Genomic DNA, 44,021 nt, shown 5'->3' with positions numbered 1-44,021 from the left:
CGCTTTCCCCATAGGCCCCACCCAGCCCCCCGCGGCTTCCTCCTTGGGAGGTTTTTCAACGCGGGCCGACACAGGCCCAGCCGCCACCGTCACGCCGCGGCCCGCATCGAAAAACCTTCACCATTTCTGCCGTTCCGGCATCGGCCTCACCATCTCCAAGGCGGACATTCACCCATTATTCGGCGAAAAATCTCATTCCGATCAAAGCCGCCCTACTTCGTTGCAGCGGCTGCGGCTTCCCCCGGCGGCATAATCCGCATCATGAAGGTCGACACCGCTTCCCCGGGTTTGAACGGGCCGGGAACCTGGTGGCTGACCGGCTTCACACTTTGGAGGAATGCCGCGATCGCCATGGCGTCATCCGCGGTGAGATGCGCAAAATCGCGCCAAGGCATGATCGGCGCCAGGATGCGGCCGTCCGGCCGTTCGCCGGTCTGGATCGCGGTGACGATCTGCTCCGGGCTCCAGCTTCCGATGCCGGTCTCCCTGTCAGGCGTGATATTACGGGCGACAAAGACACCAAGACCAGGAATCTCGAAGCCCACATCTGAACCGCCAAGGAAGCGCGACATGTCGGGCTTCCCGAAGAAATAACCGGATGTGTGACAGTCGCTGCAGCCGGCAATCGTAACCAGATATTCGCCGCGCGCGATCTGTGTGTCATCGGCCGTGGCCGCGTAAGATGGCAGGGCAACAATCGACGCTGTCAAGAATGCAAGATGAACTGGTGTCCGAAACATTGCTTCCTCCCTGTGATCTGTTCGTGATTTGTCCGTCGACCTCCCGCGCCGTCAACCGGTCGCAATTCCCAGATTTTAACCACGTCGAGGACGCTGAATTCTAGCATGGCCAGCACGTAGTAACCATCAGCGATCAATTGGATGGTCGGCACTTGTCGCGCCCCGTTTGAGCGCAACTGTGACGGAGCTTGCTCAGCCGACGCACAATGCCTTCTGGCGCGATCGAGCCACGCACGGTGATGGATCGACTTCGTCGCCTGAAATGCCTTGTACGGTCGGACCGGGTCGAACTCGGTCGTTCAGAGTGATTGGGTTTGATCCTGAAACGTCAGCCGGAGGCGACCAGCGGCTTCAGCCGAACGTCGCCAAACGTTCGGTTCGGACCTCGACCCACTGGCAGCGCCGGCTCTCGTGGTAGAAGGACAGGAAGGGCGGCGGGAACGCAGGGTCCGCGAAGGCACCCACCGGGATGGCGGTCAGACCGGGCTGGGTGTCGATCCGGTAATGGACGGTGGTGCCGCAATCCGGGCAGAAGCTGTAGATGACGCGGCCGCCCTCGTCGCCAATGCGCGTGAACTCCGCCGAGCGGCCCTGGACAAAAACGTCACCTTCCTCAAACCACGCGTTGAAGCTGAACGCGCTGCCGGTGCGTCGCTTGCAGGCCAGGCAATGGCAGACGAGACGCGTACCGGCTCGCCCGAGCAGGTGGCTGACAGCTGAGCGCAGGAACATTCGGCGCGCCGCGTGATCATGGCTGGCTCCTCTCACGATTCCCTGAACGATATCGCTGCGTATCGGTGCTCAATTCGGCCCGTTTCTCATCCGAGACGACTGCGAGGTCTAGGACCTTCTGCAATTCGGCCGCGTGGCGGAACGACGGTTCGGCCTGGACGCCGCTGCGGACCGCATCGACGAAGCGCTGGTAGTTGGTCGGCACCGTTCCGGCGTCCAGAACTTGCCATTTGGCGTTCTCGACATCCTCGCCGATGCAGGCTTTCAGCTCCGAGCCGGTCAGATTGTGCACGACTTCGATGCCGCCCTTGTCGCCGTAGATGCGCAGGCGGAGTTCGTTCAAATGGCCGGTTGCCCAGCGGCTGGCATGGACGACGCCGAAGGCGCCATTGCTGAAATCGAGCGCCATGGTGAAGCTGTCGTTGGCGTCGAGCTCGTATTCGCCGATCCGGTTGCCGGGCGCCTTGTCGAAGGATCTCAGGCGGCAGAACACATGGTCGATGTCGAGCGCCGCGCCATAGCTGGCGAAATCGAGAATGTGGATGCCGACGTCGCCCAGTACGCCATTGGAGCCGTGGCCGCGCGACAGCCGCCACAGCCATTTCGGATCGGTGCGCCAGTCGCCCCAGAACTTGGATATCAGCCAGCTCTGCAGATAGGACGCCTCGACATGCCTGACGGTGCCGATCTCGCCTGCCAGCACCATAGCGCGCGCTCTCTGCAGCGGCGCGACATTGCGATAGGTCAGGTTGACCATGTTGATGATGCCGGCCCGCTCGGCGGCATCGGCCATCTCACTGGCTTTCTGGTAATTTTCGGCCAGCGGTTTCTCGCACAGCACCGGCTTGCCCGCCGCGATCAGCATCATGGTGGTCGGATGGTGGATGCGATCGGGCGTCACGTTCGCCACCGCGTCGAACTTGCCCCATGCCAGCGCCTCGTCCAGCGACGCGAAGCGGTTGGGGATACCGTAGATGTCCGAAAACTTGTCGACACGCGTGCGGTCGAGATCGACGGCGCCGATCAGTTCGACGCCCTCGATCTTGCCGAACTGCCTGGCGTGCTCCTCCGCCATCCAGCCGGTGCCGAGTATCAACAGACGCATGATTCTTATCCTTAGGACAGGGCTTTATCTTCTTGTTCGATCATGGATTTGTCGTCTAGCGGAAGCCGGCTTCGCCGGCGGAATGAAGTTTTCCGCCGCGCTCGACGATCGGCTCGAGCGCCTTTTCCACCGGCACGTTCGGCGCATCGAGGATGGCCGGATTGGCGCCTTGCGGGTTGTGCGCCCATCTCACCGCATTGCGCAGCACCTTCTGGACATTGGGGTCGTGATAGGTCGGATAGGTCTCGTGGCCGGGCCTGAAATAGAAGATGTTACCGGCGCCGCGGCGATAGGTCAGCCCCGACCGGAACACTTCGCCGCCCTGGAACCACGAGATGAAGACGGTCTCCAGCGGCTCCGGCACGGCGAACTGCTCGCCATACATCTCCTCGTTCTCGAGCTCGAAATACTCGCCGATCCCGGCAGCAATAGGGTGGTTGGGGCTGGTCACCCAAAGCCGTTCGCGCTCGCCCGCCTCGCGCCATTTCAGCGTGCAGGGCGTGCCCATCAGCTTCTTGAAGATTTTCGAGAAGTGGCCGGAATGGAGAACGATCAGCCCCATGCCTTCCCAGACGCGGCGCGTCACGCGCTCGACCACTTCGTCGGCGACGGCGCCATGGTCCTTGTGCCCCCACCACAGCAAGACATCGGTCTCGGCCAGACGGTCGGCCGGCAGCCCATGCTCCGGCTGCTCCAGCGTCGCCCACGACACTGATATCTCCGGGTCGAGCTTCAGTGCATTGGCGATCGTCGCATGCATGCCCTCGGGATAGATGCCCGCGACCACCTCGTTGGTCCGCTCATGAATATTCTCGCCCCAGACGACAGCGCGTATTGTCATGATGTCCTCGTGATTGTTTGAAGCTGGAGCCGCCCCTACGGGTCAGTCATAATATCCTCGGCCGGGAATGAAAACCGTTTCGCGGCCGGCTGCTGACAATCTGTTGGAAAGCGGGCGGGAAAGTCCACGCGGCAAAACCAGCGATGCCGGCGGGACAGCGCCCTGGACAGCGGCCCCTCTGTCCTGCCGGACATCTCCCCCACTTGTGGGGAGATTGGATATCACGCCGGTTTTCGCAAATCGCCAACGTTGCAGGAATGAGCGGAGCGTGGAAACTGCCGATCTCCCCCCTTGTGGGGGAGATGTCCGGCAGGACAGAGGGGGGCGCGAAGGAACGCTACAGAGCGGCTTTCATTCTCCGCCGCCCCGCGAGCAATCTACGCGCCGCGGCCCTCTTGGGCGACGCGTGTCAGCGGCTTCGACAGGCGCGGCACCACGACGAGCCGCTTGATCTTGCCCTTCTTGTAGGCGGCGAGGAAGCGGGCATAGTCCTTGAAGACGACGCAGCCATTGGATTCGGCGCGCCCGCCGCGCAGCATGTAGGTGTGGGCGAGCAGGCCGTCGCGGCCATATTTGTTGCTGCCGCTGGCCGGCGTCAGACGGATCGCCTCGACACCGTGAAAGCGCGATTCGCGCATCGTCAGATTGTAGGTATCCGGCGGCGTCGGGCCGACATTCTTCTTGTGAACGTAGCGTGGCTGGTCGACCATCGCGCCCAGTCCCGAATGTGCCTCCAGCCGCGAGCCGTCGGGCATATAGACGGTCTTGGCCGAGATGTCGTAGACGGCGACGCCGCTGCCCATGCCGGGCGTGGTGAACAGGTTCCTGAAGGCTCCGCCGAGTCCGCCGGAAGGCATGTCGGGCTTGGCATAGGCCAGCATGTCGCCGCCCTGCGTCTTCGACCGTTTGCCCGGCTTGCCCGACACCGCCGGCACTGCCGCTTGTGACGAATTGCGAGGCGACAGGCTGCCGGGTTGCGTCTCGACCGGCGGAGCGTCGGCCGTCTGGACCTTGCTCGCCTTGGCGGTCCTGGAGGCCTGCGCCTTGGGCGGCTCCGTTTTCGATGGCTGATCCTTTTGCGCCTGATCTTTTCGCACCTGGTCTTTTGGCGCCTTATCTCTTGACGCTTGAGCCCGCGGCGCCTCGGCCGGCTTATCAATGTCCGCCCGCGGACGCAGCGTCGGCAGCGGAATGCTGTCGGGCATGTCGTCTTGCGGCGGCAGCGAGGCCAGCTGGACCTCAGGCTCTTGCGGCTCTTGTGAAGCTGCGGGCTCGCTTGCCGCGGCGGCTGCCGGGAGCACGTCGATCATCTGCTCCGGCAACGTATTCGCCAGCGCCAGTGCCAGGCGCGACGAGCGTTCGATCTCCGCCACCGCCGGCCCGAAGCGCACCGACGCCGGGCCGTTCGGGTCGGGTATGCGTACCGGCTCGGCGAACCGGGCGTCGGCCGGCAGGCTTGCGAGCATGACGGGTGAGCCGGCACGGGCAAAGGCGGCGGCAAGCTTTTGCGGCGACAGCCCTGCTTTGGCCACCACGTCGTCGAAGCTCGATTGCCGCGATGCATCGGCGACAAGCGGCACGGTATTGCGCTTGAGACGCGCCGATTTTCCCTGGTGAACGAAGTTCGACGCCGACCGCAGGCAGTTGGCATCGCACCCATGCTGCAGCAGCTTGGCCGACAGCGCCGCGTTTGCTGCGGCCCACGTCGGGGCCTGCGCCTTTGCAAGGCTGCGGCGAGGATCGGCGAGCGCGATGGTGCGCGGCGCGAGCAGGCTTTGCGGAAGACCGTTGGAAGCGGCGGTGAGCGAAGTTCCCATCGAATAGAGTCCGGCCAAGGTCGCCACCGACCATAAAGCAATGGCTGCGCCGACGGCCGGAACCGCGACCCAGCGCAGGCCGGGCCTCATCGAAGTCAATCCAGTTGCAGGACTGTCACCCCGGGTTTTCGCACTTACAAACGCCATTCAACCACTCTCAATCGGCCGATGCCGGCTAGCGGATTTCGCAGCCGTGACATTCACAGTTCGCCTGGTGCCCCCAGCACGCTTCGCGTCTGTTGCCGATTGATTCAAAAGATGGACAAAGTTGGTTAACCAATCCCTCTACCGACCGCCGATTGGGCGACGGTCACACCGAAAAACGCCCTCCAAAACCTGCATAGTTGGCAAAACTGCCCTCCAATGATGACTTTGCTGCCCGTTTTTGTCGGCCGAGTCAAGAAAGCGAAATGACTAGACCTTGCTGGGCGGAGTCGGCCATGGCTGCGAAAGTGAAGCCGGGCCGACCAGAATCTTGCGGCCGGCAGCCGCCGCCATCAAGCCCCGGCGATCGGTCAAACCGGCGATTATCGACCTGGCACTTGTCGACCTGCCACTCGGGCGAATGAACGTTAACGTCTGAGAATTCGGGATAGCGGCAAGATGTTTGCCGCACAGCAGCTGAATGTCGCCAAGTGCCGGAGCGGGATATCCAACACCTAGGCCACAGCCACCACTATGTGAGCCTGGATTTTGGCAGCAACCTCGCCGCTGCCATGCCTGTCTGCAATCGCGGCTGCGGCGTAGTCGGTTGCAGCGTCCAGTTTTCCCGCCTCTCTGGCCTCGATTTCATTGCGAAGGAGAGTGCCCTGGCAATACGCAACGGCCGGAAGGCGCGGCGAGGAGGCACGGCTTTGTTCGGCTCTCGTCTCGATCACCACACCGGAAAAACCTGCGTCCTCCAGCTCGCTACGGATCAGTGCCGTATCGTGGTAGCCATGCGGCGTGCGTGCCAGAAAGCGCGGCGGATCGTTCGGAAAAATCCTTGCGAGAGCATTCGTCACATCGTCGGCAAACACGTTCTCCTCGATGCGATCCCATACGCTGAATAGAAAATGTCCTCCGGGCTTCAGGACTCGCCGGGCTTCGCGATAGGCAGATGAGCGGTTGGGAAAGAACATCGCGCCGAACTGACAACAAACGAGATCGAAGGCCGCATTTTCAAACGGTAGCGCCAGAGCATCCGCCTGACGCCATTTGATGCGATCGTCGGGAGCTTGCCGCGAAGCGGCGTAGTCGAGCATCGGCTGGTTGAGGTCGGTTACGACATAGCTTGCATCGGCGGACAGTTTTGGCGCCAATCCGCGAGTGACAACCCCGGTGCCTGCGGCGGTTTCCAGAACGGCGCTTGGCGACAAGGACGCTGCTCGTCGTGCAAGATCTGCGGCGAACGGCTCGAAAATCAACGGCACCATATAGCGGTCGTAGTTTTCCGGAATTGAGCCAGCGAATACCTTGTCCGTTTCCAACATTGCTATCCCCCGTCGCCCGTTTGATGGCTCGCCAGCATAGCATGGAATTGTTTGCTGTTCGGTCGCATTCGACCGGGAGTCGGTTTCGCTCCCGTAAGCTCCGAAACGCCGTGCTGCAATTATCTGCATGTGTGCTAATGTGTTGTGGTCATGCGCATTGGTGCGTGGCCAAACATAAAATGGGAGGATGCGATGAAAACCATAAATCGCAGGTCTGCAATTGCGCTCGGCGTGACGGCGGCAGCGGTAATGCCTTTGTTCACGCTGGCGGCTGCTGCAAAGGTCAAGAAATACGGCCCGAAGGAAGGCAAGGAGATAGCCCCCGGCGTCAGACTGGTCGAGGTCGGCACCGGCAATTCCGACATCCCCGCCTACAAAAGCATCTCAATTGTCGATGTGGTATTTCAACCGGGAGCAGCCGCTCCAATGGTGATGGACAACGACATGGTGTGCACCATTACTGCCGGTGAATTCACGATCAAGAAAGCCGGCAAGGAATTCAAGCTTAGGGAAGGTGACGTATATACCTGCTCCAAGGGCAAGACCGATGAGGCAGCCAACACCAGCAAGGTGGTCGGCATCCACCGCATCGCCGTCTTGATACCTGCCTAGCGCATGCCGACGAAAACCGGCCCGCGTCCTCTTCGGAGACGCGGGCCTTTTGATGACGTGCGTGGCCTTGAGCGGTTCATCGTTTCACCGCTTCGACCCGGTCGACTTCGTCCAAGTGTGGTGAGGCTCATGCTGTTCATGGTTTTCCTCCCGATTTTTATTTATGAGCGGTTCTCCCTCCGCCCGCTTTGAAAGGGTGCGATTTATTAGAGATCGCGCAAGTTTCTGGCTGACTGCTGGCCGGTATAGGGGCCTGCATTGGCGGATTGGCAATCCGGCAGCGCGCTGAGCGTTTTGGAGTTCACGAAACGGCCCGGTGCTCTTCCCGAGCTGCTTCCCAGACCTCGCGCGCCGCATCTGCATTCACTGCCGCGATTCCCAGGCCGACGATCAGATCCGGCCACGCCGAGCGCCACAGGAAGGCCGTCACCAATCCGGCCAGTATGATCGCAATATTGGCGACCGCATCGTTGCGGGCCGAGAGGAATGCCGCCCTGGTAAGACTGCCGCTGTGATGGCGGTAGCGCGCCAGCATGTAGGCGCATGACAGATTGACCGCCAGAGCGCCCAATCCCGCCAGCGTCAGCGCCGTTGGCTGCGGCGGCACCGGCATGTTGAACTTTTCCCACGCGGTCCACAGCGTCGCCAGGCCCGGCACCAGCAGGATAAGCGCCAGCGCCATGCCGACCCGCGAGCGGGCACGCAGCGACCATCCCATGGCGAGCAGTATGAGGAGATTGACCGAGGCATCTTCCAGAAAATCGACGCTGTCGGCGAACAGCGACACCGAGCCGATCGCCAGCGCGACGGCGAATTCAATGCCGAAATAACCCAGGTTCAGCAGTGCGACGACAAGCACCACCCGGCGAAGGCCGTCCGACGCAATGGCTTGCTGCATGGTCTGCCCTAACACGATTCCGTTGTCGCTCTTACCAGCTGCTTTTCCACCGCAACAGCCGCATGGCATTGGCCGTCACCAGCACCGTCGCCCCGGTGTCCGCGAGAATGGCGGGCCAGAGGCCGGTGATGCCGGCGATCGTCGTCACCAGGAACACTGCCTTCAGGCCCAACGCAATGGTGACGTTCTGCTTGATGTTGGCCATGGTTGCTTGGGACAGCCTGATCATGGCCGCAACGTCGCCGACGCGTCCATGCAGCACCGCTGCGTCAGCCGTTTCAAGAGCCACATCGGTGCCGCCGCCCATGGCAATGCCGACATCGGCGGCGGCAAGTGCGGGCGCATCGTTGATGCCGTCGCCGACCTTGGCTACCCTAAGCCCCTGCCCCTTCAACTCGCCGAGGATGCGCTGCTTGTCCTCCGGGAGCAGTTCGGCGCGCGCCTCGATGCCGAGCTGTTTGCCGATGGCAGCCGCCGTGCGCTTATTGTCGCCGGTTAGCATGACTGTCCTGATGCCTGCATTGGTCAGCGCCTTTAGCCCGGCGAAAGCATCCGGCCGGGGTTCGTCGCGCATGGCAATGAAGCCGGCCAGCGCGTTGTCTATAAGCAGCACCGCCACTGACTTGCCTTCATCGTTCAATGCCACGATGCGTGCCGCCTGGTCTGCTGGCAGCAGGTTTATCTCGCCCGCCGCGACTGGCGATCCCAGAAACAGGTTCTTGCCGCCGACACGACCGACAACCCCTTTACCGCCGATCGCTTTGGCTTCGGCGGCAGGCGGCACGGGAATGTTGCCGGCTTTGGCCCTTTGGAGGATGGCCAAAGCGAGGGGATGGCTCGAGCCGATCTCAAGCGCTGCCGCGAGCGAAAGGATGTCGCGTTCACTGGCACCCACCGCAACGACATCGGTGACCTGTGGCTTGCCGAGCGTCAGCGTGCCGGTCTTGTCGAGCGCCACGGCGGTGATGGTCGCGAGCCCTTCCAGCACCGCCCCACCTTTCATCAGCAGGCCGCGCCGGGCTCCGGCCGAAAGCGACGCCGCGATCGCCGCCGGAACTGAAATGACCAGCGCGCACGGGCAGCCGATGAGCAGCAGCGCCAGCCCCTTGTATATCCATTCGTTCCAATCGCCGCCCAAGAGCAGCGGCGGTGTGGTGGCCACGAGCGCCGCGACGGCGACAACGCCGGGCATGTACCAGCGCGAAAAGCGATCGATGAAGCGCTCGGTCGGCGCCTTGTTTTCCTGCGCCTCCTCGACCAGCTTGATCACGCGTGCAATCGTGTTGTCTGCGGCGGTCGCCGTCACCTTGACGCGCAGCACGCCGTCGCCGTTGATAGTGCCGGCAAAGACCGTGTCGCCGACGTCCTTGCGCACCGGCACGCTTTCACCGGAGACGGGTGATTCATCGATGGCGCTCCCGCCTTCGGTGATCTCGCCGTCAGCCGGAATCCGGTCGCCCGGCCGCACGAGGATGATGGCGCCCACAGCCAGGCTTTCTGCCGGCACCTCGCGGGTCTGGCCGTCTTTCTCGACGAGCGCGGTTTTGGGAACGAGGGGCGTGAGCACTTGAATACTGGACCGTGCGTTGCCGGCCGCAACCCCTTCGAGCAACTCGCCGATCAGGAACAAGAAGACCACCGTCGCCGCTTCCTCGCCGGCACCGATGATGACGGCCCCGGCCGCCGCCACAGTCATCAGCATTTCGATTGTGAACGGAATGCCTGCCGCTGCGGCCATGGCCGCTCGGCGCGCGATCGGAGTCAGGCCGAGCAGCATTGCGGCGATGAAGGCCCACTGGCCGGTCGCGGGCCAGGCGTAATCAATCGCGAAAGCCACGGCCAAGGCGACTCCGCTGGCGATGGCCAGGCGGCCCTTGGCGCTGTCCCACCATAGCTCCGACGCCGGCGCATCATCGTTATCATGTAACCCCGCTACGTTCTCGTCGTGATTGCGCCTTCCGTCGGCATGGTTGTCGGCGGATTGATCGGACGCCGGCGTCCCAGACTTGGAGGTCAGCGGAGCGACGGCGTAGCCGAGGCCGGTGACCTTCCTCTCGATCGCGCCGAGATTGCTTTCGGGAGCATGAGTGACCGTCAGAGTGCCCGCCGAAACGGATACGTTGATGTCCTGAACACCAGGCATCCGCCGCACGGCCGTATCGATTTTGCTGGCGCAACCGGCGCAATCCATGCCTTCCACGCGGTAGCGGGTCTGTTGTTTGGTCGCAGCCATGGTGAACCTCTTGTATCTTCGACCGCGACGCTACATCCTCTAGCGACTAGAGGAGCAAGCGAAAATGCCAGCAGGTATGACCATCGGTGAAGCGGCCCGACACAGCGGCGTGAAGGTTCCAACCATCCGCTACTATGAGCAGATCGAGTTGCTTCCTGCCCCTGCCCGCAGCGAAACCAATCGCCGGCATTATGAAGCGGCAGACTTGCGCCGGCTCGCCTTCATCAGGCACGCGCGCGAGTTGGGGTTCGAGATCGAAGCCATCAGGGCGCTGCTGACGCTGCAGGATAATCCCAGCCAGCCTTGTGCGACCGCCGACGCCATTGCCCAGGCGCGTCTGGCCGACGTGGTTCAGCGGATACGCAGCCTTACAGCATTGAAAGCCGAGCTGGAGCATATGGTCGAAGGCTGCCGGCACGGAAAAGTCTGCGAATGCCGTGTCATCGAGGTGCTGGCGGATCACGATAAATGCGAGCATCCTCACCATTGATTTGCCAGAGCAGAGCTCGCGTCAGCCCCGATGTCGCGGCATCCGGAGCTTGCAAAAGCCGCACTTTACGGTCAACCTGAGCGGATGATGGCACGCCTGTCACCAAAACACCTCCTGGTCATGCTCCTCGCGGTCGTCGTGACCGCCGGGTTCAGCCTGTCCGCCGCTCAAGCTGCCGTCATGTCGGCCAGGATGGCAGTCGACGGCCGCATGACCATGGCCGCGGATACCGGCACCACCGACGCCGACATGGCCAAGATGGCCGATGCCAGGGACGGTGACTGCAACGCTTGCCTCAAGGGCTCGGCCGGCAATGACAAACCGATGCAATGTGCGCCGACCTGTGTCGCACCGGTTCTGGCGGTACTGCCGGAAGCTTTCCCCGTGACGGGACTGCCGCGGGTCGAGCTGCCGTCGGCGCTTACCGCCCCGTTCCTGCACGGGCGAAGTCTGCTGCCCGAGCCATTCCCTCCAAGACCCAGCGCTCTCGTCTGACGCCGTTTCTGCCGTTCCACGGCTGACTAGCGGCGTTTGATCGCCCGGTTGCGCGTACTGCGCAGCGGGCGCGGTGGCAATTCAATCGACGTCGCGACGTTCGCCGTCGGTTACCGCAAGGGTCACAAAAGTGAATTCCGTTTCAAATCCGTTCATAACGCGCCGCGAATTCCTGCTTGCGACAGCGAGCATTGCCGCCGCAGTGCCGATCCGCCCTGCGCGGGCGATGGCCACCGGCGAATACCGGATCAGGGTGGCGCCGGGCCAGGCCCGGTTCGCCGGCCCTGATGGTCCGCGCACTCCGGTATGGGCCTATGATGGCACGGTCCCCGGCCCGACACTGCGCTTACGCCAGGGGCAGCCCGCTCGGATCATCGTCGAGAACGGACTGGACGAAGACACCACGGTTCACTGGCATGGCATCCGGCTGCCGAACGCCATGGATGGCGTGCCCGGCCTGACGCAGAAGCCGATCAGGCCAGGTGAAAATTTCATCTATGAATTCACCCCGCCCGATGCCGGCACCTTCTGGTATCACCCGCACGCCAACAGCCTGGTCCAGCTCGGCCGTGGCCTTGCCGGCCCCCTCATCGTCGAGGAGGTCGAGCCGGTCGCCGTCGACCGTGACATTCTGTGGCTGCTGCAGGACTGGCGGCTTGCGGCCGATGGGCAGATCGCCGGCGGCTTCGGCAGTGCCATGGATGCGTCGATGTCGGGCCGCGTCGGCAATGTCGTCACCGTCAACGGCACGGGGCCAGGCGATCGGAGCGTGAAGGCCGGCGAGCGCGTCAGGCTGCGGCTCGCCAATGCCTCGCTTGCCCGCATGATGGCGCTGCGCTTCGAAGGCCACCGTCCGGTCGTCGTCGCCATCGACGGCCAGCCCTGCGATCCGCATGAACCGGAGGGCGGTCGCCTGGTGCTGGCGCCCGCCATGCGCATCGACATCGTGCTCGACATGCAGGGCCATCCCGGCAGCCGCCACGCGGTGATCGACGATTTCTACGACGGCCTCGCCTATACGCTGACCACGCTGGCCTATGACGCAGCGCCGCCGCTGAGAACCCATCCGCTCGACACGCCTGTCGGCCTGCCGCGCAACCCCTTGCCCCAGCCCGACCTCGCTGGCGCCGAGCGCCAGGAGATCGTCCTGCAGGGCGGCATGATGGGCGGCGGCAAGCTCAAGGGCGTCGGCGGCATGATGGGCATGGGGATGATGGGCATGAACGGCGGTGCGGCCTGGGCGATCAACGGCATGTCGATGACCGGCGACGGCCATGCCGGCATGGCGCCGCAGTTCACGCTGAAACGCGATGTGACCTGCCATCTCACCATGCGCAACGAAACCGCCTGGTGGCACCCGATGCATGTCCACGGCTTCAGCCTGTCGGTCATCTCGCGCAACGGCTCGCCGGTGCCGCACCGGCAATGGCAGGACACGGTGCTGCTCGCCCCCAAGGATACGATCGAATGCGCCTTCGTCGCCGACAATCCGGGCGACTGGATGCTGCACTGCCATGTCGCCGATCACCAGATGGCCGGCCTGATGACGGCGTTTCGCGTGACCTGAAACTTTTTATCCAACCAAGGAGAACTGCAATGAAACTGACCTACCGCCTTGCCGCACTGTCCCTGCTGATCGCAACGCCGCTGCCCGCCTTCGCCGCAACGATCAACGCCGTCATGTACAAGAACCCGCAATGCAGCTGCTGCGAGTCCTACGCCAACTATCTCGAGCACAACGGCTTCAAGGTCGACATCAAGCCGGTCAACAATCTCTCCCAGATCAGCAGCGATGCCGGCGTGCCGGCCGACCTCGAAGGCTGCCACACGCTGATGGTCGACGGCTATATCGTCGATGGCCTGGTGCCGGTCGAGATCGTCAAGAAGCTTTTGACCGAGCGCCCTGCCATCACCGGCATAACGCTCGCCGGCATGCCGGCCGGCGCCCCAGGCATGGGTGGTGAGAAGCAAGGCCCCTTCGTCGTCTACGCCTTCACCAAGGACGGCAACGCGCCCACCGTCTACGCGACCGAGTGAGGACATTGTGAGCAAACTAGCCATGGTCCTGGTTGGCATGCTGCTGGCGTTTTCGTGGCCGGTATCAACCGCTGAGCCGCCGCAGAACTTTGCCGTTCACGAGGCGCCCGTCCCCGTGCCGGAAATCAGCTTCGAGGACGGCAATGGCAAGCCGAAAATGCTTGCGGATTTCCACGGCAAGGTCGTGCTGCTCAACGTCTGGGCGACATGGTGCGCGCCCTGCCGCAAGGAGATGCCGACGCTCGATCGCCTACAGGCCAAACTCGGCGGTCCGGATTTCGAGGTCGTCGCGCTGTCCATGGACCGCGCCGGTCCTGAGATTGTGAAGAAGTTCTTCGCCGACATCGGCATCAAGCACCTCGCCCTCAACATCGACGTCTCGGGCAAGGCCATGTTCGCCATCGGCACCGTCGGCCTTCCGGCAACCCTGCTGGTCGACCGCGACGGCAAGGAGATCGGCCGGCTGATTGGGCCGGCCGAATGGGACGCCCCCGACATGGTCGACTTCATCCGCAGCCGCATCGCCGCCAAGTGAGAAGGGACAGATATGTTCGGGCTAAAGGCTCGCTGCGTTGCATCGGCTTTGAACGAATGGAGGTGCTTGCTGCTAAGCGTAATTGCCATTGCGGCGCTGACCGCGGGCTTTTCGTATCAGGCGCAAGCCCACTCGCTCGACGAAATCGACGCCACGCTTGAGGCCGACGAGAAATATTTCCAGCCGATCGACAAGCCGGCGCCTGATTTCACGCTGCGCACCGCCGACGGGCGTGTCGTGCGGACGGCCGATCTGCGCGGCAAGGTGGTCGTCCTCCACTTCATCTACACGTCGTGCCCGGATGTGTGCCCCCTTCATGCCGAGAAGATCGCCGAGATCCAGAAAATGGTGAACGGCACGCCGATGAAGGACCGGGTCAGCTTTGTGACCATCACCACCGACCCGACCAGGGACACGCCGGACGTGCTCAGCAAATACGGGCCGGCGCACGGGCTCGATCCCGTCAATTGGCTGTTCCTGACCACGATGGAGGATCAGCCGGAGGATGCGACCCGCAGACTGGCGGAGGCCTTCGGCCACAAGTTCACGCTGACGGATGATGGTTATCAGATGCACGGCACCATCACCCATGTGATCGACAAGGAGGGCCGCTGGCGGGCGAATTTCCATGGCCTGGATTTCGCGTCGGTCAATCTCGTCACATTCGTCAATGCGCTTACCAACAATGTCGAGCGCCCGCACCATGAGCAGGAAACGGGATGGTGGGCGAAAATCAAGGGCATGTTCTGAGGCATCATTTGCACGTGCCGGCGGTCCGGCGAAACAGAGGGAAGGAGAACCCTGTGACCCACAAGTCCAATCCATTGAGCGGAGCCGTCGGCAAAATGGCCCGTGCCGTCATGCTGGCCGGCGCGACGATCTGGCTCGCGCTCGGTCTCCACAATCAGGCGATCGCCGCGGGCGAGATGTCCCAGGACCAGTTCGACCAGCGCATTCACGACTACATTCTTGCGCATCCCGAGGTGCTCGTGCAGTCGCTGCAGAGCCTCGACGCCCGCCAGCGCGAGGCTGCCGCAAAAGAGGCGAAAGCCGCTTTGACGGACAAGGCGGACGAGATTTTCCGGGACCCGGCGAGCCCGGTCGGCGGCAACGCCGAAGGCGACGTCACCATGGTCGAGTTCTTCGACTACAACTGCCCCTATTGCCGGCAGGTTGCGCCGATCATGGCGCAAGCAATGGCCGACGATCCGCAGCTCAAGATCGTCTACAAGGAATTCCCGATCCTCAGCACGGATTCCGTATTTGCTTCCAAGGCGGCTCTCGCCGCAGTGCGCCAGGGCAAATACATGGCGTTCCACAAGGCCTTGTATGCGGTGAAGACGCGGGTGACCGAAGCGGTCGTGCTGAAGGTGGCTGCCGACGTCGGTCTCGATGTGGCTAAACTGAAGACCGACATGCAGCAGCCCGATATCCAGGCGTCGATCGACCGGAATACGCAACTTGCCCAGGCGCTGAAGATCAGCGGAACGCCAAGCTTCGTCGTTGGCGAGCAGATTTTCCCCGGCGCGACCGACCTCGCAACGATGAAGAAACTGATCGAGCAGGCGAGGACCAGCAAATGAGCCGAATATTTTGCCCAAACCGACGGACTGTTGTTCTGGGAAGCGCCTTTGGCGCCGCTGCGGTCGTGAGCCTGCTCAAGGGGCCGGATTTGGCGATCGCCGCTGAGGATCCCGATCTGGCACGCCGTTTCAGATATCTCAGCCAGAACGGCAACAGCACGTGTTCGACCAAGTTCACGGAATCGATCGCGACCATGCCGGCAACGTCGCGGATCACGGGCTCGTGCTGCAGCCCGATGGAGACGAAGCGCTATGCCGAGCAGGTGAGCGGCCTGGCCAGGTACCGCGAGATCGCGATGATCCCAAGCGATCCGTACGATATTCCGGCCGGCATCGCACAGAAGATGATGCCCTACTACGATGTGAAACTCTCCGGCGAAGAGCAGCAGGCCTACGACTATGCGATGGCCAATTCCAACGAGAAAGGCCCATGCTGCTGCCAATGCTGGCGCTGGAAAGTGTATGGCGGGCTGGCGAAGTTCCTGATCCGCGAGCACGGTTTCACCGGCAAGCAGGTCGTCGACGTCTGGGATCTCTCAGACGGCTGCGGCGGAGGAGAGTAGAGCCGGGCGACAACTCGGCTGCGGTTCAACAAGCGCTCTCAACCTGTTCTACCTTCTTGAAAGGAGCGCTTGACCTTCCGGTGGCTGGAACCGTCAGGCTTATTGCTAACTTCCGGAGGTCGTCCTCCGGAGGTCGTCCAATGGCGGACCGAACCATGAATGTCGAAAGGCAGCTACTGGCCCTGTTACAGAGGCATATCGGCAAGGCAGATCAGATGTCGCGGAACACTTGCTGCGGGCGCTGGAGGCGCTGGATTAAAGCCTTGCCCTTCCGGAGTTACCGCGCGGTCAGCATGTTCTGGCAGAAGCCTATTATGAACTCGTTCGTCGATAGCATTGAACGTGCCTTGATTGATCGGCAAGCCACCGCCTTCGTGGGCTGATCGAGTTCGCCTTGACGGGCGTACATGGCGAACTAGTTCCCCTCGCAATCGCCGGTGGCAGCGGCGGCGGGAGGGATGATTGTGATGATGATGGACGGTTCAATGTGGATGATGGGCGGCATGGCGCTCATTTGGGTCCTGGTGCTTGTCACCCTCGTGCTCGCGATCGCGGCGCTGGTCAAATATTTGCGAACCTGACGGCATAGGCAGTCGGGGTCAAAAGAGCAAAAAGGGCGGAAAGTTGTAGTCGTCATCGGAAGCAGCAGCGTCATCGGGTCGGCGTCGGAACTGGTCCGGCCCCTCGGCTCTTAACGTCTGTCGCCTTCGGCCCTCTCAGGAGTGGCAAATCGCCGGCTATGAGGTCTGGATGGCGAAGCGCAAAGACACGGTTATTGTTACCGGCAGCACCGGCTTCATCGGCTCGGCTCTGGTCAACAGCTTCGCCGACCGGTTTGCTCTCGTCGGCCTCGACCGGGCGGCGACGCGTCAGCCGCCGCCGGCCGCGGAGTGCGTCTGCATCGACCTGACATCGGAGGACGCCGTGGCAGCCGGCTTGGCGCGCGTGCGGACGGCCTATGGCGCCCGCCTCGCCTCGGTGATCCATCTTGCGGCCTATTTCGATCTCACAGGCGAACGGAACCCGCTCTACGAAAAGATTACGGTTGGCGGCACCGAGAAGCTCCTGCGCGCCCTGAAACAATTTGAGGTCGAGCAGTTTGTCTTCATGAGTTCGATGCTGGCGCACAAGGGTGGCCGACCAGGCGACATCATCGATGAGGATTGGCCGCTCGAATCGAACCTACCCTACCGCACCTCGAAGATCGAGACCGAGCGCCTGATCCATGAGCAGCACGGGGCGATCCCTGTCGTCTATGCCAGGCCGGCCGGCGTCTATGATGATCTCGGCCGTAACGCATTCCTCGCCAATCAGATTGCGCGTATCTACGAAGAGGATCCGACGGGGCATGTATATCCGGGTGACCTGCACACCGGGCAGTCGTTCCTGCATCTGGAAGACCTCACCGATGCGGTGGCGCGCCTTATAGATCGGCGGAAGAAACTTCCCACGGAGCTGGCGCTGCTTCTCGGCGAGCCTGAGGTCATGGGCTACGGCGAACTTCAAGCCGAGATTGGTCGGTTGATCCGTGGCGAGAACTGGGAGACACGGGAGGTGCCGAAGGCGCTCGCCAAGGCGGGTGCCTGGGTCCAACAGGACGTGCTGGGCGAAGAATCATTCGTTCGTCCCTGGATGGTCGATATCGCCGACGACCACTACGCGATCGATATCAGCCGTGCCCGCAATGTCCTCGGCTGGCAGCCCCGGCATTCCCTGCGCGAGACGTTGCCGCGGATCGTCGACGCGCTCAAGGCAGATCCCGCCGGCTGGTATCGGGCCAACAAGCTCAACGCGGCCAAGGTGGCCGGCAGCGGAACAAAAGCGCGAGAGAAAGACAAGGCGTTCGAGGCCAAACACGACAAGATGAAACCCGGACACATGGCCGAGATGGCGGGGATGGGCCAGCAGATGCTGTGGGCTCATTTCCTGGTCATCACGCTTGGCGTGTGGCTCCTCACCAGCCCGCTTCAGTTCGCGCTGTTCGATCCGGCGGCGGCCGGCACTGTGCGTGACGTCACGCAAGAGCGTGGACTGTGGGAACCGGTGCTGCGCAACGCGCTCACCGGCTGGAGCGACATTGTCTCGGGCTTGCTGCTGATGCTGTTTGGCGGGCTCGCACTGTCGCCGCGTTTTTCCTGGGCGCAATGGGGCACGACGATCGCCGGCCTGTGGCTGCTGTTCGCGCCGCTGTTCTTCTGGACGCCGAGCGCCGCCGCCACCATGAACGACACGATCGTCGGCGCGCTGGCCATCGCTTTCTCGGTGCTCGTCCCGATGATGCCGGGCATGAGCCACGAAGGGATGATGGACGAGAGCACCGTTTCGCCTGGCTGGACCTACTCGCCGTCATCCTGGCTGCAGCGCCTGCCGATCATCGCGCTCGGTTTCTTCGGTTTCCTCATCGCCCGCTATCTCACTGCCTACCAGCTCGGCCATGTGGGTGCCGTCTGGGAGCCGTTCTTCCCCGGCGGAGACGGCAGGAACGGCACGGAATTCATCATCACATCCGACGTTTCTCGAGCCTGGCCAGTCGCTGATGCCGGGCTTGGCGCCGTGGCCTATATGATCGAAACCCTGATGGGCGCGATGGGCACGGCGACCCGCTGGCGCACCATGCCCTGGATGGTGACCTTCTTCTTCATCCTGGTGGTGCCGCTCGGCGGCGTCTCGATCTTCTTCATCATCATCCAGCCGATCATGATCGGCACCTATTGCACACTGTGCCTCATCGCGGCGGCGGCCATGCTGGTCATGATCCCGCTGACGCTGGACGAGGTGGTCGCCATGGGCCAGTACATGCTGCGCAGCGTGCGGGCAGACCGTCCGTTCTGGCGCACCTTTTTCCAAGGCGGGCCGGAGCCGAACGGCGAGGCGGACAAGAACGATCCCGGCTTTTCCGCCGCGCTTGCCGCACAGTCCGCCGCAGCCATTCGCGGTGTCACGTTTCCATGGACGCTGGTCGCATGCTGTATCGTCGGCGGTTGGCTGATGGTCTCGCGGCTGGTCTTCGGCACGGCCGGCGCCATTGCAAACAGCGATCACCTCTCGGGCGCCATGATCATCACGATCGCGGTCTGCGCCATGGCCGAGGTGGCACGGCCGTTGCGTTTCCTCAACCTGCCGTTCGGGTTATGGCTGATCGCAGCGCCCTGGCTGCTCGACGGCGCGACCAGAGGTTCGACATTGAACAATGCCGTTGCAGGGCTAGTTGTGATCGGCCTCAGCCTGCCTCGGGGGCGCCGAAGCAAGGAGCACTACGGCTCATGGGACCGCTATGTCGCCTAGACGAAGCCTGGAACCGGCCTGGTCTTGCCGCTCAGTTGCGCGCCCAGCGTCAGTGCCTGCGGGAAATTCCGGACGATCGCCGCCATCAAGGTGGCGCTGCCGGGGCGAAGGGCAATTCCGGCAACGGCCGCGGCGGCGTAGACCCGTGTCGAAAACAGTCTTTTCCAGGCCGCCTCGTAGCGTCTGGCGGCAGCCTCGCGCCCCGCTCGGCCACTTGGCGAGCATGCGAGTTCGCAAGCCAGCAGCCAGCCGGACTGAAGCGCCATCGAGATGCCCTCGGCGATGACAGGATGAGACTCTCCGGCTGCATTGCCGACGCGGAAGATGTCCCCTTCGTAGCACGAGCGAATTCCCGGCCGGATCGGACCTGCGGCAAGCCACGGACCGTCGAGGAGAGCCGGTTCCAGGGCGTCCCGCACGCCCCGGCATGAATTCAGGAGATGCCGGGAGACCGCATCGGCGGCCGACACGTGGCTCCGTTGTTTGGGGCCATATTGTTTACGCAGCCGCGCGAGCATATCGCGCCGGATGCAGCACGAGATCGACAACCGGCCATGATCCGCCGAAACCATTCCGCCATAGCCGCCGGGGAAGGCCAGCAGAGGCATCAAATCCGGCGCCAGGGACGACCCGGTGAAATGCGCCTTGAAGCCGAGCAGGTCCGACGGGCGATTGGCCTTTCCGAGCTGGCTGGGCAATGGTCCCGGTTCCCAAGAGCCGTGAGCGGCGACAATCACCGGCGCACGCAACATCGCCGCTTCATCCCCGGCCTGAATTCGCACCCTTTGCATCTCACCGTCCGGCTCGATGGCGACGGCGCGGCAGGGCTGGAAGATTTCGACACCCGCCGATCGCGCCGCCTGTAGAAGCAGAGAGTCGAGAATGTCCCGGCCGAGCGCCCGGCCGAAGCTGTCTTTCCCACGAGGCCCAGCTCCTGTACGTGGCATTGCCGCCTCGACGCAGGTCTCGCCGGAAAACAAGCCGACGCGGCGGATTTCGGGGCCGGCATTGGTACGCCAGGCATCGCCGATCTCGAGCCGGTCGAGAAGCGCAAGATTGCTTGCCGAGATGTATTCGCCGCAGACCTTGCGGCGTGGAAACGCGGTCTTTTCCACAATGGCCACGACCCACCCGCGCCGGGCCAGCGTGAGCGCGACGGAGGTGCCCGCCGGGCCGGCACCAATGACGATCGCGTCATGAGTCGACAATCGCGTCATGGCTCGACACTGGCACTGGCGCCGACGAAGATGTGGGAAAACAGGCCGGCGCGCCGCTCCTCGACCGGTTTGCCGTTGGCCGCAAGCCAGAGACGGGAAAGCTCGCTGCCGCGAAAGCCGGCACGCACGCTTTGCGCCGCATCGTTTCGTGTGACGTCATTGGCGCCGATTGCCGGCAGAAGACGGGTCGCGGCCAGCGGCAGTTTCGCCCGCAGCGGCTCTGTCGCAATGAGCAACGGGGCTTTCGGCCCGATCAGCGAAAACAGACGCACGAGCTGTGCATCATCGAGGTGATGCAGGAACAGATTGACGGTGACGGCGTCGAAACGCGCACCCTCGATCTTTCCTGCCCAGTCGAAGACATCGGCGGTGACGCCTTCCGCCCTCCATCCCAGCCGGTCAAAATCGCCGCGCAATTGCGCGGTGAGGAGGCCGACGCGGTCGAGCATCACCAGTTCGACCCCGGGCCAATGCCTGGCCATGCGCCGCGCCACCGCCAGCATGAAGGAGCCATCGCCGGCGCCGATCTCCAGGATGCGGCGTGGCGGCGTTGGCACGAACCTCCTGAGCAACGACGTCATGATCGGCGCCTGAAACATCAGCATATTGATGCGCCGAAGGTCGCGGCGCGCGGTCAGCGCTCGCGGATCTTCGGCCGCAAGTTCGTCGAGGATTTCCGGCGCAAGCTGCCGGTGCTCCAGGCCGCTCATGACACCGTTCGAAAGAGCATGGTTTCGGCCGTCAGCCCGGGTCCGAACGACATGCCGCAACCGAGCAGGCCGGGTGGCGCCTTCAGCATCTCCTTCATCACGAACATGACGGTCGCCGACGACATGTTCCCATACTGGCGCAACACCTCGCGCGATGGTTCCAGTGCGGTGGGCTCCAGTTCCAGGGCCCTTTCGACGGCGTCGAGCACCGAACGTCCACCCGGATGCACGGCCCAAAGGTCGATTGCCTCGGTCGGCCGGCCGCCGAGCATGGCGGCCTGGCTGTTCCGCAACGCCTCATGAATCGCTGCCGGCACCTGGCCGGAAAGAACCATTTCGAAGCCGTGGTCGCGAATATTCCAGCGCATCAGATCCCGCCGCTCCCTCGCCACCAGACAGTGAAAGCTATCGAGCTCGATGCCGGCCGGCTCGGCGGTGACGAGCGCAGCCGCGCAGCCGTCGCCCCAGAGGCAGAACGACAGCAGTTTTTCCAGTTCGGTGGTTTCGCGCAGATGCATCGTGCAGAGCTCGATATTGACCAGCAGGACCTTGGCCTGCTGGTCGGAGCGGACGATGTGGCGGGCCAGCTTGAGCCCGTTGATCGCCGCGTAGCAACCCATGAAACCGATCATCGTGCGTTCGACACTATCGGGAAGCCCGCAACGCGCGATCAGCTCCAGATCGACGCCCGGCGCCGAAAAGCCAGTGCAGGTGGTGACGATAAGATGGGTGATGCGGGAAGCGTCGTCGCCAAGCTGCAATCCGTCGATGCCCTTTTGCGCCAGAACAGGTGCGGCATCGTCGAACATCGCCATTCTCATGGCCGTTCCGGGAAACGCGCCCCGGATGAAGGTCCCGGCCAGGTCGGCAGTTGGTCCTTCGGGGTCGGACGCCGGCGCAAAGCAGGAATAGCGGTGCTCGATGCCGGCAAGATCGGCCATGCGTTCGAAGAGTCTCCGGCGATCGGCCGCGAGCATGGAGGCCGCGAAACGCAGGTAGAATTGATGAACCTCGTGCTCCGGCACCGCCGTCGCGATCCGGTTGATATAGGCGTTGACGGGCATATTCTGTCTCCTCGGCGTGTGCACGGTGTAACGTGCCGCCGGAGGGTCCTTGCTCATCGTTACCCGGTGTCGAACACCGGGTTTTGAGCGCTGTTCGATAAACGTTTCCGAAAACTGATTTCTTCCCGAAGGTTCAGTGTGCGCTGTTGGCAGGCAAACGGTTGGAGCGGGCGGGCGGTTGCGTCGGGCATCCAAAATCGCCACATCATGTTGACCTTCCATCTACTGGAAGGTCTATTTCCTCCGACAAAGGAGATTTTCCACCATGAACATCGGCGTCGCATCCGAAAAATCCGGCCTGCCGTCCAAGACGATCCGTTATTACGAGGACATCGGGCTCTTGCATCCGGCACGGACAGACAATGGCTATCGCGATTACTCGACGGCCGATATTCACCGGCTACGCTTCCTGCAGCGCTCGCGAAGCCTGGGGTTTTCGGTCGACGAATGCCGCCAGCTGCTGTCGCTGTACCAGGACAGGGAACGTGATAGCGCCGACGTGAAGGCGATCGCGAAAGCCAAGCTGGTGGAGATCGACAGGAAGATCGCCGAACTGGTCGGATTGCGCGGCTTGCTCCACCATCTGGTCAGTCACTGCCACGGCGACGAGCGGCCGGATTGCCCGATCATCGACGAGCTGGCAGGACAAGGCGTGGCCCAGTGAGGCTGGTGGCGCTGGTAACGGTGCTATCGCTTGGCTGCGCCTCTGTCGTGCTCGCTGCTGCCCATTCGGACCGGGATGCGATCATCGAGGCTCGCCAGGCCTCGATGAAGGACATGGCCGCGGCGGCAAAGGCGATCGCTGGGATGTTCGACGGCAAGCAGGCGTACGACGCCGCAGCCTTCAAGGCGGCGGCCGAGACCATCCGCGCCCGCACCGGCCCTGCCCTGATTGCCGAATTCCCCAGCGCGACATTGGGAGCGCCTTCAGGCGCCAGGCCGGATATCAACCCCGCCCGCGCGGAGTTCGAAGGGCTGGCACGCCACATCGGAACGCTGGCCAGCGCCCTGGCCTCCGACGCCGAGCGGGCGCCGCCGCGCATCACCGACGACATGAGAATGGGTTCCGGCCTGGCAATGGGCGGCGGCAGCCTGCTTGGCAAGCGGCCGGGGCCGCCGGAAGCCGATCCCACTAAATTGCCGGCGGAGCACCTCCTGCACCTCATCTTGCAGGATTGCTCGAGCTGTCACTCGAAGTTCCGGCAAAGGGTCGAGTGATGGCGTCAGCTCCGCTGCAGCTGATCCGCCATGAAGTTGCGCCAGCCGCCGAAATGCGAGATCTCCTTTGCATCGGTGAGGCCGGCACTTTCGACGAGAAAGCCCTTCGGCGACGTTCCGTCATCGAGCAGAAGCGTGCCGATGCCGAGCGGCGGCGGGATCGCCGCGACGAAGCGGCCGAAGGCCTGCGGCGACAGCCGCCAGACTTCGACCTCGATCGCTGTCCCCTTGCCATTGCAGCTGCGCTCGAGCCCCGGTCGCGACACCGACTGGCCGGCGAGCGCATAAAGCCGGTAGAGCGGCGCCGTTCTTGCCGCCCGGGCGAAAATCGCGCCGAGCTGCTGCAACTGGCCGTTCAGCGCCATCCCCGATAGATGCGCGCCGACCACGGCCAGCTCGATCGTGCCCTCGTCCACGTCCACGCGAACATCGCCACGCGGCGGCAGCGGCCAGCCTGTAGCGCCCAGCGAAAGGCCGCTTGCCGCATGCACGTCGCGCGCAAGCGACGCCGTCAGATGGTCCTTGCCCGCCGCGGCAAGCAAGGTGACGCTCATCGGCAAACCGTCGCTACGGGTTCCGGTCGGCACGGCTATGGCACACATGTCGAGCAGATTGACGAAGTTGGTGTAAGTGCCAAGCCGACTGTTGGTGACGATGGGGTCTGCCAACACCGCTTCGACTGTGTAGTGCGTCGGCGCGGTCGGCACGCAGAAAACGTCGACCGAGGCGATGACCGGCGCAAGCTTGGCCTTATAGCCTTGCAGGGCATAGAGCCCCTTGAAAGCGTCCGCGGCGGAAAGTTTTCGCGCACCGCCGATGATCTGCCGCGTCACCGGATGCATGGCGGCCTCGTTGGCATCCATGAAGTCCCTGATCGCGGCGTAACGCTCGGCTACCCAGGCGCCTTCGTAGAGCAGGTTGGCGGCGGCGTAGAAATCGCCGAACGGGATTTCGACCAGCCTGCAGCCCAGCGTCTCCAACGAGGCAAGGGCGGCCTCGAAGCCCGCCTGCATCGCCTGGTCGCCGAAGAAGGTCCAGTCGGCCCTGGCCGGCACGCCAACCGTCAGCACCGGCGGGCGCGCGGCAAGAGCCTGAATGCAGAGGTCACGCGAATAGGGATCGGCGTGGTCCTTTGCCGCCGCCGCCTCGAACACGTGATAGCCGTCATCGACGGTGAGCGCGAAAACCGAGACGCAGTCAAGCGTCCGGCAGGCCGGCACGACGCCGGCGGCTGATAGCGCGCCGACACTCGGCTTCAGCCCGACGATGTTGTTGAGGCCGGCGGGTATGCGCCCCGAACCGGCGGTATCGGTGCCGAGCGCGAAGGAGACGATGCCGCGCGCCGTCGCCACGGCCGAGCCGCACGAGGAACCGCCCGGCACCAGTTTCGGGTCGATCGCATTCCTCGGGATTGGATAGGGCGTGCGAACGCCGACCAGGCCGGTGGCGAACTGGTCGAGATTGGTCTTGCCGACGACCAGCGCGCCGGCGGCCTTGAGCCGCGCGACGACGGTGGAGTCTTTCGTCGGCAAGTAGGCATATTCGGCGCAAGCCGCCGTGGTCGGCATGCCGGCAACATCGATGTTGTCCTTGACCGCGAACGGTATGCCCCACAGCGGCTTTGCCACGGGATCGAACGGGCCGAGCTTTTCCGCCTCGGCCAACATCTCCGCCCTGCTCGCCAGATGGATGAAGATGCCGGGGTCATCGGCCGCCGCGAGCCGCGCATCGACCGCATCGATCATCTCGCCGATGCTGACGCCGGCCTGATAGGCGGCGTGCAGGCTCGCTATGTCGAAGCGGATGTCGCTCATTTGGCCTCGCCCAGAATGACTACCGGCAGGTTCCACTGGATGAGCACCACGCAGCCATCCTTCGTCCACACCGAATGCTCGGTTCCGACCGGGTTCAGGATCACGCTGCCCGCGGCATGATCGCCGTTCTCGTCGCTCTGTGTGCCTTCCAGCACGATGATCGTTTCCAGCCCGGCATGGCGATGGCGCGGCACGCCGGCGCCGGGCCGGTAGTTCAGGATGGCGACCGACGGTTCCATCGGTCCACCCTTGAGCAGCCAATGCGCCGTAATGCCATCGCGGAAAGGCTCGAACGGCAGATCGCGCCAGCCACCATTGAGGAGGCCGGCAAAGGCAAGGTTAGGCATTGGCAATCCCCTCGAGCACCTGGTCTGTCGTCGCCGTCCAGCCGACGATGGCGCCCTGTGCCCTGATCATGGCAAGGGCTGCCGCCTTGAACTCGGCAAAATAGCTCTCGGTAGCATCCTCGGCCAGCAGGCATTCATAGCCGCGGTCGTTGGCCTCGCGCATCGTCGTCTGCACGCAGACCTCCGTCGTCACTCCGGCAAAGACCAGTTGCTGTGCGCCGAGCCGCTTCAGGTCATCGCCGAAGCTGGTGGCATAGAACGCGCCCTTGCCCGGCTTTTCGATGACGATTTCGCCAGGCAGTGGCGCAAGTTCATCGAGGATCGCCGTTCCCGGCTCGCCGACGATCAGCACACGACCCATCGGCCCGACATCGCCGATCCGGATCGATGGGTTGCCGCGGTTGCGCTTGGCCGGCGGCAGATCCGAAAGGTCTGCCTTGTGGCACTCCATCGTGTGGATCACCGGCAGGCCAGCGGTGCGGAACCCCTCGATCAATCTCTTCACCGTCGGCACAATCGCCGCCACCCGGCTGACGTCGTTGCCGAGGCTGGCGCCGAAGCCGCCGGGTTCAGCGAAATCGCGCTGCATGTCGATGACGACCAGCGCCATCGCCTCAGGCTTGAAGGAGAACGGAAACGGCAGCGCCTCGATCTCCGCCATCAGTGATGTCCCGCCATGTGCTCGCCGATCGTCTGCACGCTCGCCTGCGCAATCGGCGTCTCGTAGACCAGCGCGCCGTCCGACATGACGAAGATGCGGTCCGAGAGCTCGAGCAGCTCATCAAGGTCCTCCGACATAAGGAGCACCGCGGCGCCGGCATTGCGCGCCTTCATGATGCGGGCGCGTATTTCGGCGACGGCGGAGAAGTCGAGGCCGAAGCAGGGGTTCGACACGATGAGCAAATCGACCTCGCCGGTCAGTTCCCGCGCCAGCACCGCGCGCTGCACATTGCCGCCCGAGAGCGACGAAATCGGCGAAGCGAGGGATGCCGTCTTGACCTTGAACTGTTGGACCAGACGGGCCGCGTAGTCCCTGATCGCGCTCATCCTGATCCAGTTGACCGGCTTGCCGGCCTCGTTGAGGTCGAAGGTCCGGAAGGCCATGTTTTCCGCCACCGTCATCTTCGGTGCGCAGGCATTGCGCAAGGGCTCCTCCGGAATGAAGCGGACATTGAGAGTGCGCGCCTCGCTGCGGCTGGCGCCATAGGGCGAGCCTTTCACCAGAACGTCGCCGCCATTGCGCGCCCGCTGTCCGGCAAGGACTTCGAGAAACTCCTTCTGGCCGTTGCCGGAGATGCCGGCAATGCCGACGATCTCACCCGACTTCACATCGAGTTCGCCGATGTCGATGGTTTTCAAGCCGGTGCGGTCGGGCGCCTTCAGCGACTTTACCGTCAGCACCTGCCTGGCGCCGGCCGGCACCGGGGCGCGGCTGTCGAGCGCGGCGATCGGTTGGTCGCCGATCATCATCGCCGCCATCTGCTTGTGGGAAAGTTCGGAGACCTTTCCGGTTCCGGTCAGCCTGCCCTTGCGCAGCACGGTGATATCGTCGGCAAAGGCCGTCACCTCGTGGAATTTATGCGAGATCATCAGCACGGTGAGGTCGCCGGTCCTGGTCATGTCGCGCACCAGGCCAAGCACTTCGTGTGCCTCGCCGGGAGTGAGCACCGAAGTCGGCTCGTCGAGCACCAGGAAACTGCGGCCGAGATAGAGCTGCTTGATGATTTCGAGCTTCTGCTTCTCGCCGGCCGCAAGTTCCGCCACCTTGACGTCGAGCGGCAGCTTGAACGGCATACGCTGCATGAATTGCGCAAGTGCGGCGCGCTCCTTGCGCCAGTCGATGACGCCGGGCACCTTCTCGCGCGAAATGACCAGGTTCTCCGCGCCGGTCAGCGACGGGACGAGCGTGAAATGCTGGTAGACCATGCCGAGCCCGAGCGCCGAGGCATCCTTCGGACTGGCGATCGCGACCTCGCGGCTATCAACCAGCATGTCGCCGGCGGTCGGATGGTAAAAACCCATCATGCATTTGACCAGCGTCGACTTGCCGGCGCCGTTTTCGCCGAGCAGCGCATGGAACGATCCCGCCGGCACCTTGATCGAGACGTCGTCCAGCGCGGTGAAGGCGCCGAAGCGCATGGTCATGCCGATGGTCTCGACGCCGACGGCTTTCTTGCCGATGCTTCCGCTCAAGATCGTGTCCTCACGGCAGCTGCGCGACGAAGGATGCCGAATTCGACACCGCGCCGAACACGCCGCCCTGCATCTTGATCATCTTGATCGCGGCGAGATGGTTGCCGTAATCGGTCGCGCCGCAGCAATCCTCCAGCATCACGCATTCAAAGCCGCGATCATTGGCCTCGCGCATCGTCGTGTGGACGCAGACATCGGTGGTGATGCCGGTCAGCACGATGTTTTCGATTCCGCGCTGGTGCAGGATCAGTTCGAGGTCGGTGGCGCAGAACGAGCCCTTGCCCGGCTTGTCGATGATCGGTTCGCCCGCCGCCGGATAGAGGTCGGGGATGATGTCCCAGCCGGGTTCGCCGCGCACCAGGATGCGCCCGCAAGGTCCGGGGTCGCCGATGCCGGCATTGATGCGGCGCGAGCGCCAGCGCTTGTTGGCCGGCAGGTCGGCGAGATCGGGCCGGTGGCCCTCGCGCGTGTGGATGATGGTGTAGCCCTTGGCACGCATGGCTGCGAGCACCGACTTGATTGGCTCGATCGGCGCCCGTACCAGCGAAAGATCGTAGCCCATATGATCGACATAACCGCCCGGCCCGCAGAAATCGGTCTGCATGTCGATGATGATCAACGCCGTATTGTCCGGCCGCAGCTCGCCATTATAGGGCCATGGATAAGGGTCGGCGTCGATGTAGCGCTGGGTGATCTCGGCTCTGGCGTTCATCGGAAAAAATCCAGTCATTTGGTGATCGACAACTCGCCCGGCGCGCCGGCAAGCGAGCGGTTCGGCGACGATGTGGCGATCATGATAATGAGCGTGAGGATGTAAGGTGCGGCGTAGAAGAGATAGTAGCCCTGCGTCACCCCGACCGACTGCAACGCCGGGCCTAGCGCGCCGGCGCCGCCGAACAACAGTGCCGCGGCAAAGCAGCCGAGCGGATTCCAGCGCGCGAAGATAACCAGCGCCACCGCCATCAGGCCCTGCCCCGACGAGATGCGTTCGGTCCAGCTGCCGGGGTAATAAAGCGACAGATAGGCGCCGCCGATGCCGGCGAGCGCACCGCCGACGCCTGTCGCAAGCAGGCGCACGGTGTTGGGATTGAGCCCCATGGCGCGCGCCGCATCGGAGCTGTCGCCGACGACGCGCACGATCAGGCCGGCGCGGGTGTTGCGGAAGGCCCACCATAGGAACACGGCAAGTGCGGCACCAATCAGGAACAGGATGTTGACGTTGAGCGCCGCCTGCACCTGCGGGATATCCGACCAGCCACCGAAGGCGATGGCCGGCAGGTCTGGTGCCGAGGGCTGGATGAACGGCTTGCCGAAGAAGAAGGCGAGACCGGAGCCGAACAGCATCAGCGCGATGCCGATGGCGATGTCGTTCACCCCGCGGAATTTGCAGATCCAGCCGTGGAACAGGCCGAAGCAAAGACCGGCACCGGCGGCAGCCAGCACGCCGAGCCATGGCGAGCTGGTCACCACTGCGACCGCATAGGCGGTCATTGCGCCGAAGACCAGCGTGCCTTCGAGGCCAAGATTGATGCGACCGGAGCGCTCGGTGATGGCTTCGCCGAGCGAGACGAAGATGAAGGGCGTCGAAACGCGGATGGCGCCGCCGAGAATGGCGAGCGGCACGCCCCACAGGCCGATCTCGGTCGCGTTCATCAGGAGCCTCTCTTCCACAGATCGGGATTGAAGACCTTGAAGCGGCCGTAAAAAGTTTCGCTGAACAGGATGACCACGAAGAGCATGCCTTGCAGCACCAGCACGGTGGCGTCGGGCAGGTCCATGCGGCGCTGGATCAGCCCGCCCGAAGCGCCGATGCCACCGAGCAGGAAAGCGACCGGGATGATGGCGAGCGGATTGTGGCGGGCGAGGAAGGCGACGAGGATGCCGGTATAGCCGTAGCCGGCGGCGAGCGAGGCGTTGGCGCTGCCTTGCACGGCGCCGACCTCCAGCATGCCGGCCAGCCCGGCACAGCCGCCGGCGAGCCCGGTGAAGCCGACGATCAGCGGCCCGACGGCAAGCCCTTGCACCTGGGCCGCCCTGACATTGCCGCCGGCGATGCGAGCGGCAAACCCCCAGCGCGTCTTTTCGATCAGCAGCCAGGACAGGACGCAGGCGAGAATGCCGACGACGAGGCCCCAGTGCACGTCCATGCCTGGAATGTTGCCGATGCGGTAGGCATCCGCCAGCGGCTCGGTCGAGGGTTTGTTGAGCGAAGCCGGATCGCGCAGAGGCCCTTCGACCAGATGGTTCATCAGCGCGATGGCGATATAGGCCATCAGCAGACTGGAGATGGTTTCGTCGACGGCGCGGTAGTGGCGGAGTGCGCCGACGGCACCGATCCAGATGCCGCCGGCGACCACGCCCGCCACGCCCATCAGCAGGATGACCAGAAAAGCCGGCGCGCCATTCGCCGCGACGCCGATGGCGGCGGCGGCAACGCCGCCCAGCACGATCGCGCCTTCGCCGCCGATGACGACGAGGCCTAGTCGTGCCGGCAGCGCCACGCAGAGCGCTGCCAGTAAAAGCGGTGCTGCCCGCGACAGCGAGTTCTGGATCGAGAACCACGAGCCGAAGCCGCCGCGCCACATCGTCTCGTAGAGTTGCACCGGCGATTTGCCGACCAGCGCGATGAACACGCTGAACAGCGCCATGCCGACGATCAGCGCCGCGAGCGGTATGACGAACGCTTCCGCCCGCCGCGCCGTCCATTCGATCGCCGCCGGATAATTCCTGGCGCCAAACAGCGCTGGTGCGCCCGCAGTGCTGACAGTGTCTGCCATGGCCCCGTCTCCGATCCGGTTCAGGCGGTCGAACCGACGACGCCCTCGACCAGGTAGTCCATGCTTTCGAGTTCGAGCGCGGTCTCGGCGAAGGCCTGGCCTTCGGTCGCGACGACGACGCCCTTGTTGCTCTTCAGCGGACCCTTGATGACGGAAAAGCCGCCTTTCATCATTTCGGCCAGCGTGCCGTCGAACTGCTTGCGGGCGGCGTCGCCGACGGCGGGGCCGAGCGGGCTCATCTTGACGAAGCCGTCGGCCAGGCCGCCGCGCGTGAAGTTGGGCAGCGGCGTGCCGGCCACCAGATCGTCGACGAACATCTTGTAGACCTTGGCCCAGTTCCATTCCGCGCCGGTCAGGTATTTTTCCGGCGCTAGCGGGCTCTGGTTGGCATGATAGCCGCAGACGAAGGCGCCACGCCCGGCCGCCGTCTCGACCACCACCTTGGGACTGTCGACATGGCAGGTGATGACGTCGGCACCCTGGTCGACCAGCGCATTGGTGGCCTCCGCCTCCTTGACCGCCAGCGACCACTCGCCGGTGAAGATCACCTGGCAGGTGATGGTCGGGTCGACCGAGCGCGCGCCGAGCAGGAAGGAATTGATGTTGAGCAACACCTGCGGGATCGGCTTTGCCGCGACGAAGCCGAGCTTCTTGGCTTTGCTGGTGTGACCGGCGACGACGCCGTTCAGATACTGGCCCATGCCGATATAGCCGAAATAGGAACCGGCATTCATCGGATGCTTGTCCTTGTTCCACATGCCGCCGCAATGGCGGAACTGCACGTCGGGGAATTTCGCGCACATGGCGAGCATGTGCGGATCGAAATAGCCGAACGAGGTCGGGAAGATCAGCGACGCACCGTCGAGATTGATCATCGATTCCATCGTCTTCTGCACGTCGACCGTCTCCGGCACGTTCTCCTCCTCGACGACGGAAATTCCTTCGATCCCCTTCAGCGTGGCGGCGCCTTCGGCATGCGCCTGGTTGTAGCCGTAATCGTCCTTTGGCCCGACATAGATGAAGCCGACAGTGGCCGTCGCGGCGAAGGCCCTGCTGATCGGAAACGATGCGGACGCAAGGCCGAGCGCCGCTCCGGCGGCGGAGGTCTTGAGCAGGTCGCGGCGGCTAAGCATGAATCTCTCGGACATTGAATGCTCCCTCTGTGGGGCCTTTGGGGCCGGTTAACACCTCAATGAAAGAAGTGTATGCAATCAGCATGCCAGTTTCAGAAATGAGATTTATTCAGCAATATCAATGAGTGTGCCGATGTGGACTGCACAAAGCCGGAGCAATTGCATACACTTTTTGCCTCCAAAATCGCCAATTTGACATGAAGGCTAAAACATAGGCATACAGAGATGCGGAGGAATCGAAGCCGGTGAGTGGCTTACGGCTCTAGCGAAAAGACTGGACGGAGGAGACGTGTCGGGAAAGCGCAATTTGATCAGGTCGGGCACGACCGTCGATCAGATGGTGAGGGCGATCAGCGACCGGATCGTCACCGGTTTCCTGCGCCCGGGCGAAAAGCTCGACGAGGCCTCGCTCGCGGCCCGCTTCGACGTCTCACGCACGCCGATCAGGGAAGCGCTCAGCCGGCTCAGCGCCATGGGGCTGGTCGAAAGGCGGCCGAACCGCGGCGCCACCGTCGCCGTGGTGACGCAGGAGCACCTCGCCTCGATGTTCGAAAGCATGGCCGAGCTTGAAGCGATCTGCGCGCGGTTCTCGGCCGAGCGCATGACCGCTGGCGAGCGCCGCACGCTGGAGGCTGAGCACCAGGCCTCGGCGCGCTTCGTGCAGCTCGGTGCTGAAGAACAGTATGAGCTTTTCAACACCGAATTCCACACCCGGCTCTATCGCGGCGCCCACAGCAAGCACATTTATGAACTGACCGTCATGACCCGCGGCCGGCTGGCGCCGTTCCGGCGCGCGCAATTCATGCTGCCCGGGCGGCTGGCCCAGTCCTGGCAGGAGCATGACGCCATCGTCACCGCAATCATGCGCGGCGACAGTACGGCCGCCGGAACAGCCGCCAAGGATCATGTCTCGATCGTCAGCGAGGCGAGCGCCGTCTTTGCGATCGGCGATCGCCCCAAAGGCAGGACCGAGCCGTTCCCGACATCGGCTTCCTAGAGCATTTTGCAGCCAAGTGAATCACTTGGCGTCGCAGAAATGCGGCTAAACAAACAGATAGAGCGGGATGGGCGTTGAACGCATCCCGCTCTAGCCCTCAATCGACCAGCACGGCGACCACGGCAGCGCAGTCGCCGGCCTTGACCAGCCCCGGAAAATGCCGCGCCGCCAACAGACCGGACATTTTGGCCCGGATCTCCTGCGGAGCGCCGCCGGTGCGGCCTATGGAATGGATACGTGCCAGCACCTGGTTCTCTGCCACCGGCTCGCCGAGATCGATCATCGTTTCGATCATCCCGTCGTCCTCGGCGAACGAGAAGCAATCGCCGGACGGCATGTCGAGCCAGCGGGTCGGCTGCATCTCGACCGCGCCGGCGACGATGCCGGCATGGCGCAGCACATTGAGCACGCCGCGACGTGCGATCCGCACCGTTTCCGCGCGCGAAGTCCCGCCGCCGCCAAGCTCTGTGGTGATGAACAGCTTGCCCATCTCTTCGGCGGCAGTGTCGAACATGCCGACCGCGTCGATCTCCAGCATTTTCATCGACCATGGTGCGGAGAAGGCTTCAACCGCAGCGAAACCCTTCGCTTCCAGCACCTTGTCGGGCCGGATGTGGGCGGCGCAGAACGGCACGAAGTCGAGCGTCTTGCCGCCGGAGTGGAAGTCGAGCGCGATGTCTGTGCGGGGCAGAAGCTCGCGCTGGAAATAATCGGCGATCTTCTCGGTCACCGTGCCGTCGGGCCGGCCGGGAAAGCTGCGGTTGAGATTGCCCTTGTCGATCGGCGAGGTGCGTGTGCCGGCGCGGAACGCCGGATAGTTCATCGCCGGCACGATGATGATCGTGCCGCTGACGTCTTTCGGGTCGAGCGTACGGGCGAGGTCATAGAGCGCCAGCGGCCCCTCGTACTCGTCGCCATGATTGCCGCCGGTGAGCAACGCGCTCGGCCCCTTGCCGTTGCGGATGACGCAGATCGGGATCATCACCGATCCCCAGGCGGAATCATCGCGGCTGTAAGGCAGGCGCAGGAAACCGTGCTGCACGCCGTCGCGCTCGAAATCGACGGTCGGCGTGATCGGTGACGGGCGAAGGCTGGACATCGGGCTCAATTCTTCACCACCAGTTTGCGCGGCACATTCGCCAGGCACTCGACGCCCGTCTCGGTGATCAGGATGGATTCGGTGATTTCAAGCCCCATCGTCTCAAGCCACAAGCCGGTCATGAAATGGAAGGTCATACCGGGCTTCAACTCGGTGCGGTCGCCTGGACGCAGGCTCATCGTGCGCTCGCCCCAGTCAGGCGGATAGGAAAGCCCGATCGGGTACCCGGTGCGATTGTCCTTGACGATGCCGTACCGCTTCAGCACCGCGAAGAAGGCGTTGGCGATGTCCTCGCATGTGTTGCCGGGCTTGGCGGCGGCAAGTCCCGCCTCCATGCCTTCCAGCGTCGCCTTTTCGGCATCGAGGAATTCCTGCGTCGGTTTGCCAAGGAACACGGTCCGCGACAGCGGGCAGTGATAGCGGTTGTAGCAGCCGGCGATCTCGAAGAAGGTGCCCTCGCCCGATTTCATCGGCCGGTCGTCCCAGGTCAGATGCGGCGCCGATGCGTCGGCGCCCGACGGCAGCAGCGGCACGATCGCCGGATAGTCGCCGCCGATGCCGTCGACGCCGCGCGTGCCGGCATCGTAGATCTCGGCGACCAGGTCGCATTTGCGCATGCCGACCTCGATCTTGTCGACGATGCGCTGGTGCATCGCTTCCACGATGCGGGCGGCCTTGCGCATGTAGTCGATTTCGGTCGGGCTCTTCACCGCGCGCTGCCAGTTGACGAGTGCCGTGGCGTCGACGAAGCGGGCATTGGGTAAGTGCTTCTGCAGCGCTGCGAAGGCAGCGGCCGAGAACCAGTAATTATCCATCTCGACACCGATGCTGAGCTTGCCCCAGCCGCGATCGGAGAGCACGCTGGACAGAAACTCCATCGGATGGCGCTCGGTCGACTGCACATAGTGGTCGGCATAGCCGACGATGTTGTCGTGCGCGAGATAGGCGGTGCGCTTGGCGCCGTTGGCGTCCTGGCCGCGGCCGTACCACACCGGCTCGCCCGACGGCGGCACGATGACGGCCTGGTGCACATAGAACGACCAGCCGTCGTAGCCGGTCAGCCAGGCCATGTTGGACGGGTCGCTGACGATCAATAGATCGACGCCCTTGACCTGCATGGCCTTCCGCGTCTTGGCGAGGCGCTCCGCATATTCGCCGCGCGAGAATTTCAAATTAGGCTGCATTGTTCTTGGTCCTCTTTTGTTGGGCCTTGCGGCCAGCATCAGCTTTCGAAAATCGTACCGGTCTTGGCCGCACGCGCACGGTCGCGGGCGAGCGTGGCGATTGCCGTGTCCTGCACGCCGGTGCCGGTCAGGTCGGCGATTGTGATGTCGCTGTCCGAACGCCGGCCATGCCTTTCGCCGGCGATGATGTGGCCAAGCTCGGTAATGTCGGTATCGGCCGCCATCACGCCCGCCGCGATGGCATGGTGCAGTTCGCCCAGTCGCCGCGTCTGCTTGGCGCTGTCGGCGACGTAGAGATCGGCCATGCGCAGGATCGCCGGCGCGATCTCGTTCTTGTGCTCGGCATCCGAGCCCATGGCAGTGATATGCTGGCCGGCGGAGACGAAGCCGGCCTTGATCAGCGGCTCGGTCGACGGCGTCGTGGTGACGATGATGTCGGCATCGGCCGCAGCCTTTGCCGCGTCGGGCTCGGCGTGAACGGCGATGCCCAGTCTTTCGGACAATGCGTCGGCCGCGGCCTCGGCCTTGGCGGCATCCCTTGCCCAGATGCGAGCCTCGGTGATCGGCCGCACCAGCATCAGCGCTTCGAGCTGCAGTCCGGCCTGAACACCGGCGCCGAAGATCGCGGCAACGGAGGAACCCGGCCGCGACAGATGCTTGGCGGCAACCGCGCCGGCCGCCGCCGTGCGGATGTCGGTGAGATAGCCATTGTCGAGCAGCAGCGCCTCGACCAGACCGGTTTTCGCCGACAGCAGCACCATCATGCCGTTGACGCTGGGCAAGCCGAGCTTCGGATTGTCGAAAAAGCCGGGGCTGATCTTGATCGCAAAACCGTCGATACCCGGTACATAGGCGGTCTTGACGTCGACCTCGCCGCGATGCTCGGGAATGTCGAGCCGCAGGATCGGCGGCATCGCCACCGGCAAGGTGGCGAGCGCCCGGAACGCGTTCTCGACGCAGGCGACGGCATCGAGATCGAGCTTCACGATCTTGCGCAATTCACCTTCGGTGAGGATCGTCATACGGCTCATGCTGCGCTCTCCGCAATTGCTTCGCCGCAGATGATCTTGCGGTGCAGTGTCATATCGATGTTGCGGCCGGACAGCACGAGCACCGTCGGGCCGCTCGCCCTGACCTTGCCGGCAAGCACGGCTGCGATGCCGACCGCGCCGGCGCCTTCGACGATCTCGCGCTCCTGCTCATAGGCATGGCGGATGCCGGCGGCGATCTCGTCCTCGCTGAGCAGGATCACATCGTCGAGCAGGTCGCGGCACATGGAAAAGGTCAGCCGGTTGTCGAGGCCTATGCCGCCGCCGAGGGAATCGGCCAGCGTCGGCAGTTCCTCGACCAAAACCGGATGTCCGGCGTCGAGGCTCGCCTTCATCGCCGCACCGCGCGCCATTGAAACGCCCATCACCTTCGTCGCCGGGCTGACGCCCTTCACGGCAGCAGCGACGCCAGCCGCCAGCCCACCGCCGGAAAGCGGCACCAGCACCAAGGCGGCGTCCGGAACCTGTTCGATGATCTCCAGCCCGAGGGTGCCTTGCCCGGCGACAATGGCAGGATGGTCGAAGGGCGGCAGCATGATCAGCCCCTCTTCCGCGACCAGCCGTTCGACCTCCCGCTGCGCATCGTCCTGGCTGTTGCCGACGATGCGGATCTCGGCGCCGAGCCGGCGGATCTCGTCCAGCTTGTTCTGCGGCACCAGCCGCGACATGCAGATCGTCGCGTGGATGCCTTGCAGTCGAGCAGCATAGGCAAGCGCCCGGCCGTGGTTGCCAGTCGAGGCAGCGACGACGCCACGCGCCCTCTCCTCGTCTGTCAGCGAAGCGATAGCGTTCGAGGCACCGCGCAGCTTGAAGGCGCCGGTGGTCTGCCGATGTTCGAGCTTGAGATAAACAGGAGCGTCCAAGTGCTGGGAAAGACTCCGGGAAGGAACGGTCGGCGTACGCTCGATCTTGCCTGCGATGCGCTCGCGCGCGGCGCGGATATCGGAGAGGCTTATCCTGGACGTGGTCATGGCTCTGCAATCAGTTCAACGGCAGCGTCATCAGGCGGCCGAATTCGGCGCGCGGCTCGTCGTCGTCGCAAAGCCGCAGGCAATTCCAAGCCGTCGCCTGGTTGCTGGTGACGACAGGACGGCCGATGGCTTCTTCCATGCCGACCACTGCCAGCGCCGACCGCAGCGCCGTGCAGGACACGAACAGCGCGTCGGCTTGCATATCGGTCGCTTCGCGGGCCAGATCGACCAAGGATTTCGGCGCAATCCGTGCCATCTCGCGGTCGTCCTCGAAGCCGAGGCAAGTGAAGCCGGCGATCTCGAATCCATGTTCGATGAAATAGGCCTCCATCGGCCGGCTGGTCTCGACCGTATAGGGAGTGAGAATGCTGATCGTCTTGGCGCCCAGCGCCTTGAGGCCGCGCACCCCGGCCATCGGCGGCGTGACCACCGGCACGCCGGGCTTGGCGGCCTGCACCGCCGCCTCGATTTCGGCATCGCCGATCACGACGGAAGCCGAGGTGCAGGAATAGCAGATCGCATCGAGCGGCTCGTCGGGCAGGATCAGGGCCGCGGCCGCCGTCAGCGACGGCTGCATCTTGCGCAAATTGTCCGGCGTCGTCGGGTTGGCGTAGGGGATGCGCGCGACATAGACGCCGATGCGGTCGCTTGCCACCATGCGGTGAAAATCCGGTTCGCTCGTATGGTCGGTGGCAAGGATGATCAGGCCGACCCGCTTTTCCAGCGGACGCGCATCGAGCGGCGGCCGGGCCGAGTGCAGGCGGATATCGGGTGCAGCGCTCATCGTTCGATCCGCCCATAACGGTGTTCCAGCCAGCGCAGCAGCACCACCGAGAACAGGCTGATGGCGAGGAAGAAGGCGCCGACCAAGGTGATCGGTTCGATATACCGATAATAGGTATTGGCGACGCTCTTGGCCTGGTTCATCAGTTCCAGCACGGTGATCGCCGACAGCAGCGGCGTCTCTTTGAACATGGCGATGAAATAATTGGCAAGCGCCGGGATCATCGGCGGGATCGCCTGCGGAATGATGATGTGCGTCCAGGTCTGGGTGGCGTTCAGATTGCAGGCCTTGGCCGCTTCCCACTGGCCGCGCGGAACATTATCGATGCCGGCGCGGTAGACCTCGGCCGTGTAAGTGCCGTAATGCAGCCCGAGACCGATGACGCCCGCGACCAGCGGCGGCAACAGGACGCCAAAATCCGGCAGCACGTAGAAGATGAAATAGAGCTGCACCAACAGCGGCGTGCCACGGATGAACTCGGCAAGGAAACCGACGGTGCGCGACAGAGCCCTGTTCGGCGACCGGCGCGCCAACGCGATGCCCAGCCCAACGATGGCCGCCAGCACCGAGCCGAGCAGCGTCGCCAGGATGGTGATCTTCACCCCCTCGATCAGCGTCGGCAGGATCTGCCGGACAAAATCCCAATCCCATTCCATTAGCAGGCCCGATCCATCATACGCGCACCCCGTCGAGGCCACGAGCCATGCGGCGTTCCAGCGACCGCACGCCCCATGAGATGAGCAGCGCCAGGACGAAATAGATGACGAGGATGGTGCTGAACGGCACTAGAGTATTGCCGGTCTGCGAGCGCACCACCTGCGCCTGGAAGGTCAGGTCGGCGAGCGAGATTAGCGAAACGACGGCGGTGGCCTTGAGCAATTCAATGGCGTTGTTGCCGAAGGTTGGCAGCATCACCAGAAGCGCCTGCGGCAGGATGATATGGCGCATGGCTTGCCAGCGGCCGAGATTGAGGGCGGTGCAGGCCTCATATTGTTCGCGGCCGATAGACTTGATGGCGCCACGCACCACTTCCGCCGCATAGGCGCCGACATTGAGACCCAGCGCCAGCACCCCGGCCTGCAGCGGCGTCAACGAAATGCCGGCAAAAGGCAGCACGAAATAAGCCCAGAACAGCTGCACGAAAATCGAGGTGCCGCGGAAGAACTCGATATAGGCGGTGGCCAGCGCGCGTAGCACGAAAAACCGCGACAGCCGCCCCAGCCCGGCAAGAAAGGCCATGACCAAGGCCAGCACCGACCCCATCAGCGTCAGCTCGATGGTGACAAGCGCTCCTTGCAATATCAGGCCGAAATAGCCGGACCATTGGGTCATTGGGGCTAAGCGTTTCCTCGCTTGGTGATCATTGCAGAACGCCGGGGCCGCCCCTCATCCGCCTGCCGGCACCTTCTCCCCGTTATAGGGACGGGGAGAAGGGTGAAGCTCCAGCGTTGGCGCCCCCCTCTCCCCGTTTTTGACGGGGAGAGGCTAGGGTGAGCGGCACTTTTTACTTCGCCGAGCAGAGCTTGTCGCGGCTCGTCGACATTGCCGCCGCCGCCGAGAAGCCGTAAGGCTCGATGATCTTGGCGAACTCGCCGGACTTCTTCAGTTTCGCCAGCTCGACATCATAGGCGTCGCGCAGCGCTTCGTCGCCCTTCTTGAAGGCCGCGCCGTCGCAATAGACCGGCGCACCGACCACCGGCGCGATGACTTCGAGGTTCGGATCATTGGCTTTCTTGACCAGGTCATTGATCGACAGCACGGGCAGCGAATAAGCATCGATGCGGCCGTCCTGCAGCATCTTCAGGCCGCTCTGGCCGTCCGGCACGACGATGACGCGCTCGCGCGGCACACCTGCGGTGAGCGCCAGCTTCTCTTCGGTGCCGCCACCCGGCGCGCCGATCGTGGCGCTCGCGTCCTTCGCGACGTCCTCGTAGCTCTTGAAGCCCTTCGGGTTGCCCTTCTTCACCAGCATCGCCTCGGCGTCGCACAGCACCGGTTCCGAATAGGCGACCGCAGCACAACGTTCCGGCTTCATGAACAGGCCGGCGGTGACGACGTCGAAACGGCCGGCCTGCAGGCCGGGAATCATGGCGCCATATTCCGAGATCGAGGCGACGATATCGTTGACGCCAAGGCGCTTGAAGATTTCACGGGCAACGTCAGGCGCCGCACCCGAAACCTTGCCGTCGGCAGCGACCGCCGTATAGGGCGGCTCGTTGGCGATGGCGACGCGGGCAAAGCCTTGCGCCTTGAGCTCTTCGAGCTTGCTGTCGTCGGCCGAGCCGGCCGTCGAGGCGGCCAGCACCGCCGTCAGCGCAATACCGGCGACGCCGGCCAAAATGGCAAATTTCTTCATTGTTCCCAACTCCTTGTTTGTCTGTCTTCTTGGCTTGCTTGAGGCGTCGCCGCCTCGCATGGCAGTCAGACCCGATGTCCGGCCGCAATGATCTTCTTCAGGAAACCTTGCGTACGCTCCTGTTTGGGATGGCGGAAAATCTCGTCGGGCTTGCCCTCCTCGACTATTCTGCCGCGATCGAAGAACAGCACCCGGTCGGCGAAGTCATGGGCGAAACCCATCTCGTGGGTGACCAGCAGCATGGTCATGTCGGTCTCGGCGGCGAGCTTGCGCATGACGTTGAGCACCTCGTCGACGAGCTCAGGGTCGAGCGCCGAGGTGACCTCGTCGAACAGCATGATTTTCGGCGACAGCGCCAGCGCCCGCGCAATCGCGACGCGCTGCTTCTGGCCGCCTGAAAGCTGCGCCGGCATCGCTTTGGCCTTGTCGACCATGCCGACCATGTCGAGCAGTTCCATCGCCCGCTTTTCTGCGGCGGCCCGCGGCACGCCTTTGGTCAGCATCGGTGCCAGCGTCACATTGTCGATGACGCATTTGTGCGGAAACAGATTGAACAGTTGGAAGACCATGCCGATCTTCTGGCGCATCTTTGCCAAATGCCGTTCATCGGCCGTCAGCAGCCGGCCGTTACGCTCCATGTGGTACAACTGTTCGCCGTCGACTTGGATGTGGCCGCTGTCGATACGCTCTAGCGTCATCAGGATGCGCAGGATCGTCGTCTTGCCCGAACCCGATGGACCGATCAGTGCCAGCTTCTCGCCGGGCATGACTTGCATCGAGAGGCCGTCCAGCACCTTGAAGGTGCCGAAGCTTTTTGAAATGCCGTCGATCTTGATGATGGGAGCCGACAATGAATTTCCCGTGCTGGAGAAGCTTGCCTTTAACGATGCGGATCGCAGCAAATCATGTCAATCAAGAAAATAATATCATGACAATATTTCGGATTCCGCACAATTTCGCGCCATTCGCCGTCTAGATCGCAAGCAGGAGATGCTCGGGATCGCCGAGCAGAAGCTTGGTGACAACGCCGAGACCGGCACGCAGTTCCCCCTCCGTGGTCGAGCCAAGCGAAATCCGCACAGCTGGATGCCAAGGCGTCTGCGAAATGCGAAACGACGTACCGGGCGCGATCGCCACGCCCTGCAGGCGGGCCTGGGAAACAAAGCTTTCCTCGCCGCGATCATCGGGCAGTTGCAGCCAGACATGCAGCCCGTCGCGATGAGCGCGATAGTCCACTCCGGCAAGCACCTCGGCGGCTATGTCCAGACGCCGCCGCAAAGCCAGGCGCTGCCATCGCACGAGTTCCATCGCGGTGCCGTCGGTCACCCATTTGGTGGCGATCTCGGCCACCAACGGCGTCGCCATCCAGTTCGAGACGAGATGGCGATTGGCGACCGCGGCGACATAACGATCGGGCGCCGCGAGATAGCCGATGCGCAGGCCCGGCACCACGATCTTGGTGAAGGAGGTGACGTAGAGCGTGCGCTCGGGCGCGAAGGCGGCTACCGGCGGCGGCCGGTCCTCGACCAACGGGCCGAGGACGTCGTTTTCGATAATGGCGATGTCATGCCTGCGCGCAACGGCGGCAATCTGTTCGCGCCGGCCGGCATCCATCAGGGTGGCCGTAGGGTTAATCACCGACGGCTGCACGAACACGGCGCGGATGTCCGACAGCCGGCAGGCCTCGTCCAGCGCTTCCGGGATCAGCCCATTGTCGTCGATCGGCAAACCCTCAAGGTTGAAGCCGAGATAACGCGCCAGCGGGATCAGCGTGTGGTGACCGATCGCCTCGGTGGCGACGGTCGAGCCGGGCGGCGCCACGCTCATCAGCGCCACTGTCATCCCTGCGGTGGCACCGTTGGTCAGGCTGATGTTCTGCGGCGACGCGTCGAGGCCACAGAGGCGTAGCCACTCGACACCCACCGCGCGGTGGCGCGGGAACACCATGTTCGGCCTGAACGACAGTGCCGAGCTCGACGGCAGGTTTTCGGCGAGCCAGCCCAGCGCCTGCCTCAGCCGCTCCAGATGCATCGGTTCGCAGACCGGCTTCAGGATGGAGAGATCGATGACCTCGCCCAGCCGCTCCGGCAGATAGGGCGGCTCCGGCTCGCGGCGCTGTGTCTGCACGAAGCTGCCGCGGCCGACCTCGCCGGACACCAGCCCGCGGCGGATCAGCTCCTCATAGGCGCGGCTGACCGTCTGCACGGAAAGTTGCAGATCGTCAGCCAACTGCCGGTGCGTCGGCAACCGAGCGCCATTGGCCAGGCGCCCGTCATGGATGGCGCGCGCGAACTGGTCGGCGAGCGATTGATAGGCCGGCCGCCGGATAAGAGCGGGATCTGGTCGCCAAAATGTCATGACTTATTAGAGATCGAAATCAGTGCAATTGACAATCGAAATAATGCGCCGTCATGGTGTCCGGCACTAGAAGTGGACGATCATGGCTGCAGCGAAACTCGATCCGATCGACCTGAAAATCCTCGACGCCATTCAGCGCGACGGCCGCATCACCAAGCTGGCGTTGGCCGAGAAGGTCGGCCTGTCGCCGACGCCTTGCTGGATGCGGCTGCGCAAGCTGGAAAAAGCCGGCATCGTCTGCGGCTATCATGCCAGGATCGCCATGCGCGCCATCGCACCGGTCGCCACCGTGCTGATGGAGGTGACGCTGGCTAGCCACCGCCAGGCCGATTTCGACCGTTTCGAGCGCGTCATCCGCGACATCCCCGAGATCGTCGCCTGCTGGTCTGTCGGCGGCGGCGTCGATTACCTGCTGAAGGTGATGGCGCGCGACATCGACGCCTATCAGCGGCTGGTCGACACTCTGCTCGAGCGCGAGATCGGCATCGACCGCTATTTCACCTACATCGTCACCAAGACGGTGAAGGAGGAGAGTGTGCTGCCGGTGGCGGACCTGTTGCCGGCATCTTCCTGATACCGGAGAGATCGTCTGGCCGGGCAGGGCAATAGAGACAATTTCTCTACGTGCAGGCACGCAAACAGCCTCTCTGTTTGTGCGGCGGAGATAGTCTTGCGGCATCACCCGAACCGGGAGCCCGATGATGTCCGCACATTTTGCCCGCTCGCACCGCCATGAAGCACTTGATCGCCTCGCCGACCGGCGGCTGCTGCGCGAACTCGCCTATGTCGCTGGCCACTGGACGGCGAGCGAGACCGCGGAGAGTTTCGAGGTGACCGATCCGGCCACCGGATCCACCGTCGCTTTCGTTGCCGCGCTCGATGCCCGGCAGACCACATTGGCGATCGATGCGGCATCGCGCGCCTTTCCTGCCTGGCGCGCATTGCTGCCGCAGGAACGGTCGAAAATCTTGCGAAAATGGTTCGATCTGATCGTCGCCGCCAAAAATGACCTGGCCCTTCTGATGACGCTAGAACAAGGCAAGCCGCTGAAGGAATCGGGCGGCGAGATCGACTATGCCGCCTCTTTTGTCGAATGGTATGCTGAGGAGGCCAAACGTCTCAACGCCGAAAGCGTCACCAGCCATCTGCCAAATGCCGAGATGGTGGTGCGACGCGAACCGCTTGGTGTCGTCGGCGTCGTCACGCCGTGGAATTTTCCCGCGGCCATGCTGACCCGCAAGGCGGCGGCCGCCCTCGCCGCCGGCTGCACCATCGTCGCGCATCCTTCCTCGGAAACGCCGCTGTCGGCACT

At 63.7% G+C, this 44,021-nt stretch carries 45 protein-coding genes (1 of these 45 only partly in view); 16 read left to right on the top strand and 29 right to left on the bottom strand.

Features of this window, described 5'->3' with window-relative positions; all coding sequences use genetic code 11:
• Window positions 1-212: 212 nt before the first annotated feature.
• From NKK47_RS10570 to NKK47_RS10545, 6 genes are all read right to left on the bottom strand, one after another.
• The gene (locus NKK47_RS10570) at window positions 213-740 is read right to left on the bottom strand and encodes a c-type cytochrome (RefSeq protein WP_352576511.1); all 528 of its coding nucleotides are present in this window, start codon (window positions 738-740) and stop codon (window positions 213-215) included.
• A gap of 351 nt (window positions 741-1,091) precedes the next feature.
• The gene (locus NKK47_RS10565; RefSeq protein ID WP_352576509.1) at window positions 1,092-1,472 is read right to left on the bottom strand and encodes a GFA family protein; all 381 of its coding nucleotides are present in this window, start codon (window positions 1,470-1,472) and stop codon (window positions 1,092-1,094) included.
• A 16-nt stretch (window positions 1,473-1,488) separates the two neighbouring features.
• Window positions 1,489-2,577: a Gfo/Idh/MocA family protein gene (locus NKK47_RS10560; protein WP_352576507.1), complete on the bottom strand. Its 1,089-nt coding sequence runs from the start codon at window positions 2,575-2,577 to the stop codon at window positions 1,489-1,491.
• 55 nt (window positions 2,578-2,632) lie between these two features.
• On the bottom strand, window positions 2,633-3,418 hold the full coding sequence (locus tag NKK47_RS10555) for a ThuA domain-containing protein (RefSeq protein ID WP_352576505.1): 786 nt from the start codon (window positions 3,416-3,418) through the stop codon (window positions 2,633-2,635).
• 377 nt (window positions 3,419-3,795) lie between these two features.
• The gene (locus NKK47_RS10550) at window positions 3,796-5,325 is read right to left on the bottom strand and encodes a tlde1 domain-containing protein (protein WP_352576503.1); all 1,530 of its coding nucleotides are present in this window, start codon (window positions 5,323-5,325) and stop codon (window positions 3,796-3,798) included.
• Between the two features lie 569 nt (window positions 5,326-5,894).
• Complete coding sequence (locus tag NKK47_RS10545) at window positions 5,895-6,707, bottom strand: class I SAM-dependent methyltransferase (RefSeq protein ID WP_352576501.1); 813 nt, start codon at window positions 6,705-6,707, stop codon at window positions 5,895-5,897.
• Window positions 6,708-6,899: 192 nt separating this feature from the next.
• On the opposite strand from NKK47_RS10545, the gene NKK47_RS10540 reads away from it, so the two are divergent.
• Window positions 6,900-7,319, top strand: a complete 420-nt coding sequence (locus NKK47_RS10540) for a hypothetical protein (protein ID WP_352576499.1) — start codon at window positions 6,900-6,902, stop codon at window positions 7,317-7,319.
• Window positions 7,320-7,620: 301 nt separating this feature from the next.
• On the opposite strand, the gene NKK47_RS10535 is transcribed toward NKK47_RS10540, so the two are convergent.
• Together NKK47_RS10535 and NKK47_RS10530 are read right to left on the bottom strand one after the other, a co-directional pair.
• Complete coding sequence (locus NKK47_RS10535; protein WP_023677235.1) at window positions 7,621-8,217, bottom strand: cation efflux transmembrane domain-containing protein; 597 nt, start codon at window positions 8,215-8,217, stop codon at window positions 7,621-7,623.
• Between the two features lie 31 nt (window positions 8,218-8,248).
• Window positions 8,249-10,450: a heavy metal translocating P-type ATPase gene (locus NKK47_RS10530; protein ID WP_352576496.1), complete on the bottom strand. Its 2,202-nt coding sequence runs from the start codon at window positions 10,448-10,450 to the stop codon at window positions 8,249-8,251.
• 76 nt (window positions 10,451-10,526) lie between these two features.
• Between NKK47_RS10530 and NKK47_RS10525 the strand changes: the two genes are divergently transcribed.
• The 10 genes from NKK47_RS10525 to NKK47_RS10480 all read left to right on the top strand — a co-directional run bounded on the left by NKK47_RS10525 (window position 10,527) and on the right by NKK47_RS10480 (window position 19,438).
• Window positions 10,527-10,940: a MerR family transcriptional regulator gene (locus NKK47_RS10525; protein WP_352576494.1), complete on the top strand. Its 414-nt coding sequence runs from the start codon at window positions 10,527-10,529 to the stop codon at window positions 10,938-10,940.
• Window positions 10,941-10,970: 30 nt separating this feature from the next.
• Window positions 10,971-11,435: a hypothetical protein gene (locus tag NKK47_RS10520; protein WP_352576492.1), complete on the top strand. Its 465-nt coding sequence runs from the start codon at window positions 10,971-10,973 to the stop codon at window positions 11,433-11,435.
• Between the two features lie 130 nt (window positions 11,436-11,565).
• Window positions 11,566-13,002, top strand: coding sequence for a multicopper oxidase family protein (locus tag NKK47_RS10515; protein WP_352576490.1), 1,437 nt, complete (start codon window positions 11,566-11,568; stop codon window positions 13,000-13,002).
• A gap of 29 nt (window positions 13,003-13,031) precedes the next feature.
• On the top strand, window positions 13,032-13,472 hold the full coding sequence (locus NKK47_RS10510; RefSeq protein ID WP_352576488.1) for a DUF411 domain-containing protein: 441 nt from the start codon (window positions 13,032-13,034) through the stop codon (window positions 13,470-13,472).
• A gap of 7 nt (window positions 13,473-13,479) precedes the next feature.
• On the top strand, window positions 13,480-14,007 hold the full coding sequence (locus NKK47_RS10505; protein WP_352576486.1) for a TlpA family protein disulfide reductase: 528 nt from the start codon (window positions 13,480-13,482) through the stop codon (window positions 14,005-14,007).
• 66 nt (window positions 14,008-14,073) lie between these two features.
• The gene (locus NKK47_RS10500) at window positions 14,074-14,757 is read left to right on the top strand and encodes an SCO family protein (RefSeq protein WP_352576484.1); all 684 of its coding nucleotides are present in this window, start codon (window positions 14,074-14,076) and stop codon (window positions 14,755-14,757) included.
• A 53-nt stretch (window positions 14,758-14,810) separates the two neighbouring features.
• Complete coding sequence (locus NKK47_RS10495; protein ID WP_031211922.1) at window positions 14,811-15,590, top strand: DsbA family protein; 780 nt, start codon at window positions 14,811-14,813, stop codon at window positions 15,588-15,590.
• 65 nt (window positions 15,591-15,655) lie between these two features.
• Window positions 15,656-16,153 (top strand): hypothetical protein, encoded by a 498-nt coding sequence (locus NKK47_RS10490; RefSeq protein WP_352576483.1) that lies wholly within the window; start codon window positions 15,656-15,658, stop codon window positions 16,151-16,153.
• Between the two features lie 140 nt (window positions 16,154-16,293).
• Complete coding sequence (locus NKK47_RS10485) at window positions 16,294-16,536, top strand: hypothetical protein (protein ID WP_352576481.1); 243 nt, start codon at window positions 16,294-16,296, stop codon at window positions 16,534-16,536.
• A gap of 367 nt (window positions 16,537-16,903) precedes the next feature.
• Window positions 16,904-19,438: an NAD-dependent epimerase/dehydratase family protein gene (locus tag NKK47_RS10480; protein WP_352576479.1), complete on the top strand. Its 2,535-nt coding sequence runs from the start codon at window positions 16,904-16,906 to the stop codon at window positions 19,436-19,438.
• On the opposite strand, the gene NKK47_RS10475 is transcribed toward NKK47_RS10480, so the two are convergent.
• From NKK47_RS10475 to NKK47_RS10465, 3 genes are read right to left on the bottom strand one after another with little or no spacing between them, the layout of a single operon-like run.
• Window positions 19,435-20,655 (bottom strand): NAD(P)/FAD-dependent oxidoreductase, encoded by a 1,221-nt coding sequence (locus tag NKK47_RS10475; RefSeq protein WP_352576477.1) that lies wholly within the window; start codon window positions 20,653-20,655, stop codon window positions 19,435-19,437. The genes NKK47_RS10480 and NKK47_RS10475 overlap by 4 nt on opposite strands.
• The gene (locus NKK47_RS10470; RefSeq protein ID WP_352576475.1) at window positions 20,652-21,365 is read right to left on the bottom strand and encodes a methyltransferase domain-containing protein; all 714 of its coding nucleotides are present in this window, start codon (window positions 21,363-21,365) and stop codon (window positions 20,652-20,654) included. Before NKK47_RS10470 ends, NKK47_RS10475 begins: the two co-directional genes overlap by 4 nt.
• Window positions 21,362-22,429, bottom strand: coding sequence for a type III polyketide synthase (locus NKK47_RS10465; RefSeq protein ID WP_352576473.1), 1,068 nt, complete (start codon window positions 22,427-22,429; stop codon window positions 21,362-21,364). Before NKK47_RS10465 ends, NKK47_RS10470 begins: the two co-directional genes overlap by 4 nt.
• Before the next feature lie 265 nt (window positions 22,430-22,694).
• Here NKK47_RS10465 and cueR point away from each other — a divergent pair, with 265 nt between their 5' ends.
• Both cueR and NKK47_RS10455 read left to right on the top strand, forming a co-directional pair.
• A complete protein-coding gene (cueR, locus tag NKK47_RS10460; RefSeq protein ID WP_352576472.1) occupies window positions 22,695-23,093 on the top strand; it encodes a Cu(I)-responsive transcriptional regulator in 399 nt (132 codons plus the stop codon).
• Complete coding sequence (locus NKK47_RS10455) at window positions 23,090-23,647, top strand: cytochrome c (protein WP_352576470.1); 558 nt, start codon at window positions 23,090-23,092, stop codon at window positions 23,645-23,647. The genes cueR and NKK47_RS10455 overlap by 4 nt, the downstream gene beginning before the upstream one ends.
• Window positions 23,648-23,652: 5 nt before the next feature.
• Here the strand turns inward: NKK47_RS10455 and atzF are convergent, their stop codons facing one another.
• Genes atzF through NKK47_RS10415 form a run of 8 tightly spaced genes read right to left on the bottom strand, consistent with a single transcriptional unit; the run spans window position 23,653 to window position 31,926 of the window.
• Entirely contained in the window at window positions 23,653-25,461 is a 1,809-nt protein-coding gene (gene atzF, locus NKK47_RS10450; protein ID WP_352576468.1) for an allophanate hydrolase, read from the bottom strand.
• The gene (locus NKK47_RS10445) at window positions 25,458-25,808 is read right to left on the bottom strand and encodes a cupin domain-containing protein (protein WP_352576466.1); all 351 of its coding nucleotides are present in this window, start codon (window positions 25,806-25,808) and stop codon (window positions 25,458-25,460) included. Before NKK47_RS10445 ends, atzF begins: the two co-directional genes overlap by 4 nt.
• A complete protein-coding gene (locus tag NKK47_RS10440) occupies window positions 25,801-26,469 on the bottom strand; it encodes a cysteine hydrolase family protein (protein ID WP_352576464.1) in 669 nt (222 codons plus the stop codon). The genes NKK47_RS10445 and NKK47_RS10440 overlap by 8 nt, the downstream gene beginning before the upstream one ends.
• Window positions 26,469-28,001 (bottom strand): ABC transporter ATP-binding protein, encoded by a 1,533-nt coding sequence (locus NKK47_RS10435; protein WP_023677213.1) that lies wholly within the window; start codon window positions 27,999-28,001, stop codon window positions 26,469-26,471. The genes NKK47_RS10440 and NKK47_RS10435 overlap by 1 nt, the downstream gene beginning before the upstream one ends.
• 10 nt (window positions 28,002-28,011) lie before the next feature.
• Window positions 28,012-28,713: a biuret amidohydrolase gene (gene biuH, locus NKK47_RS10430; RefSeq protein ID WP_352576462.1), complete on the bottom strand. Its 702-nt coding sequence runs from the start codon at window positions 28,711-28,713 to the stop codon at window positions 28,012-28,014.
• Window positions 28,714-28,727: 14 nt separating this feature from the next.
• On the bottom strand, window positions 28,728-29,654 hold the full coding sequence (locus NKK47_RS10425; protein ID WP_352576460.1) for an ABC transporter permease: 927 nt from the start codon (window positions 29,652-29,654) through the stop codon (window positions 28,728-28,730).
• Complete coding sequence (locus tag NKK47_RS10420) at window positions 29,654-30,778, bottom strand: ABC transporter permease (RefSeq protein ID WP_352576458.1); 1,125 nt, start codon at window positions 30,776-30,778, stop codon at window positions 29,654-29,656. Before NKK47_RS10420 ends, NKK47_RS10425 begins: the two co-directional genes overlap by 1 nt.
• Window positions 30,779-30,798: 20 nt before the next feature.
• Window positions 30,799-31,926 carry a BMP family ABC transporter substrate-binding protein gene (locus NKK47_RS10415; protein ID WP_352576456.1) on the bottom strand — a complete coding sequence of 376 codons (1,128 nt, stop codon included), beginning with the start codon at window positions 31,924-31,926 and terminating at the stop codon, window positions 30,799-30,801.
• 322 nt (window positions 31,927-32,248) lie between these two features.
• On the opposite strand from NKK47_RS10415, the gene NKK47_RS10410 reads away from it, so the two are divergent.
• The gene (locus tag NKK47_RS10410) at window positions 32,249-32,908 is read left to right on the top strand and encodes a GntR family transcriptional regulator (RefSeq protein ID WP_352576522.1); all 660 of its coding nucleotides are present in this window, start codon (window positions 32,249-32,251) and stop codon (window positions 32,906-32,908) included.
• A 97-nt stretch (window positions 32,909-33,005) separates the two neighbouring features.
• On the opposite strand, the gene doeB is transcribed toward NKK47_RS10410, so the two are convergent.
• From doeB to ehuR, 10 genes are all read right to left on the bottom strand, one after another.
• Entirely contained in the window at window positions 33,006-34,007 is a 1,002-nt protein-coding gene (doeB, locus tag NKK47_RS10405; protein WP_352576455.1) for a N(2)-acetyl-L-2,4-diaminobutanoate deacetylase DoeB, read from the bottom strand.
• A 5-nt stretch (window positions 34,008-34,012) separates the two neighbouring features.
• A complete protein-coding gene (doeA, locus tag NKK47_RS10400; RefSeq protein WP_352576453.1) occupies window positions 34,013-35,191 on the bottom strand; it encodes an ectoine hydrolase DoeA in 1,179 nt (392 codons plus the stop codon).
• A gap of 38 nt (window positions 35,192-35,229) precedes the next feature.
• Entirely contained in the window at window positions 35,230-36,222 is a 993-nt protein-coding gene (locus NKK47_RS10395; RefSeq protein WP_352576451.1) for a cyclodeaminase, read from the bottom strand.
• Window positions 36,219-37,211: a hydroxyectoine utilization dehydratase EutB gene (gene eutB / locus NKK47_RS10390; protein WP_352576449.1), complete on the bottom strand. Its 993-nt coding sequence runs from the start codon at window positions 37,209-37,211 to the stop codon at window positions 36,219-36,221. The genes NKK47_RS10395 and eutB overlap by 4 nt, the downstream gene beginning before the upstream one ends.
• A gap of 10 nt (window positions 37,212-37,221) precedes the next feature.
• Window positions 37,222-37,995 carry an ectoine utilization protein EutA gene (gene eutA, locus NKK47_RS10385; protein ID WP_352576447.1) on the bottom strand — a complete coding sequence of 258 codons (774 nt, stop codon included), beginning with the start codon at window positions 37,993-37,995 and terminating at the stop codon, window positions 37,222-37,224.
• Window positions 37,992-38,651: an ectoine/hydroxyectoine ABC transporter permease subunit EhuD gene (gene ehuD / locus NKK47_RS10380; protein WP_352467665.1), complete on the bottom strand. Its 660-nt coding sequence runs from the start codon at window positions 38,649-38,651 to the stop codon at window positions 37,992-37,994. The genes eutA and ehuD overlap by 4 nt, the downstream gene beginning before the upstream one ends.
• A gap of 16 nt (window positions 38,652-38,667) precedes the next feature.
• Complete coding sequence (gene ehuC / locus NKK47_RS10375) at window positions 38,668-39,327, bottom strand: ectoine/hydroxyectoine ABC transporter permease subunit EhuC (protein WP_254819481.1); 660 nt, start codon at window positions 39,325-39,327, stop codon at window positions 38,668-38,670.
• 172 nt (window positions 39,328-39,499) lie between these two features.
• A complete protein-coding gene (gene ehuB, locus NKK47_RS10370; protein WP_023677200.1) occupies window positions 39,500-40,351 on the bottom strand; it encodes an ectoine/hydroxyectoine ABC transporter substrate-binding protein EhuB in 852 nt (283 codons plus the stop codon).
• A gap of 65 nt (window positions 40,352-40,416) precedes the next feature.
• Window positions 40,417-41,202: an ectoine/hydroxyectoine ABC transporter ATP-binding protein EhuA gene (gene ehuA, locus NKK47_RS10365; protein WP_023677199.1), complete on the bottom strand. Its 786-nt coding sequence runs from the start codon at window positions 41,200-41,202 to the stop codon at window positions 40,417-40,419.
• Window positions 41,203-41,323: 121 nt separating this feature from the next.
• Window positions 41,324-42,709 carry a MocR-like ectoine utilization transcription factor EhuR gene (gene ehuR / locus NKK47_RS10360; RefSeq protein WP_352576445.1) on the bottom strand — a complete coding sequence of 462 codons (1,386 nt, stop codon included), beginning with the start codon at window positions 42,707-42,709 and terminating at the stop codon, window positions 41,324-41,326.
• A gap of 82 nt (window positions 42,710-42,791) precedes the next feature.
• Between ehuR and NKK47_RS10355 the strand changes: the two genes are divergently transcribed.
• Together NKK47_RS10355 and NKK47_RS10350 are read left to right on the top strand one after the other, a co-directional pair.
• Window positions 42,792-43,283: an Lrp/AsnC family transcriptional regulator gene (locus NKK47_RS10355; protein ID WP_031211913.1), complete on the top strand. Its 492-nt coding sequence runs from the start codon at window positions 42,792-42,794 to the stop codon at window positions 43,281-43,283.
• Window positions 43,284-43,410: 127 nt separating this feature from the next.
• Window positions 43,411-44,021 carry the 5' end (the start) of an NAD-dependent succinate-semialdehyde dehydrogenase gene (locus tag NKK47_RS10350; protein WP_352576520.1) on the top strand. The gene runs 883 nt beyond the window's last position, so the window shows 611 of its 1,494 coding nt (coding positions 1-611); the start codon lies at window positions 43,411-43,413; the stop codon falls past the right edge of the window.

Source organism: Mesorhizobium sp. M0019 (assembly GCF_040323975.1).
In the GTDB taxonomy this organism is placed as follows: domain Bacteria; phylum Pseudomonadota; class Alphaproteobacteria; order Rhizobiales; family Rhizobiaceae; genus Mesorhizobium.
The sequence above is the reverse complement of the archived record's forward strand: the minus strand, read 5'-3'. Positions and strand labels throughout refer to the sequence as shown.

What these genes read in the sequence shown, in the direction of transcription:
- NKK47_RS10525 (WP_352576494.1), top strand. Translation starts at nt 10,527, where the DNA reads ATGACCATCGGTGAAGCGGCCCGACACAGCGGCGTGAAGGTTCCAACC.
- NKK47_RS10355 (WP_031211913.1), top strand. Translation starts at nt 42,792, where the DNA reads ATGGCTGCAGCGAAACTCGATCCGATCGACCTGAAAATCCTCGACGCC.
- NKK47_RS10530 (WP_352576496.1), bottom strand. Translation starts at nt 10,450, where the DNA reads ATGGCTGCGACCAAACAACAGACCCGCTACCGCGTGGAAGGCATGGAT.
- NKK47_RS10480 (WP_352576479.1), top strand. Translation starts at nt 16,904, where the DNA reads ATGGCGAAGCGCAAAGACACGGTTATTGTTACCGGCAGCACCGGCTTC.
- NKK47_RS10415 (WP_352576456.1), bottom strand. Translation starts at nt 31,926, where the DNA reads ATGTCCGAGAGATTCATGCTTAGCCGCCGCGACCTGCTCAAGACCTCC.
- NKK47_RS10445 (WP_352576466.1), bottom strand. Translation starts at nt 25,808, where the DNA reads ATGCCTAACCTTGCCTTTGCCGGCCTCCTCAATGGTGGCTGGCGCGAT.
- NKK47_RS10510 (WP_352576488.1), top strand. Translation starts at nt 13,032, where the DNA reads ATGAAACTGACCTACCGCCTTGCCGCACTGTCCCTGCTGATCGCAACG.
- biuH (WP_352576462.1), bottom strand. Translation starts at nt 28,713, where the DNA reads ATGAACGCCAGAGCCGAGATCACCCAGCGCTACATCGACGCCGACCCT.
- NKK47_RS10560 (WP_352576507.1), bottom strand. Translation starts at nt 2,577, where the DNA reads ATGCGTCTGTTGATACTCGGCACCGGCTGGATGGCGGAGGAGCACGCC.
- atzF (WP_352576468.1), bottom strand. Translation starts at nt 25,461, where the DNA reads ATGAGCGACATCCGCTTCGACATAGCGAGCCTGCACGCCGCCTATCAG.
- doeB (WP_352576455.1), bottom strand. Translation starts at nt 34,007, where the DNA reads ATGTCCAGCCTTCGCCCGTCACCGATCACGCCGACCGTCGATTTCGAG.
- NKK47_RS10425 (WP_352576460.1), bottom strand. Translation starts at nt 29,654, where the DNA reads ATGAACGCGACCGAGATCGGCCTGTGGGGCGTGCCGCTCGCCATTCTC.
- NKK47_RS10545 (WP_352576501.1), bottom strand. Translation starts at nt 6,707, where the DNA reads ATGTTGGAAACGGACAAGGTATTCGCTGGCTCAATTCCGGAAAACTAC.
- ehuR (WP_352576445.1), bottom strand. Translation starts at nt 42,709, where the DNA reads ATGACATTTTGGCGACCAGATCCCGCTCTTATCCGGCGGCCGGCCTAT.
- NKK47_RS10565 (WP_352576509.1), bottom strand. Translation starts at nt 1,472, where the DNA reads ATGTTCCTGCGCTCAGCTGTCAGCCACCTGCTCGGGCGAGCCGGTACG.
- NKK47_RS10550 (WP_352576503.1), bottom strand. Translation starts at nt 5,325, where the DNA reads ATGAGGCCCGGCCTGCGCTGGGTCGCGGTTCCGGCCGTCGGCGCAGCC.
- eutB (WP_352576449.1), bottom strand. Translation starts at nt 37,211, where the DNA reads ATGACCACGTCCAGGATAAGCCTCTCCGATATCCGCGCCGCGCGCGAG.
- NKK47_RS10470 (WP_352576475.1), bottom strand. Translation starts at nt 21,365, where the DNA reads ATGAGCGGCCTGGAGCACCGGCAGCTTGCGCCGGAAATCCTCGACGAA.
- doeA (WP_352576453.1), bottom strand. Translation starts at nt 35,191, where the DNA reads ATGCAGCCTAATTTGAAATTCTCGCGCGGCGAATATGCGGAGCGCCTC.
- NKK47_RS10535 (WP_023677235.1), bottom strand. Translation starts at nt 8,217, where the DNA reads ATGCAGCAAGCCATTGCGTCGGACGGCCTTCGCCGGGTGGTGCTTGTC.
- eutA (WP_352576447.1), bottom strand. Translation starts at nt 37,995, where the DNA reads ATGAGCGCTGCACCCGATATCCGCCTGCACTCGGCCCGGCCGCCGCTC.
- ehuC (WP_254819481.1), bottom strand. Translation starts at nt 39,327, where the DNA reads ATGACCCAATGGTCCGGCTATTTCGGCCTGATATTGCAAGGAGCGCTT.
- NKK47_RS10420 (WP_352576458.1), bottom strand. Translation starts at nt 30,778, where the DNA reads ATGGCAGACACTGTCAGCACTGCGGGCGCACCAGCGCTGTTTGGCGCC.
- NKK47_RS10555 (WP_352576505.1), bottom strand. Translation starts at nt 3,418, where the DNA reads ATGACAATACGCGCTGTCGTCTGGGGCGAGAATATTCATGAGCGGACC.
- NKK47_RS10475 (WP_352576477.1), bottom strand. Translation starts at nt 20,655, where the DNA reads ATGACGCGATTGTCGACTCATGACGCGATCGTCATTGGTGCCGGCCCG.
- cueR (WP_352576472.1), top strand. Translation starts at nt 22,695, where the DNA reads ATGAACATCGGCGTCGCATCCGAAAAATCCGGCCTGCCGTCCAAGACG.
- NKK47_RS10570 (WP_352576511.1), bottom strand. Translation starts at nt 740, where the DNA reads ATGTTTCGGACACCAGTTCATCTTGCATTCTTGACAGCGTCGATTGTT.
- NKK47_RS10485 (WP_352576481.1), top strand. Translation starts at nt 16,294, where the DNA reads ATGGCGGACCGAACCATGAATGTCGAAAGGCAGCTACTGGCCCTGTTA.
- ehuB (WP_023677200.1), bottom strand. Translation starts at nt 40,351, where the DNA reads ATGAAGAAATTTGCCATTTTGGCCGGCGTCGCCGGTATTGCGCTGACG.
- NKK47_RS10395 (WP_352576451.1), bottom strand. Translation starts at nt 36,222, where the DNA reads ATGAGCCGTATGACGATCCTCACCGAAGGTGAATTGCGCAAGATCGTG.
- NKK47_RS10440 (WP_352576464.1), bottom strand. Translation starts at nt 26,469, where the DNA reads ATGGCGGAGATCGAGGCGCTGCCGTTTCCGTTCTCCTTCAAGCCTGAG.
- NKK47_RS10465 (WP_352576473.1), bottom strand. Translation starts at nt 22,429, where the DNA reads ATGCCCGTCAACGCCTATATCAACCGGATCGCGACGGCGGTGCCGGAG.
- NKK47_RS10540 (WP_352576499.1), top strand. Translation starts at nt 6,900, where the DNA reads ATGAAAACCATAAATCGCAGGTCTGCAATTGCGCTCGGCGTGACGGCG.
- NKK47_RS10410 (WP_352576522.1), top strand. Translation starts at nt 32,249, where the DNA reads ATGGTGAGGGCGATCAGCGACCGGATCGTCACCGGTTTCCTGCGCCCG.
- NKK47_RS10520 (WP_352576492.1), top strand. Translation starts at nt 10,971, where the DNA reads ATGTCGCGGCATCCGGAGCTTGCAAAAGCCGCACTTTACGGTCAACCT.
- ehuD (WP_352467665.1), bottom strand. Translation starts at nt 38,651, where the DNA reads ATGGAATGGGATTGGGATTTTGTCCGGCAGATCCTGCCGACGCTGATC.